The sequence below is a fragment of the Pseudomonas sp. ANT_J28 genome (genome assembly GCF_008370005.1).
Classification (GTDB): domain Bacteria; phylum Pseudomonadota; class Gammaproteobacteria; order Pseudomonadales; family Pseudomonadaceae; genus Aquipseudomonas; species Aquipseudomonas frigoris.
Genome location: NZ_VOBM01000009.1, coordinates 57,672 through 114,760, shown reverse-complemented (window position 1 = coordinate 114,760; position 57,089 = coordinate 57,672). Strand labels below are relative to the sequence as shown.

General features: G+C 58.7%; 53 protein-coding genes and 1 pseudogene (2 of these 54 cut by a window edge). 33 read left to right on the top strand and 21 right to left on the bottom strand.

All coding sequences use genetic code 11. The features are described 5' to 3' along the window. Positions 1-541, bottom strand: the 5' portion of a protein-coding gene (locus FQ187_RS08630; protein WP_149629139.1) for an MFS transporter. It extends 665 nt beyond the left edge of the window; 541 of the gene's 1,206 nt are visible here — the first part of the coding sequence; the start codon lies at positions 539-541; the stop codon falls past the left edge of the window. Between the two features lie 236 nt (positions 542-777). On the opposite strand from FQ187_RS08630, the gene FQ187_RS08625 reads away from it, so the two are divergent. Further along, the gene (locus FQ187_RS08625) at positions 778-1,407 is read left to right on the top strand and encodes a hypothetical protein (RefSeq protein WP_178122690.1); all 630 of its coding nucleotides are present in this window, start codon (positions 778-780) and stop codon (positions 1,405-1,407) included. A 91-nt stretch (positions 1,408-1,498) separates the two neighbouring features. On the opposite strand, the gene FQ187_RS08620 is transcribed toward FQ187_RS08625, so the two are convergent. The 8 genes from FQ187_RS08620 to gcl all read right to left on the bottom strand — a co-directional run bounded on the left by FQ187_RS08620 (position 1,499) and on the right by gcl (position 10,935). Beyond that, positions 1,499-2,497: a sulfate ABC transporter substrate-binding protein gene (locus FQ187_RS08620; RefSeq protein ID WP_149629138.1), complete on the bottom strand. Its 999-nt coding sequence runs from the start codon at positions 2,495-2,497 to the stop codon at positions 1,499-1,501. A 102-nt stretch (positions 2,498-2,599) separates the two neighbouring features. After that, on the bottom strand, positions 2,600-3,424 hold the full coding sequence (locus FQ187_RS08615) for an ion transporter (RefSeq protein WP_149629137.1): 825 nt from the start codon (positions 3,422-3,424) through the stop codon (positions 2,600-2,602). Between the two features lie 21 nt (positions 3,425-3,445). After that, the gene (locus FQ187_RS08610; protein ID WP_149629136.1) at positions 3,446-4,360 is read right to left on the bottom strand and encodes an urea transporter; all 915 of its coding nucleotides are present in this window, start codon (positions 4,358-4,360) and stop codon (positions 3,446-3,448) included. 166 nt (positions 4,361-4,526) lie between these two features. Further along, the gene (gene pyk, locus FQ187_RS08605) at positions 4,527-5,942 is read right to left on the bottom strand and encodes a pyruvate kinase (RefSeq protein WP_149629135.1); all 1,416 of its coding nucleotides are present in this window, start codon (positions 5,940-5,942) and stop codon (positions 4,527-4,529) included. Beyond that, positions 5,932-7,212: a glycerate kinase gene (locus FQ187_RS08600; protein WP_149629134.1), complete on the bottom strand. Its 1,281-nt coding sequence runs from the start codon at positions 7,210-7,212 to the stop codon at positions 5,932-5,934. The genes pyk and FQ187_RS08600 overlap by 11 nt, the downstream gene beginning before the upstream one ends. Positions 7,213-7,366: 154 nt before the next feature. Further along, positions 7,367-8,257 carry a 2-hydroxy-3-oxopropionate reductase gene (locus FQ187_RS08590; protein WP_149629133.1) on the bottom strand — a complete coding sequence of 297 codons (891 nt, stop codon included), beginning with the start codon at positions 8,255-8,257 and terminating at the stop codon, positions 7,367-7,369. Positions 8,258-8,301: 44 nt separating this feature from the next. After that, complete coding sequence (gene hyi, locus FQ187_RS08585) at positions 8,302-9,084, bottom strand: hydroxypyruvate isomerase (RefSeq protein ID WP_149629132.1); 783 nt, start codon at positions 9,082-9,084, stop codon at positions 8,302-8,304. 75 nt (positions 9,085-9,159) lie between these two features. Next, the gene (gcl, locus tag FQ187_RS08580; RefSeq protein ID WP_149629131.1) at positions 9,160-10,935 is read right to left on the bottom strand and encodes a glyoxylate carboligase; all 1,776 of its coding nucleotides are present in this window, start codon (positions 10,933-10,935) and stop codon (positions 9,160-9,162) included. A gap of 267 nt (positions 10,936-11,202) precedes the next feature. Between gcl and FQ187_RS08575 the strand changes: the two genes are divergently transcribed. After that, entirely contained in the window at positions 11,203-11,643 is a 441-nt protein-coding gene (locus tag FQ187_RS08575) for a heme-binding protein (RefSeq protein WP_149629130.1), read from the top strand. A 213-nt stretch (positions 11,644-11,856) separates the two neighbouring features. Next, positions 11,857-12,315: a transposase gene (locus FQ187_RS08570; RefSeq protein WP_149629186.1), complete on the top strand. Its 459-nt coding sequence runs from the start codon at positions 11,857-11,859 to the stop codon at positions 12,313-12,315. A 111-nt stretch (positions 12,316-12,426) separates the two neighbouring features. Here FQ187_RS08570 and FQ187_RS08565 read toward each other — a convergent pair whose 3' ends face one another. Continuing rightward, entirely contained in the window at positions 12,427-13,035 is a 609-nt protein-coding gene (locus FQ187_RS08565) for a TetR/AcrR family transcriptional regulator (RefSeq protein WP_149629129.1), read from the bottom strand. A 134-nt stretch (positions 13,036-13,169) separates the two neighbouring features. Here FQ187_RS08565 and FQ187_RS08560 point away from each other — a divergent pair, with 134 nt between their 5' ends. Next, the gene (locus FQ187_RS08560) at positions 13,170-14,084 is read left to right on the top strand and encodes a DUF808 domain-containing protein (protein ID WP_149629128.1); all 915 of its coding nucleotides are present in this window, start codon (positions 13,170-13,172) and stop codon (positions 14,082-14,084) included. A 91-nt stretch (positions 14,085-14,175) separates the two neighbouring features. On the opposite strand, the gene FQ187_RS08555 is transcribed toward FQ187_RS08560, so the two are convergent. Together FQ187_RS08555 and FQ187_RS08550 are read right to left on the bottom strand one after the other, a co-directional pair. Continuing rightward, positions 14,176-14,964 (bottom strand): VacJ family lipoprotein, encoded by a 789-nt coding sequence (locus tag FQ187_RS08555; protein WP_149629127.1) that lies wholly within the window; start codon positions 14,962-14,964, stop codon positions 14,176-14,178. After that, positions 14,957-16,255, bottom strand: coding sequence for a serine/threonine protein kinase (locus FQ187_RS08550; RefSeq protein WP_134422219.1), 1,299 nt, complete (start codon positions 16,253-16,255; stop codon positions 14,957-14,959). Before FQ187_RS08550 ends, FQ187_RS08555 begins: the two co-directional genes overlap by 8 nt. 224 nt (positions 16,256-16,479) lie before the next feature. Between FQ187_RS08550 and FQ187_RS08545 the strand changes: the two genes are divergently transcribed. Further along, entirely contained in the window at positions 16,480-16,848 is a 369-nt protein-coding gene (locus tag FQ187_RS08545) for a hypothetical protein (RefSeq protein ID WP_095127736.1), read from the top strand. 114 nt (positions 16,849-16,962) lie between these two features. On the opposite strand, the gene FQ187_RS08540 is transcribed toward FQ187_RS08545, so the two are convergent. Then, complete coding sequence (locus tag FQ187_RS08540; protein ID WP_149629126.1) at positions 16,963-18,558, bottom strand: beta (1-6) glucans synthase; 1,596 nt, start codon at positions 18,556-18,558, stop codon at positions 16,963-16,965. Positions 18,559-18,858: 300 nt separating this feature from the next. Here FQ187_RS08540 and FQ187_RS08530 point away from each other — a divergent pair, with 300 nt between their 5' ends. The 3 genes from FQ187_RS08530 to FQ187_RS08520 all read left to right on the top strand — a co-directional run bounded on the left by FQ187_RS08530 (position 18,859) and on the right by FQ187_RS08520 (position 21,915). Then, positions 18,859-19,710: a glycine betaine ABC transporter substrate-binding protein gene (locus tag FQ187_RS08530; RefSeq protein WP_149629125.1), complete on the top strand. Its 852-nt coding sequence runs from the start codon at positions 18,859-18,861 to the stop codon at positions 19,708-19,710. A gap of 238 nt (positions 19,711-19,948) precedes the next feature. Continuing rightward, positions 19,949-20,260, top strand: a complete 312-nt coding sequence (locus FQ187_RS08525) for a DUF485 domain-containing protein (protein WP_129442278.1) — start codon at positions 19,949-19,951, stop codon at positions 20,258-20,260. After that, a complete protein-coding gene (locus tag FQ187_RS08520; protein WP_149629124.1) occupies positions 20,257-21,915 on the top strand; it encodes a cation acetate symporter in 1,659 nt (552 codons plus the stop codon). The genes FQ187_RS08525 and FQ187_RS08520 overlap by 4 nt, the downstream gene beginning before the upstream one ends. 327 nt (positions 21,916-22,242) lie before the next feature. Here the strand turns inward: FQ187_RS08520 and gltA are convergent, their stop codons facing one another. Further along, complete coding sequence (gene gltA / locus FQ187_RS08515; RefSeq protein ID WP_008148584.1) at positions 22,243-23,532, bottom strand: citrate synthase; 1,290 nt, start codon at positions 23,530-23,532, stop codon at positions 22,243-22,245. Between the two features lie 363 nt (positions 23,533-23,895). On the opposite strand from gltA, the gene sdhC reads away from it, so the two are divergent. The 12 genes from sdhC (at position 23,896) to FQ187_RS08455 (ending at position 38,305) form a co-directional block, all read left to right on the top strand. Next, complete coding sequence (gene sdhC, locus FQ187_RS08510; protein ID WP_033053500.1) at positions 23,896-24,270, top strand: succinate dehydrogenase, cytochrome b556 subunit; 375 nt, start codon at positions 23,896-23,898, stop codon at positions 24,268-24,270. Continuing rightward, positions 24,264-24,632, top strand: coding sequence for a succinate dehydrogenase, hydrophobic membrane anchor protein (gene sdhD, locus FQ187_RS08505; RefSeq protein WP_027922414.1), 369 nt, complete (start codon positions 24,264-24,266; stop codon positions 24,630-24,632). Before sdhC ends, sdhD begins: the two co-directional genes overlap by 7 nt. A gap of 3 nt (positions 24,633-24,635) precedes the next feature. Continuing rightward, entirely contained in the window at positions 24,636-26,411 is a 1,776-nt protein-coding gene (gene sdhA, locus FQ187_RS08500; protein ID WP_149629123.1) for a succinate dehydrogenase flavoprotein subunit, read from the top strand. A gap of 11 nt (positions 26,412-26,422) precedes the next feature. Next, positions 26,423-27,127: a succinate dehydrogenase iron-sulfur subunit gene (locus FQ187_RS08495; protein ID WP_056743991.1), complete on the top strand. Its 705-nt coding sequence runs from the start codon at positions 26,423-26,425 to the stop codon at positions 27,125-27,127. A 275-nt stretch (positions 27,128-27,402) separates the two neighbouring features. Further along, positions 27,403-30,234: a 2-oxoglutarate dehydrogenase E1 component gene (locus FQ187_RS08490; RefSeq protein WP_140681889.1), complete on the top strand. Its 2,832-nt coding sequence runs from the start codon at positions 27,403-27,405 to the stop codon at positions 30,232-30,234. A gap of 42 nt (positions 30,235-30,276) precedes the next feature. Next, entirely contained in the window at positions 30,277-31,497 is a 1,221-nt protein-coding gene (gene odhB / locus FQ187_RS08485; RefSeq protein ID WP_129442288.1) for a 2-oxoglutarate dehydrogenase complex dihydrolipoyllysine-residue succinyltransferase, read from the top strand. A gap of 110 nt (positions 31,498-31,607) precedes the next feature. After that, complete coding sequence (gene lpdA / locus FQ187_RS08480; RefSeq protein WP_149629122.1) at positions 31,608-33,044, top strand: dihydrolipoyl dehydrogenase; 1,437 nt, start codon at positions 31,608-31,610, stop codon at positions 33,042-33,044. A 200-nt stretch (positions 33,045-33,244) separates the two neighbouring features. Beyond that, positions 33,245-34,411 carry an ADP-forming succinate--CoA ligase subunit beta gene (gene sucC / locus FQ187_RS08475; protein WP_008148602.1) on the top strand — a complete coding sequence of 389 codons (1,167 nt, stop codon included), beginning with the start codon at positions 33,245-33,247 and terminating at the stop codon, positions 34,409-34,411. Then, complete coding sequence (gene sucD, locus FQ187_RS08470; RefSeq protein WP_008148605.1) at positions 34,411-35,292, top strand: succinate--CoA ligase subunit alpha; 882 nt, start codon at positions 34,411-34,413, stop codon at positions 35,290-35,292. Before sucC ends, sucD begins: the two co-directional genes overlap by 1 nt. A gap of 402 nt (positions 35,293-35,694) precedes the next feature. Then, positions 35,695-37,008, top strand: a complete 1,314-nt coding sequence (gene brnQ / locus FQ187_RS08465; protein WP_149629121.1) for a branched-chain amino acid transport system II carrier protein — start codon at positions 35,695-35,697, stop codon at positions 37,006-37,008. Positions 37,009-37,166: 158 nt separating this feature from the next. Next, entirely contained in the window at positions 37,167-37,904 is a 738-nt protein-coding gene (locus tag FQ187_RS08460; protein WP_149629120.1) for a DUF599 domain-containing protein, read from the top strand. Then, complete coding sequence (locus FQ187_RS08455; RefSeq protein WP_149629119.1) at positions 37,904-38,305, top strand: MAPEG family protein; 402 nt, start codon at positions 37,904-37,906, stop codon at positions 38,303-38,305. Before FQ187_RS08460 ends, FQ187_RS08455 begins: the two co-directional genes overlap by 1 nt. Before the next feature lie 78 nt (positions 38,306-38,383). On the opposite strand, the gene FQ187_RS08450 is transcribed toward FQ187_RS08455, so the two are convergent. Next, positions 38,384-38,617, bottom strand: coding sequence for a hypothetical protein (locus FQ187_RS08450; protein WP_129442298.1), 234 nt, complete (start codon positions 38,615-38,617; stop codon positions 38,384-38,386). A gap of 158 nt (positions 38,618-38,775) precedes the next feature. On the opposite strand from FQ187_RS08450, the gene FQ187_RS08445 reads away from it, so the two are divergent. The 4 genes and pseudogenes from FQ187_RS08445 to FQ187_RS30860 all read left to right on the top strand — a co-directional run. After that, entirely contained in the window at positions 38,776-39,252 is a 477-nt protein-coding gene (locus FQ187_RS08445) for a PaaI family thioesterase (protein ID WP_149629118.1), read from the top strand. Next, positions 39,249-39,701 (top strand): PaaI family thioesterase, encoded by a 453-nt coding sequence (locus FQ187_RS08440; protein WP_149629117.1) that lies wholly within the window; start codon positions 39,249-39,251, stop codon positions 39,699-39,701. Before FQ187_RS08445 ends, FQ187_RS08440 begins: the two co-directional genes overlap by 4 nt. Positions 39,702-39,782: 81 nt before the next feature. Beyond that, positions 39,783-41,687 carry a molecular chaperone HtpG gene (gene htpG, locus FQ187_RS08435; protein WP_149629116.1) on the top strand — a complete coding sequence of 635 codons (1,905 nt, stop codon included), beginning with the start codon at positions 39,783-39,785 and terminating at the stop codon, positions 41,685-41,687. Positions 41,688-41,869: 182 nt separating this feature from the next. After that, a pseudogene (locus FQ187_RS30860) lies at positions 41,870-42,046 on the top strand (dienelactone hydrolase family protein); the annotation flags it as partial. A 131-nt stretch (positions 42,047-42,177) separates the two neighbouring features. Here FQ187_RS30860 and FQ187_RS08425 read toward each other — a convergent pair. Together FQ187_RS08425 and FQ187_RS08420 are read right to left on the bottom strand one after the other, a co-directional pair. Beyond that, positions 42,178-43,038: a pirin family protein gene (locus FQ187_RS08425; protein ID WP_149629115.1), complete on the bottom strand. Its 861-nt coding sequence runs from the start codon at positions 43,036-43,038 to the stop codon at positions 42,178-42,180. Positions 43,039-43,099: 61 nt separating this feature from the next. Further along, the gene (locus FQ187_RS08420) at positions 43,100-43,516 is read right to left on the bottom strand and encodes an OsmC family protein (RefSeq protein ID WP_149629114.1); all 417 of its coding nucleotides are present in this window, start codon (positions 43,514-43,516) and stop codon (positions 43,100-43,102) included. A 252-nt stretch (positions 43,517-43,768) separates the two neighbouring features. Between FQ187_RS08420 and FQ187_RS08415 the strand changes: the two genes are divergently transcribed. From FQ187_RS08415 to FQ187_RS08405, 3 genes are all read left to right on the top strand, one after another. Then, entirely contained in the window at positions 43,769-45,394 is a 1,626-nt protein-coding gene (locus FQ187_RS08415) for a methyl-accepting chemotaxis protein (RefSeq protein WP_149629113.1), read from the top strand. Between the two features lie 169 nt (positions 45,395-45,563). Then, positions 45,564-46,940, top strand: a complete 1,377-nt coding sequence (locus FQ187_RS08410; RefSeq protein WP_149629112.1) for a pyridoxal-phosphate dependent enzyme — start codon at positions 45,564-45,566, stop codon at positions 46,938-46,940. Further along, on the top strand, positions 46,937-48,115 hold the full coding sequence (locus tag FQ187_RS08405; RefSeq protein WP_149629111.1) for a PLP-dependent aspartate aminotransferase family protein: 1,179 nt from the start codon (positions 46,937-46,939) through the stop codon (positions 48,113-48,115). The genes FQ187_RS08410 and FQ187_RS08405 overlap by 4 nt, the downstream gene beginning before the upstream one ends. Before the next feature lie 63 nt (positions 48,116-48,178). Here the strand turns inward: FQ187_RS08405 and FQ187_RS08400 are convergent, their stop codons facing one another. The 3 genes from FQ187_RS08400 to purM are packed head-to-tail and all read right to left on the bottom strand — an operon-like array spanning position 48,179 to position 50,621. After that, complete coding sequence (locus tag FQ187_RS08400) at positions 48,179-48,892, bottom strand: DUF3108 domain-containing protein (RefSeq protein ID WP_129442316.1); 714 nt, start codon at positions 48,890-48,892, stop codon at positions 48,179-48,181. Positions 48,893-48,900: 8 nt separating this feature from the next. Then, complete coding sequence (purN, locus tag FQ187_RS08395) at positions 48,901-49,551, bottom strand: phosphoribosylglycinamide formyltransferase (RefSeq protein WP_149629185.1); 651 nt, start codon at positions 49,549-49,551, stop codon at positions 48,901-48,903. A gap of 11 nt (positions 49,552-49,562) precedes the next feature. Then, on the bottom strand, positions 49,563-50,621 hold the full coding sequence (gene purM, locus FQ187_RS08390; RefSeq protein WP_076030216.1) for a phosphoribosylformylglycinamidine cyclo-ligase: 1,059 nt from the start codon (positions 50,619-50,621) through the stop codon (positions 49,563-49,565). 382 nt (positions 50,622-51,003) lie between these two features. Here purM and FQ187_RS08385 point away from each other — a divergent pair, with 382 nt between their 5' ends. The 6 genes from FQ187_RS08385 (at position 51,004) to FQ187_RS08360 (ending at position 56,361) form a co-directional block, all read left to right on the top strand. Then, positions 51,004-52,065 (top strand): DUF2066 domain-containing protein, encoded by a 1,062-nt coding sequence (locus FQ187_RS08385; RefSeq protein ID WP_149629110.1) that lies wholly within the window; start codon positions 51,004-51,006, stop codon positions 52,063-52,065. Positions 52,066-52,103: 38 nt separating this feature from the next. Beyond that, positions 52,104-53,177 (top strand): AI-2E family transporter, encoded by a 1,074-nt coding sequence (locus FQ187_RS08380; protein WP_149629109.1) that lies wholly within the window; start codon positions 52,104-52,106, stop codon positions 53,175-53,177. Positions 53,178-53,407: 230 nt separating this feature from the next. Next, entirely contained in the window at positions 53,408-54,112 is a 705-nt protein-coding gene (hda, locus tag FQ187_RS08375) for a DnaA regulatory inactivator Hda (RefSeq protein ID WP_008148645.1), read from the top strand. Between the two features lie 227 nt (positions 54,113-54,339). Then, positions 54,340-54,990, top strand: a complete 651-nt coding sequence (locus FQ187_RS08370) for a C40 family peptidase (RefSeq protein ID WP_149629108.1) — start codon at positions 54,340-54,342, stop codon at positions 54,988-54,990. Positions 54,991-55,155: 165 nt separating this feature from the next. Further along, positions 55,156-55,692, top strand: coding sequence for a C40 family peptidase (locus FQ187_RS08365; protein WP_134422204.1), 537 nt, complete (start codon positions 55,156-55,158; stop codon positions 55,690-55,692). Between the two features lie 15 nt (positions 55,693-55,707). Next, a complete protein-coding gene (locus FQ187_RS08360) occupies positions 55,708-56,361 on the top strand; it encodes an O-methyltransferase (protein WP_149629107.1) in 654 nt (217 codons plus the stop codon). Between the two features lie 133 nt (positions 56,362-56,494). Here FQ187_RS08360 and FQ187_RS08350 read toward each other — a convergent pair whose 3' ends face one another. Further along, on the bottom strand, positions 56,495-57,089 hold the end of the coding sequence (locus FQ187_RS08350) for a sorbosone dehydrogenase family protein (RefSeq protein ID WP_149629106.1). Its footprint extends 719 nt past the window's final position; the window shows 595 of its 1,314 coding nt (coding positions 720-1,314); the start codon falls outside the window, past its right edge; its stop codon occupies positions 56,495-56,497.

Sequence of the window (57,089 nt, the reverse complement as noted above, 5' to 3'; positions counted from 1 at the left end):
CCATCAACACCGCAGCAATCACAAACATCGCGCGCCAGCCGAAGTGGTCAGCCACCACGCTGGACACCGGTCGCGCCAACAGAATCCCCAGTAGCAAACCGCCCATGATCCCACCGACCACACGCCCGCGAGACTCCTCCGGCGCCAGATGCGCGGCCAGTGGAATCAGGATCTGCACCGACACCGAACTGAAACCCACCAGCAACGAGATCAGCAAAAACACGTTTGGCTGATCGGTAAACGCGGCGCCCAACAGACTGGCAATCGCCACCACGGTCGTGATGATCATCAAGCGGCGGTTTTCCAGCAGATCACCCAGCGGCACCAGGAAGAACAGACCCAACGCGTAACCGATCTGGGTCAGCGAAACGATCAGGCTGGCCATGGTGCTGGTCAGGCCGATATCCGGCGCGATCAGGCCGATGATCGGTTGGGCGTAGTAAATGTTGGCAACGATGGCGCCGCAGCAGAAGGCAAACAGCAGCACCATGCCTTTGGTCATTGTCGCGGCGCCGTGGGGCACCTGGGTTGCTGGGTTCATATCGGGTCTCGCTGAACAAAAGGGAATGCGCGCAGGCTATTGGGCTGACCGGAACGGCGGAAGAGGGGTTGGAGTGATAGCAATCATTCCTTTGCGGAATGAGTGACGGACGTGTGTGATGTCCGTCGATGAACCTTGCGTCAAAACAGTGAGGTCCGATGATACATTCACTTACATCCTGTTCGATAGCGTGCTTATGTTCTCTCTTCACGTTTCATAAAACGGAAGGCACTTTCATGAATGCGATGTTTCGTCACCTGATTCGCGGCGCTTCAGTTGTTACCTTGATCGGCTTGTTCACGGCAGGTCTTGTCCAGGCTGCTGACGCGCCGGGCATGCGCATCGGGGTTCGCGGCGAGATCACCGGGGTGAGCCCCGACGTGCTGAAAGTCCACGTCAACAGTGGTGAAAACGTGGTGATCAACCTGACCAAGGACACCAAAGTCCGCGCCGTCACCTTGGCCAATATCGAAGACATCAAACCCGGCAGTTACATCGGGTCGGCGGCCGTGCCGCAGGAAGACGGTTCGCTTAAGGCGCTGGAGGTCCATGTCTTTCCACCGGAACTGGCCGGCAGCGGCGACGGTCATCGGCCGTTTGATTTGGCGAAGGGCAGTAGCATGACCAATGGCAGCGTGGGCGATCTGGTGGTCAGCAACGGCCGGGTTTTGACCGTCAACTACAAGGGCGGTCAGCAGAAGATTCTGGTGCCGGAGGATGTGCCGATCGTGAACCTGGTGCCGGGTGATCGCAGCTTGCTGAAGGTGGGGGTGAAGATCGTGACGTTCGTCACTCAAAGTGCTGACGGGACGCTGACGGCGCAATCCATTTCGGCCGGCAAGGACGGCGTGACGCCACCAATGTGATGGTGGGTGATAGCCCCCTGTGGGAGCGATCAATCTGACGGCCACAAAAAAGGCGACCGTCACAGGTCGCCTTTTTCATTGGGCTCAGGAATTACTGACCGCTGTAGATCTGATCAAAGATCCCGCCATCATTGAAGTGAGTCTTCTGCACAGTTCGCCAGTCACCAAAGGTCTTCTCCACCGACAGGAAATCCACTTTCGGGAAACGATCGGTGTACTTGGCCAGCACCGCCGGATCACGCGGACGCAGGTAGTTCGCCGCAGCAATCTCCTGGCCTTCCGGCGACCACAGGTACTTCAAATATTCCTCAGCAGCAGCGCGGGTGCCTTTCTTGTCGACTGTTTTGTCGACCACCGACACTGGCGGCTCCGCTTCGGCGGAAACACTTGGGTAGATCACTTCAAACTGGTCACGACCAAACTCACGGGCAATCATTTCCGCTTCGTTTTCGAAGGTCACCAGCACATCACCAATCTGGTTGGTCATGAAGGTTGTAGTGGCTGCGCGGCCACCGGTATCGAGGACCGGCGCTTGTTTGAACAGCTTGCCGACGAAGTCTTTGGCTTTGCTTTCGTCGCCACCGTTTTTCAGCACATAACCCCAGGCTGAGAGGTAGGTGTAGCGGCCGTTCCCCGACGTTTTCGGGTTTGGCACGATCACCTGCACGCCGTCCTTAAGCAGGTCGGGCCAGTCTTTCAGGGCTTTCGGGTTGCCTTTGCGGACGATGAACACGGTGGCCGAGGTGAACGGCGCGCTGTTGTTCGGCAGGCGGGTGACCCAGTTGTCCGGGACCAGTTTGCCGTTGTCCGCCAGGGCGTTGATGTCGGTAGCCATGTTCATGGTGATGACGTCAGCCGGCAGGCCATCGATCACCGAACGCGCCTGTTTGCTGGAGCCACCGAAGGACATCTGCAGGGTGATGTTTTCGTTGTGCTCGGCTTGCCAGTGTTTCTGGAAGGCAGTGTTGTAGTCCTTGTAGAAATCGCGCATCACGTCGTAGGAAACGTTAAGCAGGGTCGGTGCGGCCTGAGCCACGCTGGACAGAGCCAGACCAGCGGCCAGGAGTGAGGCGCCAAAGAGTTTTTTCACTGCGCAGTCCTTGTTCATAAAGTTTTTATTTAAAAGTGAGGCAATTTGCCATCGACTATAACGGGGCTCGCATAGTCCTTTAAAGATTAAAAAGAACTTTTCTTATTCCAGTTTCTTAAACAACGCATTCCCGCATCGGGAGCAGAACGCTGCCCCATGTTCGTGGCTGTCTTTCCTGCACTCCGGGCAGTCGTGTTGCAGTTGCTCCCCCCGCATCGCGTTGGCCAGTTCGGCGGTGAAAATCCCGGTCGGCACGGCGATGATCGAGTAACCGGTGATCATCACCAGCGACGAAATCACCTGACCCAGCGGCGTTTTCGGCACGATGTCGCCGAAGCCCACGGTGGTCAGCGTGACGATAGCCCAATAGATGCCTTTGGGAATGCTGGTGAAGCCGTGCTCCGGGCCTTCGATCACGTACATCAGCGTACCGAACACCGTCACCAAGGTGCAGACGCTGACCAGAAACACCACGATCTTCTGCTTGCTGCCGCGCAATGCGGACATCAGATAGTTGGCTTGTTTGAGGTATGGGCTGAGCTTGAGCACGCGGAAAATCCGCAGCATCCGAATGATCCGGATGATCAGCAGGTACTGCGCATCGGCGTAGTACAACGCAAGAACGCCGGGCACGATCGCCAGCAAATCCACCAGCCCATAAAAGCTGAACGCATAGCGCAACGGCTTGGGCGAGCAGTACAGCCGCAGGCCGTATTCGATGGCGAAGATGACGGTGAAGCCCCACTCGATGTACGCCAGCACGTTGGCGTAGTTCTGGTGAACCGCATCGATGCTGTCGAGCATCACGATCACAATGCTGGCGAGGATGATCAACAGCAGGGTGCCGTCGAAGCGCTGACCGGCCTTGGTGTCGCTCTGGAAAACCATGACGTAAAGCTCTTCACGCCAGTTTTTGTTGCTGTCCATGGAAAACGCCTGAACCGAGAATCAGCGCAGCCTAGGGTGATTCTCCCCGGTAGCGCAAGGCGCACTGTCGACAGCGGCCTGGCGCAGCACCCGAATGCCGGCACGGATCAGCCAGCAGGCAAGGATAAAAGGCGCAGTCAGCGTGGCCAGCCCGAGCGCGGCAAAACCCGGTGTGAGTAGGATCGCCAATGCAATGCCGAGCAGCGGCAGCCAGGGTTGGCGACGTGGCTGACTGAAGGCGAGCGCCGCGAGCACCGCGTTGTAGCCGCTCAAACCCAGCAGCGCGTTTGACGTTTCGTGATGCAGCAACGCGAAGCCGAGGCCGGCAGCGGAGCCCAGCAGCGCCCACAGAAAAGCGCGGCGGTCGGCGAGCAGCAAACCTGCGGCGATCAAGGCTCCGGCCAGCGGATGGCCGAGGAACATCACCTGACCGAGTCCTTTCAGAGCGGCGGCGAGCAGGTTGAGCGTATTCATCTCGATCACAGGCAAGGGTGGTTGAGGCGTGGTAAACGAAAGCAGGATCCAGCTCAACCCGACAAAGGGCGCGGTGTAGGCGGGCAGGCAATGATGACCGCGGGCGCGCTTGAGCCATTGCTCGGTCAGCATCGCGCTCAGGCCGCCCGCGGCAATGATCAGCGGCGGCAACATCGCTGACCAGGGGAAGTAGAGGCTCAGCAACAAGCCGAGCAAGACACCGTTGTAACTGAAGAGCCCGGCCTGTCGATCGGCCTTGGCATATCCGCGTCGTTGCGCGGTGAGCAGCCCGGCGACACCGCCCAGCAGTGCACCGCCGAGCAGGGCGGGCGCGGTGAAAAGAATCGCCAGCAGGCACAGCAGACCGCACAGCGGGTTGCGCTGGAGGAAGATCTGGCTGAATCCGTTGAGCAGGGCAGTCGCCCAGTCGGGGCAGTGGGTGTTGAAGTGGTTGGCAGGCATTTTCAAGTCTGTGGTGTTTCAGTTAAACCGTGTCGCCTGCTTCGCGAGCAAGTCGAATCGTCGCACCGTCGCTCCCACACTGAATCTCTGTTCAGTATTAGATTTGTGATCAACACACATAACCAATGTGGGAGCGGGCTTGCTCGCGAAGGGGCCGGTGTAGACGCTAAATCAACGTCTCGATACGCAGTGAGTTAGTCGACCCAGGCTGCCCAAACGGCACACCCGCCGTGATCAACAACGTGTCGCCACGCTTGGCCATTCCCTGCGCCTGGGCAATCTCCAGCGCCGTCGAACACACCTCATCCACCTGACGCAGTCGATCATTGACCACCGAGTGCACACCCCACGCCACCGTCAACCGGCGCGCAGTCTGCAGGTTCGGCGTCAGGTTGAGGATCGGCACCGTCGGCCGTTCCCGCGCCGCACGCAAACTCGACGTGCCGGACTCGCTGTAATTCACCAGTACCGCCACCGGCAGCACATTGCTGATACGGCGAATCGCGCAGCTGATGGCATCGGAAACAGTCGCCTCAGCCTTAGGCCGGCTGACGTCGAGTTGCGCCTGATAGTCCGGACCATTTTCCACCTGGCGGATGATTTTGCTCATCATCTGCACGGCTTCCAGCGGGTACTCGCCGGACGCGGTTTCCGCCGACAGCATCACCGCATCCGCACCTTCGGCCACGGCGTTGGCAACATCGGTCACCTCGGCACGGGTCGGGGCCGGTGAGAATCGCATCGACTCCAGCATCTGCGTCGCCACTACCACCGGTTTGCCGAGCTGACGGCAGATGGTGATGATGTTTTTCTGAATCTGCGGCACGCTTTCGGCCGGCACTTCGACGCCCAGATCACCGCGAGCGACCATGATCGCGTCGCTCAATTCGGCGATCTCGCGCAGTTGCGTCACGGCCGAAGGCTTCTCGATCTTGGCCATCAAAAACGCTTTGTCGCCGATCAGCTCGCGTGCCTCGCGAATGTCTTCCGGACGCTGCACAAACGACAGCGCGACCCAGTCCACACCCAGCTCCAGACCGAAGCTCAAATCGCGACGGTCCTTGGCGGTCAGCGGGCTCAGTTCCAGCACCGCTTGCGGTACGTTCACGCCTTTGCGATCCGAGAGTTCGCCGCCATTGAGCACGGTGGTGTCGATGGCGTCGGAGTACTTTGTCACCACGCGAAGACGCAGCTTGCCGTCGTCCAGCAGCAGGTCCATGCCAGGCTCCAGCGCCGCGATGATTTCCGGGTGAGGCAAGTTGACCCGGCGCTCATCCCCCGGCGTCGGGTCAAGATCCAGACGCAGCGCCTGACCGCGATGCAATTGCACCTTGCCCTCGGCGAACTTGCCGACCCGCAGTTTCGGGCCTTGCAGGTCCATCAGAATGCCCAGCGGATAATTCAGCTGGCGCTCGACTTCACGAATCCACTGATAACGCTGAGCGTGGTCGGCGTGATCGCCGTGGCTGAAGTTCAGGCGAAAGATGTTGACCCCGGCCTGCACCAGCTCACGGATGTCGTCGATCCCGTTAGTGGCAGGACCGAGGGTGGCGAGGATTTTAACCTTCTTGTCAGGCGTCATTTTTTGGGCTCTCGAGAATCAGGATGGCGCGGAAGTCGTTGACGTTGGTGCGGGTCGGCTCGGTGATGATCAGGGCGTCCAGCGCCTCGAAATAGCCGTAGCCATTGTTGTTGTCCAACTCGTCGCTGGCGCTCAGGCCGAGGGCGGCGCCGCGGGCGTAGCTGTCCGGGGTCATGATCGCGCCGGCGTTGTCTTCCGAGCCGTCGATGCCATCGGTGTCACCGGCCAGTGCGTAGACGCCGGGCAGGCCTTTGAGGCTGTCGGTCAGGCTTAGGAGGAACTCGGCGTTGCGTCCGCCACGGCCATTGCCGCGCACGGTGACGGTGGTTTCACCGCCCGAGAGGATCACGCAGGGCGCCGCCAATGGCTGACCGTGCAACACGACCTGACGAGCGATACCGGCGTGAACCTTGGCCACTTCGCGGGATTCGCCTTCGAGGTCACCGAGGATCAGCGGACTGAAACCGGCCTGACGGCACTTCACCGCTGCGGCTTCAAGCGACTGCTGCGGGCGGGCGATCAACTGGAAGTGACTGCGCGCCAGGCTCGGATCGCCGGGTTTGACCGTCTCTGACTCAGGGCTCTGCAGCCAGTTGCGCACCGAGGCCGGGATTTCAATGGCGTAACGCTTGAGGATCGCCAGGGCTTCAGCGGAGGTGCTTGGGTCGGCCACGGTGGGACCGGAGGCGATGACCGTGGCGAGGTCGCCCGGTACATCGGAAATCGCATAGGTATAAACAGTGGCAGGCCAGCAGGCTTTGCCAAGGCGGCCGCCCTTGATCGCCGAGAGGTGCTTGCGTACGCAATTCATCTCGCCAATGGTGGCGCCGGATTTGAGCAGGGCTTTGTTGATCGACTGCTTGTCGGCCAGGGTGATGCCGGCCGCCGGCAAAGCGAGCAGGGCAGAGCCACCGCCCGAGAGCAGGAAGATCACACGGTCGTCTTCAGTCAGGTTGCTGACCAGTTCCAACACGCGTTTGGCGACTGCCAGACCGGCAGCGTCAGGCACCGGATGAGCGGCTTCGACCACTTCGATTTTTTCACACGGGGCACCGTGACCGTAACGCGTCACCACCAGACCCGAGATGTCACCCTGCCAGCAACGTTCGACCACTTGAGCCATGGCCGCGGCGGCTTTGCCGGCGCCGATGACGATCACCCGACCGCTGCGGTCTTTGGGCAAATGGGCTTCGAGGACTTGCTGCGGATGGGCCGCGTCGATGGCTGTGGCAAACAGCTCGCGCAGGAATTGTTGCGGATTGACCGACATGGCGGGCTCCCGGGAATTTCTTGTTATTGGAGAACGACTCGGTTCCCTGTGGGAGCGGGCTTGCTCGCGAAGGCGGTATGTCAGTCAACATCTCTGTTGAATATGAAATCGCCTTCGCGAGCAAGCCCGCTCCCACAGGGTTTTGGTGCAGGGCTTACTTATCGCGAATCGAGAAATTCGCCATGTGTTCCAGGCCCTTGATCAGCGCCGAGTGGTCCCAGTTGCTGCCACCGATGGCCGCGCAGGTGCTGAACACTTGCTGGGTGTTGGCGGTGTTCGGCAAATTGATGCCCAACTCGCGTGCGCCGGCCAGGGCCAGGTTCAGGTCCTTCTGGTGCAGGCTGATGCGGAAGCCTGGGTCGAAAGTGCCTTTGATCATGCGCTCGCCGTGCACTTCGAGGATCTTCGAGGATGCGAAACCGCCCATCAACGCTTCCCGGACCTTGGCTGGATCGGCACCGTTTTTCGAAGCAAACAGCAGGGCTTCGGCCACGGCCTGGATGTTCAGCGCCACGATGATCTGGTTCGCCACTTTGGCGGTTTGACCGTCGCCGTTGCCGCCCACCAACGTGATGTTCTTGCCCATTGCCTGGAACAGCGGCAGAGCGCGTTCGAAGGCATCGGCATCGCCGCCGACCATGATGCTCAGGGTCGCGGCCTTGGCGCCGACTTCACCGCCGGACACTGGCGCGTCGAGGTACTGAGCGCCTTTTTCGTTGATTTTGGCAGCGAAGGCTTTGGTGGCGGTTGGCGAGATCGAGCTCATGTCGATCACGACTTTGCCTTTGCCAACACCGGCCGCAACACCGTCGGCGCGGAACAGCACGTCATCGACCTGCGGGGTATCCGGCACCATGACGATGATGAATTCGGCTTCTTGTGCGACTTCTTTCGGGTTCGCCAGGGCGACGGCGCCACCGGCAATCAGGTCGGCAGGCGCGGGGTCGTGGTGCGCCGACAGGAACAGGCTGTGACCGGCTTTCTGCAGGTTCAACGCCATTGGGTGGCCCATGATGCCGGTGCCGATAAATCCGATTTTAGCCATGAAAAATTCCTCTTGTTTTTATTGCTGCCCCCAAGGGGAGCGCTTCAGATCGCGTTATGGGTTTTGAGCCAGCCCAGGCCTGCTTCAGTGGTGGTCAGCGGCTTGTATTCACAGCCAACCCAACCCTGATAACCGATGCGGTCCAGGTGTTCGAACAGGAAGCGGTAGTTGATCTCACCGGTACCCGGTTCGTTGCGCCCAGGGTTGTCCGCCAATTGCACGTGGTTGATCTCGCCCAGGTGCGCGGCCATGGTGCGGGCGAGGTCGCCCTCCATGATTTGCATGTGATAGATGTCGTATTGCAGGAACAGGTTGGCGCTGCCGACCTGTTCGCGAATCGACAGGGCTTGCGCCGTGTTGTTCAGGTAGAAACCCGGGATGTCGCGGGTGTTGATCGCTTCCATCACCAGTTTGATGCCTGCCGCTTGCAGCTTGTCGGCGGCGTACTTGAGGTTGGCGACGAAGGTTTTTTCCACGGTGGCATCGTCGACGCCTTGTGGACGAATACCGGCCAGGCAGTTGACCTGGATGTTGCCCAACACTTTTGCGTAGGCAATCGCCAGGTCGACCCCAGCGCGGAACTCTTCAACCCGGTCCGGCAGGCACGCGATACCGCGCTCGCCCTTGGTCCAGTCACCGGCCGGCAGGTTGAACAGCACTTGGGTCAAGCCATTGGCATCGAGCTTGGCTTTGATCTCGGCAGAGCTGAAGTCGTAAGGGAACAGGTATTCGACACCACTGAAGCCGGCCTTGGCGGCAGCTTCAAAGCGGGCAAGAAAATCCTGCTCGGTGAACAGCATGGACAGGTTGGCTGCGAAACGCGGCATGGTGGTCTCCTGTAAAAATAGGTGCCTGTAGCAGCTGCCTCGTGCCGCGGCAGCTGCTACAGGTATCAAGTCATCTTAATCAAGCAACGAAATCGCGGTTGGCGCGTCGTTACCGACCAGCGCCAGGTCTTCGAATTCGTTGACGGCGTTGATCTCGGTGCCCATGGAAATGTTGGTCACGCGCTCCAGAATAATCTCGACGATCACCGGCACCTTGAACTCCTCCATCAGCTCCTGAGCTTTGCGCAGGGCAGGCTGGATCTGGCCCGGTTCGAACACACGCAGCGCCTTGCAGCCCAGGCCTTCGGCGACCGCGACATGGTCGACACCGTAACCGTTGAGTTCCGGAGCATTGAGGTTGTCGAAGGACAGCTGCACGCAATAGTCCATGTCGAAACCGCGCTGAGACTGACGGATCAGCCCCAGGTACGAGTTGTTCACCACCACGTGGATGTAAGGCAGCTTGAACTGCGCGCCCACCGCCAACTCTTCGATCATGAACTGGAAGTCATAGTCACCCGACAGCGCCACGACCTTGCGGGTCGGATCAGCCTTGACCACGCCGAGCGCTGCCGGAATGGTCCAGCCCAGAGGACCTGCCTGACCGCAGTTGATCCAGTGACGCGGTTTGTAGACGTGCAGGAACTGCGCGCCGGCAATCTGCGACAGACCGATGGTGCTGACGTAGCACGTGTCTTTGCCAAACACCTGGTTCATCTCTTCGTAAACCCGCTGCGGCTTGACCGGCACGTTGTCGAAGTGAGTCTTGCGCTGCAGGCTGGATTTGCGCTGCTGGCAGTCTTGCAACCAGGCGCTGCGATTTTTCAGCTTGCCGGCGGCTTGCCATTCGCGAGCGACTTCAATGAACACGGTCAGCGCGGCAGCGGCGTCGGAAACGATGCCCAGGTCCGGGGTGAACACGCGGCCGATCTGGGTCGGTTCGATGTCGACGTGAATGAATTTACGGCCTTCGGTGTAAACGTCGATCGAACCGGTGTGACGGTTAGCCCAGCGGTTACCGACACCGAGCACCAGGTCGGATTTGAGCATCGTGGCGTTGCCGTAGCGGTGCGAGGTTTGCAGACCGACCATGCCGACCATCAACGGGTGATCGTCCGGAATGGTGCCCCAGCCCATCAGGGTCGGGACCACCGGGATACCAGTCAGCTCGGCGAATTCCACCAGCAACTCGCTGGCGTCGGCATTGATGATGCCGCCACCGGCCACCAGCAACGGACGCTCGGCCTGATCGAGCATGGCCAGGGCCTTCTCGATTTGCACGCGGTTAGCGGTTGGCTTGGCCAGTGGCAGTGGTTCATAGGCGTCGATGTCGAATTCGATTTCAGCCATCTGCACGTCGAACGGCAGATCGATCAGCACCGGGCCTGGACGGCCGGAGCGCATTTCGTAGAAGGCTTTCTGGAACGCGTAAGGCACCTGGCCCGGTTCCATGACGGTGGTTGCCCACTTGGTCACTGGCTTGACGATCGAGGTGATGTCGACGGCCTGGAAATCTTCCTTGTGCATACGGGCGCGGGGGGCCTGGCCGGTAATGCAAAGAATCGGTATCGAGTCGGCCGAGGCGCTGTAGAGGCCGGTGACCATGTCGGTACCGGCCGGGCCGGAAGTGCCGATGCACACGCCGATGTTGCCTGCCTTGGTGCGGGTGTAGCCCTCGGCCATGTGCGAGGCGCCTTCAACGTGGCGAGCGAGGACGTGATCGATGCCACCGACCTTCTGCAAGGCGGAGTACAGCGGGTTGATCGCGGCGCCCGGGATGCCAAAAGCGGTATCAACCCCTTCACGGCGCATCACCAGAACGGCGGCTTCGATTGCTCTCATTTTGCTCATGGTTTTGGTGCCTCTTACGTTTTGTAATTGTATACAAGTGGCTTTGCGCAGAGTGTATTCACGGCGGACGGCGCAGGTCAATCCATTTTCTCAAGCGGCCGTTTCATTCGTCGGAAGCCCAATCTACTGTGGCTTTTCGTCGCATGTGGCGTTTTTCGAAAATTATTGTATACAAAAAAATAACTCATTGTGTTCTATTTGTTGCATCGGACTTCTGAACAAAACGCAGTCCAGCAGCTTTTCCTATAACAAAATGAGGACGGCACCATGAGCGCTTTAACCTTGAAAGTCGCAGTCAACCTGGCCAATCAGGCTATCTCCGCAGGGCGTGCAATCTCGGCGGCTCCATTGACCATCGCAGTACTGGATGCGGGTGGACACTTGGTCACCCTGCAGCGTGAAGACGGCGCCAGCCTGCTGCGCCCGCAGATCGCCATCGGCAAAGCCTGGGGCGCCATCGCCCTGGGCAAAGGCTCACGCCTGCTGGCGCTGGACGCACAACAACGACCGGCGTTTATCGCCGCTTTGAATAGCCTGGGGCAGGGCAGCGTCGTGCCGGCACCGGGCGGTGTATTGATTCGGGATCAGGAAGGGAATGTGCTGGGGGCTGTTGGTATCAGCGGTGATCTTTCTGATGTTGATGAGCAATGTGCGATCAATGCGATCGAGGCGTTGGGGCTGCGGGCGGATGCGGGGGTGACTGCTTGATTTTGTAGTGACTGATCTACCGTTTTCGCGAGCAGGCTCCCACACTGGTTCGTCGGTGGACACAAATTGTGTGAACACTGTAGATCAACTGTGGGAGCGGGCTTGCTCGCGTGAAGGCGGCCTCCCAGACACATCCAGCTAAAAGTCTGTCGCACCCTCAAGCATTCGTAGGTCTAGCCTTCTCATGAGTTCATCATGAGAGAAGGCAAAGGAATGCCTGAACTGTCAGCTTCACATCGCCTGCGAATCGGCCGCTATGCCGAGCAAAACCGGATCTATCTCTTGACTGCCAATACCCTGAAGCGGGAGCCGGTTTTCAGGGATTTCACCTTGGGAAGAGTGGTCGTACACCAATTCAAGCAAGCACAGGACCAAGGGTTTGCCGACTCTTTGGCCTTTGTCGTCATGCCTGATCATTTTCATTGGCTTGTACAGTTGCAAAAAGGGTCGCTGGGCCAGTTGATGTGCCAGGCAAAATCGTTAAGTACTCGAACAATCAATGCCGCCACTGGCAGAACAGGCAGCCTGTGGCAGCAGAGTTTTCATGATCATGCGGTGCGACGAGAGGAGGATTTGGTGAAGCTTGCTCGATATGTTGTAGCCAACCCATTGCGGGCGGGGCTGGTTGAGAAGCTTGGCGACTATCCGTTGTGGGATGCGATATGGGTTTGACGAGATACCGAGTTGCCTTCTTCGCGAGCAAGCCCGCTCCCACAGGGGATCTTCGGTGTGGTGGAGATCGAGTGTGGGAGCGGGCTTGCTCGCGAATGGCCGCACCACAGTTTAACGGTCAGGCTCACACCCCTTCAGCACCAACCGGATAATCGTCTGCGCCGCCGCTTCATAGTCGGCCTCATCCAGCTTGGCCTTTCCGGTCACCGCGGAAATTTGCCAGTCGAAGTCGGCATAGGTCTGGGTCGCGGCCCAGATGCTGAACATCAGGTGGTTGGGGTCGATCGGGGCAATCTGGTCACGGTCGATCCAGGTCTGGATGCAGTCGATGTTGTGCTTGGCCTGGCCGTTGAGCCGTTCAACCAGATCGGCGCTCAGGTGCGGGGCGCCGTGCATGATTTCGCTGGCAAAAACCTTGGAGGCGAAGGGCAGGTCGCGGGAGATACGGATTTTCGAGCGGATGTAGCCGCTCAGCACTTCACTGGGCACGCCGTCGGCGTTGAACGGTGTCGAGGCCTGCAGAATCGGTTCGATGATGCTTTCCAGGACCTCGCGGTAGAGGTTTTCCTTGGATTTGAAGTAGTAGTAGACGTTGGGCTTGGGCAATCCCGCCTTGGCTGCGATGTCACTGGTTTTGGTCGCAGCGAAGCCCTTGTCGGCAAATTCTTCACTGGCGGCACGCAGGATCAGTTGTTTGTTGCGCTCGCGGATAGTGCTCATAAACCAGGTGGTTCCTTGCCTGTTCTGGCGGTTGCGCATGGTAGCACCGGCCTCGCGCGGCGCTCAAGAATGCCCCGCCGCACGTTGGGCCGCGCTATGCTGCGCGGCATTCATTCAAGAAGGAAACCTGATTCATGGCAGGAAGCAGTTTACTGTTGCTGATCGACGACATCGCCGCGGTACTCGACGATGTAGCGTTGATGACCAAAATGGCCGCCAAGAAGACTGCTGGCGTGCTCGGCGACGATCTGGCGCTCAATGCCCAACAGGTTTCCGGTGTGCGTGCCGAGCGGGAAATCCCAGTGGTGTGGGCGGTGGCCAAGGGTTCGTTTCTCAACAAGCTGATCCTGGTGCCGTCGGCCTTGGCCATCAGTGCGTTCATCCCGTGGCTGGTCACGCCATTGTTGATGGTCGGTGGCGCTTACCTGTGTTTCGAAGGTTTCGAGAAACTGGCGCACAAATTCCTGCACAGCAAGGCTGAAGACCAGGCCGAACATGCAGAACTGGTCGAGGCCGTGGCTGATCCGGCGGTCGATCTGGTGGCCTTCGAGCAGGACAAGATCAAAGGCGCCATCCGCACCGACTTCATTCTCTCTGCAGAAATCATCGCAATCACCCTGGGCACCGTGGCGGATGCTTCGCTGACCCAACAAGTCATCGTGCTTTCGGGTATTGCCATCGTCATGACCATCGGCGTGTATGGCCTGGTGGCCGGCATTGTTAAACTCGACGACCTCGGCTTGTGGCTGACCCAGAAACCTGGACAGATGGCCAAGCGCATCGGCGACGCCATTCTGCGGGCCGCGCCGTACATGATGAAAAGCCTGTCGGTGATCGGCACGGCGGCGATGTTCCTGGTGGGTGGCGGAATACTCACCCACGGCATCCCGGTGGTTCATCACTGGATTGAGAGTGTCAGCGCGGGTGCGGGTGGTGCCGGGTTTATCGTGCCAACGTTGCTGAATGCGGTGGCGGGGATTGTGGCGGGTGCCATTGTGTTGGCGGGTGTCATGGTCGTCAGCAAGCTCTGGAAAGCGTTGAAGGGCTGAAGCCTGACACTCTCCAAATGTGGGGTTTGAAAAATCCCAATAAAAAGGCCATTCGATTCGCATCGAATGGCCTTTTTTGTCGCCGATGGATTTACTCGGCGATCTGCAACTTGCGCGATTCGGTGTACACGTAGCGCACTTTCTCGTACTCGAATGGTGAGTTCAGCTGACCATAGCGGAAGCTGTTCTGGTAGCGCTTGTCGATACCACGCAGGACCCAGATTTCCGGATGGTTTTCGCTGACTTGAGCGACGTTCAGGAAGTTGATCGCGTTCTCGGCGGTGAAGTCCACTGCAAGTCCACCGGTGTCGCGGATGTTGGAAGGTCCGAGGATCGGCAACACGAAGTAGGCGCCGCCCGGTACACCGTAGAAGCCCAGCGTCTGGCCGAAATCTTCGCTCTGGCGCGGCAGGCCCATGGCGGTGGCCGGGTCCCACAGGCCGGCGATGCCGATGGTGGTGTTGAGCAGCAGGCGTGCGGTGGTTTCCATCGAGCGCTGACCCTTGAACTGCAGCAGGCTGTTCAACAGGTTCGGCACGTCACCGAGGTTGTTGAAGAAGTTGCTGACGCCGGTACGCAGGAAATTCGGCGTGATGTAGCGATAGCCATTGACCACTGGCAGGAACACCCATTGGTCGAAGCGGTAGTTGAAGTGGTAGACGCGGCGGTTCCACTCTTCCAGCGGGTCGTAGACGGCCAGCGCGCTAAGCGTCGAGCGTTCGAACTCGCGCTGATCCAGCCCAGGGTTGAATTTGAGTTTGCTCAGCGGCTCCTTGAAGCCGTCATTGTCAATCACAACCGGTGCGTTGGCTTTGCTGTTGTCGGCATTGGCGACGCCTGCACAGAGTAACGCTGCGATAAGCAGGAGGTATTTAGCCACGGAAGAACTCCAGCATGGCGTCGCTGTTGACGCGGTAATTAAGGTTGCCGCAATGGCCGCCCAGTGGATAAACGGTCAAACGATCGCCAAAGGTCTTGCGCAGGAAACCAAGGTCGCCAGGGCCGAGGATCACGTCGTCGGCGTTGTGCATGACGGCGATTTTCGGGCTGTCGTGCAGATAATCCTTGAGGGCATACAAACTGACCTGGTCGATCAGTTGCAGCAGGCTGCCGCCGTCGGTGCGGGCGCGCCACATCGGGATGAGCTGCTCGGTGATGTAACAGTCGAAGTCGCACTGCAGCGCACGCTTGAGGTACGGCGTGAGGCTGGTGCCTTCGGTAATCGGGTACTTCGGCGGGGTGATGAGGCCGCGGCGGTTGATCAGGTCCGAGGTGAAGGCAATGTCGGCGGCCGAGAAGCGGAATGAGGTGCCGATCAGCATGGCCATCTGTTCGTTGCTCAGGTGCTGCTTGGACTGCTGGAAGTCGTAGAGCAGGGCGTCGTTGAGGTCGATGTAGCCCTTCTGCTGGAAGTAGCGGGTCAGTTTGTTCAGTACCAGTTCGTAGAACGTTGTGCTGTTGTTGATGCCCTTGACTTCCGTTTGTACAAGCTTGTCCAGGTTGGTAATCGAGGTATAGAGGTTGACCGGCGGGTTGAGCAGCAAGACTTTCTTGAAGTTGAAGCTGCGGCGGGTTTCGTCCAGGTGCGCGACAAATGCCGCGTCCAGGGCACCCAGGCTGTAGCCGGTCAGGTAGTAATCGGTGACGGGGACTTTCGGGTTTTGTGCCCGCACGGCCTGCATTACCCGGTACATGTCTTCGGCATCGTCCTCGGTGATACCCGGGGTGGCGAAGCGTGAGGCGGCGCTCATGAAGTCGAAGCTGGTAGGCGACGACAGTTGCACCACGTGATAGCCGGCCTTGTAGTACAGCTTTTTCAGGTATTCGTTAAGGCTGCTGTCGTAGCGCGCGCCGGTGCCGGAGATCAGGAAAATCAGCGGTGCGGCTTTATCCTGGGTGGCGATGCGATAGGTGAGTTTCTTCACCGGCCAGAAGTTGTCCGGCAGATCGAATTCACGCTCCGGGCGCAAGGTAACGCTGCGTGTCTGCTGATCGATGTCGTCGTCCAGCGGCAACTCCGGGCGCAGGTTCGGCGGTGTCGTGGCAATGGTCGCCTCGAACGGGTTGGTCAAGGGATAGCCATAACTGGCGGCGTCGATGTCCACCGCCAGTGCGGACGCACTCAAAATAAGGCCGCCAAACAGGGCGGCGAAGCGCAAGGAACGGAGCATGACTAGATCCCTTAGAGAAAGGTGCCGAATGAAGTTCGCAGGCTATGACCACGGGGTTTGCGCCAAAGTGCCATGGATCGGCACCAATCAGGCCTAATTTCGGAGTAATGGTAGCTGGACGATACACTCTGCAGCGATTTCGTGACCAATTATCTCTTGCACGCGTTTGCTTACCGCTGGCGGGGGATTAAGCTGGCCGTCGTTTTCGTTTATTGGAGTGCTTCATGTCCCGCCGTCTGCCTGTGATTCTGCTGCTCGTTCTCCTGCCATTATGGCTGGCCGCCAGTTATGGCGCGCGTTATGGCTTTATGGAGGATGCTCAATGGGTCGGCATCTGCGTGGACGAAGCGAGTCGTTGGGAATGCCAGGTTCGTTCGAGCCTGGGCCTGATGATTCACTTCAATGTCTTGGGCTTCGCGGCATTGGCTGCAGCCGTTATCGGTTTTGTGCTACCGGGCCGGGCAGGGTGGTGGTTGGCCGTGCTGGCGCTGGTGTTCGGGTTTCCGGCGCTGGCGTTGTACAACACAACTTTGGCTGTTTTTGCGGTGGTGATTGCTGGGTTGCGTCTGGTCAGGGCTTCCCGCAGCGCCTGACAGTCAGTCTTCGCGAGCAAGCCTGCTCCCACATTCGAACGCATCTATCATGAGAACGCGGTCAAATGTGGGAGCGGGCTTGCTCGCGAAGGGGCCAGCAAATGCACCGAAGATTTACCCCTTGCGAACCCGCAAACTGCGCCACAACGCTGCAACCATCAACACACTCACCAGCGCCCAACCCCAGGCCTGTTGATTCTGCAACCCTTCACGATAAAGCTGCGGCGCAATGCCAGCACCGATGATGAAGGTCAGCAGGGCAATCTCCCGACGCGGCACGCTCACCGGGCGGCACAGATAGACCAGTGCCGGCAGGATGAATGCAACACTCGGGAAGCTGCGATAACGCGGATCGAACACCAGCTCCAGCATCGTCACCGCAGCGGCAAAACCGGCCGCAGCGAGCAACCAGCCCGCCCGACGTTCCAGCGCATTGAACGCCCGTCCGCGCCAGCCAGTGCGAGCGCTCAGAGTCAGTGCCGCATGGGCCAGCACCAACACGTTGAGCGCCGTCAGCAAAGCGACCCACAACCATTCACTGGCAAACCGCGTGGTGACCCGGGTCAGGTCGCCCCAGGCGCCAATCGAGCAAGCGGCCAGCGCACCGAGCAGCGGTAGAACCAGCGCTGCGCGAGTGCTGCGTACACGTCCACCGAGGATGAGTGTGCCGAGGAAGATCAAACCACCCACCACCAGCCACTGCGTCCAGTAAGGCACGTTCGACACCGGACCGGCGAGCACGCCCTTGTCCTGGCGATCGGCATCGAACAGCCCCCAGTAACCACCGACCGCACCTTCGCTGGCGCGTTTCCACGGCTGGTCGAAGGCCTCGATCAGGTTGTAATGCCAGCCTTGCTGCTCCGCCATGATGACAAAACCACGAATGAACTTGGCTTCATTGACCCGGCTCGGCAGGGCGGTTTCACGCTGACGGCCTTCGCTGGGCCAGCCGGTTTCGCCAATCATCACGTCCTTGGGTGCGAACTTGTTGCCGAACACCTGACGTACTTCGGCCACATGCTGCAGGGCGGCATCGATGTTCGATGGATCATCTTCCCAGTACGGCAACAAATGGATGGTCAGGAAATCCACCGCCGGGGCGACTTCCGGGTGCTTGAGCCAGAACTCCCAGACGTCGGCGTAAGTGACAGGTTGTTTGACCTGGCTTTTGACTTTATCAATGAGCTTGGCCAGCTGCGCGCCAGTGACTTCCTTGCGCAACAGGGTTTCATTGCCGACGATCACTGAGGTCACCACGTCCGCGTTGGCGTTGGCCGAGGCGATCAGCAGGTCCACTTCCTTGGCGGTGTCAACCGGGTTGCTGTTGACCCAGGCGCCGATCATCAGTTTCAGCCCGTGCTTGCGCGCCAGGTCGGGCAGGGCCTCGAGGCCGGTCATGGAATAGGTGCGGATGCATTCGAAGCTTTTGGCCAGCAGCGCGAGGTCGGCGTCCATACGCTCGGGGCGCAGCTTGAACGGCTGGTCGAACGGCGATTGGTCCTTGTCGAACGGGGTGTAGGAGGCGCATTGCAGCTTGTGTGTCGCGCTGGCCACGTCCGGCAGCACCACCGGTTTGCCGAGGCCGAACCAGAAGCCAACAAGGGCAAAAAGCCCCAGCAGGCAGGCGAATAGGTAAGCAAAAAAAGGAAAGCGGGATGTCGCGGGCATGGTCAGGCCGTCTGGGAGCAAAGCCGCGCATGTTACCTTCATTTGCCGCGTGCTTGGTGGCCTGCATGATTTTGACATGCAAAGTTCGGGCGGATTGGCCGGCGGACTTCCGGTGGTCTAGATTAATGGCGTTCTGATGTCGTTTCTCGATGCTTTGAGGTCGCTGGCAGAGAAGGTCGCCATTGTCTTGAGGTTGATTATCGACGCATCAGTGCTCTCATTGATAAATCGCGCTGATGTTCGGACGAGTTTGCGGTGGGCGTGATGGGGGCGCTGTGCACCATAACAATACGTTGACGCGACTCGGCATCCGTCGAGCGCAGCACTTTCGGGGAAGTAACGATGAAGATGCGACGACTCTTGGGCGCAGGTGCCGCTTTGGTGCTGGCGATCAGTTCTACTGTAGCCAGCGCCGAAGGCAAAGAAGTGACTATCGGTTATGTCGACGGCTGGTCGGACAGTGTTGCCACGACCAACGTGGCCGCTGAAGTGATCAGGCAGAAACTCGGTTATGACGTGAAACTGCAAGCAGTCGCCACCGGGATCATGTGGCAGGGCGTGGCCACTGGCAAACTCGATGCCATGATGTCCGCGTGGCTGCCTGTGACCCATGGTGAATACTGGACCAAGAACAAGGATCAAGTCGTCGATTACGGTCCGAACTTCAAGGACGCGAGAATCGGCCTGATCGTGCCGGAGTACGTCAAAGCCAAATCCATTGAAGACCTTAAAACCGACGACAGCTTCAAAAAACGCATCGTCGGCATCGACGCCGGCTCGGGCGTGATGATCAAGTCCGAACAGGCAATCAAGGACTACGATCTGACCGGGTATCAACTCAAGGCCAGTTCCGGCGCCGGCATGATTGCCGAACTGACCCGTGCCGAGAAGAAAAACGAATCCATTGCTGTCACCGGTTGGGTGCCGCACTGGATGTTCGCCAAGTGGAAACTGCGCTTCCTGGACGACCCGAAAGGCGTTTATGGCGCGGCTGAAACCGTGAACAACATCGGCAGCAAAGAACTGGCAACCAAGGCTCCGGAAGTTGCCAAGTTCATGAAGAACTTCCAGTGGGCGTCGAAAGACGAAATCGGCGAAGTCATGTTGGCCATTCAGGATGGTGCCAAACCAGAAGTCGCCGCGAAGGATTGGGTGGCCAAACACCCGGAACGCGTTGCAGACTGGACCAAATGATTTGAGCTGGCGCGTCTAGTCAGCACCTTACAGGGCCGCTTGGTATCACTGCCAAGCGGTCTTTTGCATTCGCGGATTCTTGCAGAGAGAACATGGGTGCAAGGCCGGCTAATTATTATTTGCTGAAAAAAGGCAAAACCGTCATGTCGTTCTAATACTAAGGTCGTCTGGAACCAGTTCCGTAGCCGCATAGAGTGGATAACGTTCCAACTTCATCTGTGCTGCGAGGATAAAAACAATGAACGACAGCATTTACCTCTCGATTCAAAACAGCCCGCTCTTCAAGGAGCTGGTTAGTAAGCGAGAAAGGTTCGCCTGGATTCTTTCGGCGATCATGCTTGGGCTTTACTCCGGATTCATCCTTTTGATTGCTTACGGGCCGCATATTCTGGGGGCGAAAATCAGCCCCGAGTCTTCGATTACCTGGGGGATACCGATTGGTGTCGGGCTGATTCTCTCGGCCTTTATCCTGACTGCAATCTACGTGCGACGCGCCAATGGCGAATTCGACGACCTGAACAATGCGATTCTCAAGGAGGCTCAGCAATGATCCGGCGTCTAGTGGCTCTATTGAGCATCGCAGCCTTTGCACCTGGCGCCTGGGCAGGTGAAGCCCTGACCGGCGAAGTGCACAAACAACCGCTCAACGTTTCCGCGATCCTGATGTTCGTCGCGTTCGTGGGTCTGACCCTGTGCATCACCTACTGGGCTTCCAAACGCAATAATTCCGCGGCTGACTACTATGCGGCGGGTGGCAAGATCACCGGCTTCCAGAACGGTCTGGCGATTGCTGGCGACTACATGTCGGCGGCGTCCTTCCTGGGTATTTCCGCCCTGGTGTTCACCTCTGGCTACGACGGCCTGATCTACTCGATCGGCTTCCTGGTGGGCTGGCCGATCATTCTGTTCCTGATCGCCGAGCGCTTGCGTAACCTGGGTAAATACACCTTTGCCGACGTGGCGTCCTACCGCCTCGGGCAAACCCAGATCCGCACGCTATCCGCTTGCGGTTCGCTGGTGGTAGTGGCGTTCTACCTGATCGCGCAAATGGTCGGTGCCGGCAAGCTGATTCAGCTGCTGTTCGGTCTCGACTACTACGTTGCCGTGATCCTGGTCGGTATCCTGATGTGCATGTACGTGTTGTTCGGCGGCATGCTGGCGACCACTTGGGTGCAGATCATCAAGGCAGTGTTGCTGCTGTCCGGTGCTACGTTCATGGCACTGATGGTCATGAAGCACGTCAACTTCGACTTCAGCATGCTGTTTTCCGAGGCGATCAAGGTTCACCCTAAAGGTGAAGCGATCATGAGCCCGGGCGGCCTGGTGAAAGATCCGGTCTCGGCATTCTCCCTTGGCCTGGCACTGATGTTCGGTACCGCTGGCCTGCCGCACATTCTGATGCGCTTCTTCACCGTGAGTGACGCGAAAGAAGCTCGCAAGAGCGTGCTGTATGCAACCGGCTTCATTGGCTACTTCTACATCCTGACGTTCATCATCGGCTTTGGCGCGATCCTGCTGGTCAGCACCAACCCTGCCTTTAAAGATGCGGCTGGCGCGCTGTTGGGCGGTAACAACATGGCGGCGGTGCACCTGGCTAACGCGGTGGGTGGCAGTATCTTCCTGGGCTTTATCTCGGCAGTCGCGTTCGCAACCATTCTGGCTGTGGTGGCTGGTTTGACACTGGCCGGCGCTACGGCGGTGTCTCACGACCTTTACGCCAGCGTGATCAAGAAGGGCAAGGCGAACGACAAGGACGAGATCCGCGTCTCGAAAATCACCACCATCTGCCTCGGTGTGCTGGCGATCGGTCTGGGCATTCTGTTCGAAAGCCAGAACATCGCGTTCATGGTGGGCCTGGCGTTCTCCATCGCGGCGAGCTGTAACTTCCCGGTGCTGCTGCTTTCCATGTACTGGAAGAAGCTGACCACACGTGGTGCGATGATCGGCGGCTGGTTGGGTCTGATCAGTGCGGTTGGTTTGATGGTCCTTGGGCCAACCATTTGGGTGCAGATTCTGCATCACGAGAAGGCTATCTTCCCGTATGAGTACCCGGCGCTGTTCTCCATGGCCATTGCGTTTATCGGGATCTGGTTCTTCTCGATCACTGACAAGTCGACTGCGGCTGACAATGAGCGGGCGCTGTTCTTCCCTCAGTTTGTTCGTTCGCAGACGGGCTTGGGGGCGAGTGGGGCGGTTGCTCACTAAGGCTTCAGGCTTGGCTATATAAGCTGCGTTAAACAGAAATGCCCCGGTCGAGAGATTGGGGCATTTTTGTTTGAGTAGTGCTTTGAGAGTTGTGTTGGCCGGCATGCCGCCTTCGCGAGCAAGCCCGCTCCCACATTAGATCTCCTGAGTACGCAAACTCCGCGAACAACCGAGATCAAGTGTGGGAGCGGGCTTGCTCGCGTGAAGGCGGCAGACCAGTCGGTGCAATACTTGAGGAGAGCAGGGTATATGGCACAAACAAAAACGGCCTCTATCTACATAGAGGCCGTTCCCGGTGCCACTCAAGACGTTATCGCAAGACAGGTCTTATTTGCGGTCTTCCAGCTTGGTGATGTCACGCGACTCGTAGCCGGTGTACAGCTGGCGCGGACGGCCAATCTTGTACGGGCTGGAGAGCATTTCTTTCCAGTGGGAGATCCAGCCGACAGTCCGCGCCAGGGCGAAGATCACGGTGAACATGCTGGTTGGAATGCCGATCGCCTTGAGGATGATCCCCGAGTAGAAGTCGACGTTCGGGTACAGCGAGCGTTCGATGAAGTACGGGTCGGTCAGGGCGATCTCTTCCAGGCGCATGGCCAGTTCGAGTTGCGGATCGTTGGTGATGCCCAGTTCCTTCAGCACTTCGTCGCAGGTCTGCTTCATGACTGTGGCGCGTGGGTCGCGGTTTTTGTAAACCCGGTGACCGAAGCCCATCAGTTTGAACGGATCGTTCTTGTCCTTGGCCTTGGCGATGTACTTGTCGATGTTCGACACATCGCCAATTTCATCGAGCATGGTCAGAACAGCTTCGTTCGCGCCGCCGTGGGCAGGGCCCCACAGTGCAGCGATGCCGGCGGCGATACAGGCGAACGGGTTGGCACCCGAAGAGCCGGCCAGGCGTACGGTGGAAGTCGATGCGTTCTGCTCGTGGTCGGCATGGAGGATGAAGATCTTGTCCATGGCGTTGGCGAGCACCGGGCTGATCGGTTTGATCTCGCACGGGGTGTTGAACATCATGTGCAGGAAGTTTTCCGCGTACGTCAGGTCGTTGCGCGGGTACATCATGGGCTGACCCATGGAGTACTTGTAAACCATCGCTGCCAGGGTCGGCATCTTGGCAACCAGGCGGATCGCGGAGATTTCGCGATGCTGCGGGTTATTGATGTCCAGGGAGTCGTGGTAGAAGGCCGAGAGGGCGCCGACTACGCCGCACATGACGGCCATCGGGTGGGCGTCGCGACGGAAACCGTTGAAGAACGTCTTCAGCTGCTCGTGAACCATGGTGTGGTTCTTTACGGTGCTGACGAACTGGGCCTTCTGTTCTGCGGTCGGCAATTCGCCGTTGAGCAGCAGATAGCAGGTTTCCAGGTAGTCCGACTTTTCAGCCAGCTGTTCGATCGGGTAGCCGCGGTGCAGCAGGATGCCGTTGTCGCCGTCGATATAGGTGATCTTCGACTCGCAGGAAGCTGTCGACATGAAACCAGGGTCAAAGGTGAAACGGCCCGTGGCCGTCAGGCCCCGAACATCAATAACATCGGGACCAACGGTGCCGGTTAAAATGGGCAGCTCGACGGGGGCTGCGCCCTCGATGATCAACTGCGCTTTTTTGTCAGCCATGTGGCCTCCTATTTATGCTTGAAATCATCAGACAGACCCCCCACGCAGGGCCCGCACCACTATAGTGAGATAAATTCGAATGTCAATTTGCCTAAAGTCTTGCTCCAGAAGGCTTTAACCCGACTTTTTCCTCGAAATTGACTGCCATTTACGCCTTTTATACGACTTGTGCAATGAGCTATTAGGGGAAGGCGATTGCGTTGTCATTAGTAGCCTAACTGTCTATACTCGGCCTCCGACCGCCAGGGGCTTTTGGGCCTGCTTTACTGGGGGTCGCACTCCCTGGGTGGTGGGTACCTGACCAGTGCACTCCCCAACAACTTTGCCCTGATTGTTAGGGGCTCTTCAGTGTGAAAAAAAGCCGTGAATAGCCAACGACCTGTAAACCTAGACCTAAGGACCATCAAACTCCCAGTCACTGCTTACACGTCCATTCTTCACCGAATCTCCGGAATCATCCTCTTTGTCAGCCTGGCCATCATGCTTTATGCATTGGACAAGTCGCTCGACTCGGAAGAAGGCTTCGGTCAGGTGAAAGCGTGTCTGACCAGTCCGCTAGCCAAGCTAGTGACATGGGGCATCCTGTCCGCCTTGCTGTATCACCTGGTTGCCGGTGTGCGCCATTTGATGATGGACATGGGCATCGGCGAGTCGCTTGAAGGCGGCAAACTGGGCTCGAAAATCGTTATCGCCGTTTCCGTGGTGGTAATCGTTCTGGCAGGAGTTTGGATATGGTAACTAACGTCACGAACCTGTCGCGTTCGGGCCTCTATGACTGGATGGCACAGCGTGTGTCTGCGGTCGTTCTCGCGGCTTATTTCATCTTCCTGATCGGATACGTCGTTGCCCATCCTGGCATCGGCTACGCCCAATGGCATGAACTGTTCGCAAGCAACTGGATGCGTATTTTCAGTCTCCTGGCCCTCGTTGCCCTCGGCGCTCACGCCTGGGTCGGCATGTGGACCATCGCGACCGACTACCTGACGCCAATGGCGTTCGGCAAGTCCGCGACTGCAATACGTTTCCTCTTCCAGGCGGTATGCGGCGTCGCGATGTTCGCGTACTTCGTCTGGGGTGTGCAGATTCTTTGGGGTATCTGATTCATGTCTACTACAGTTAATACGCTTTCGTTCGACGCCATCATTATTGGCGGCGGCGGTGCCGGCATGCGCGCTGCGCTCCAGCTGGCACAAGGTGGTCACAAGACTGCCGTAGTTACCAAGGTTTTCCCGACTCGTTCGCACACTGTATCCGCCCAGGGTGGCATCACCTGCGCCATCGCCTCGGCAGATCCGACCGATGACTGGCGCTGGCACATGTACGATACCGTCAAGGGTTCCGACTATATCGGTGACCAGGACGCTATCGAATACATGTGTTCCGTAGGCCCGGAAGCGGTCTTCGAACTCGAGCACATGGGTTTGCCGTTCTCCCGTACCGAACAAGGCCGCATCTATCAGCGTCCGTTCGGCGGTCAGTCGAAAGACTTCGGTAAAGGTGGCCAGGCTGCACGTACTTGCGCCGCTGCCGACCGTACCGGTCACGCACTGCTGCACACCCTGTACCAGGCCAACCTGAAGGCCGGCACCGTATTCCTCAACGAATACTACGGTGTCGACCTGGTGAAGAACGAAGATGGTGCCTTTGTCGGCATGATCGTCATCTGCATCGAAACCGGCGAAACTTCCTACGTCCGTGCTAACGCCACCGTATTGGCGACCGGCGGTGCAGGTCGTATCTACTCGTCCACCACCAACGCCCTGATCAACACCGGTGACGGCGTCGGCATGGCTCTGCGTGCTGGCGTGCCGGTACAAGACATTGAAATGTGGCAGTTCCACCCAACCGGCATCGCCGGCGCCGGTGTACTGGTTACTGAAGGCTGCCGCGGTGAAGGCGGTTACCTGATCAACAAGCACGGCGAGCGTTTCATGGAGCGTTATGCTCCGAACGCCAAAGACCTGGCTGGTCGTGACGTGGTTGCTCGCTCGATGGTTAAAGAAATCATCGCCGGCAACGGTTGCGGTCCGGATGGCGACCACGTAATGCTGAAACTTGATCACCTCGGTGAAGAAGTTCTGCACAGCCGTCTGCCAGGCATTATGGAACTGTCCAAGACCTTCGCCCACGTCGATCCAGCCGTGGCGCCGATTCCGGTCGTTCCAACCTGTCACTATATGATGGGCGGCGTGCCGACCAACATTCACGGTCAGGCAATCACTCAGGACGCCGACGGCGTTGACCAGATCATCCCGGGCCTGTTCGCCGTAGGCGAAGTGGCCTGCGTATCGGTTCACGGTGCCAACCGTCTGGGCGGCAACTCGTTGCTCGACCTGGTGGTATTCGGTCGTGCAGCCGGCCTGTTCCTGGAACAGACCCTGAAAGAGGGCGTCGACTACACCCGCGCTCGCCAGTCCGACATCGACGCTGCCCTGGCACGTCTCGATGGCCTGAACTCGCGTACCGAAGGCGAAGACGTCGCCACCCTGCGTAAAGAGCTGCAAAGCTGCATGCAGAACTACTTCGGTGTATTCCGTACCGGCGAATACATGCAGAAGGGTATTGCCCAGCTGGCTGATCTGCGTGGCCGTATCGCCAACGTCAAGATCAACGACAAGAGCCAGGCGTTCAACACCGCTCGTATCGAAGCTCTGGAATTGCAGAACCTGCTGGAAGTGGCCGAAGCTACCGCCATCGCCGCAGAGATCCGCAAAGAGTCCCGCGGCGCTCACGCCCGTGAAGACTACGAAGATCGCGACGACGAAAACTGGCTGTGCCACACCCTGTACTTCCCGGGTGACAAGCGCGTAACCAAGCGTGCTGTGAACTTCTCGCCGAAGACTGTTCCGACTTTTGAACCTAAGATTCGGACTTATTAAGGGTGGCCGCCATGTTGCAAGTCAGTGTTTATCGCTACAACCCTGATCAGGACGCTGCGCCGTTCATGCAGGAATTTACCGTCGATACCGGTGGTAAAGACCTGATGGTGCTGGACGTGCTGGCCCTGATCAAAGAGCAGGACGAAGGTTTCTCCTATCGTCGCTCTTGCCGTGAAGGTGTTTGCGGTTCCGACGGCATGAACATCAACGGCAAAAACGGTCTGGCGTGCGTCACGCCGCTGTCCGCTGTCGTAAAAGGTAACAAGCTGATCGTTCGTCCTCTGCCAGGTTTGCCGGTTATCCGTGACCTGGTCGTCGATATGAGCATCTTCTACAAGCAATACGAAAAGGTTAAGCCATACCTGCAGAACGACACGCCGGCTCCGGCCATCGAACGTCTGCAGACCCCTGAAGAGCGGGAAAAGCTCGACGGTCTGTACGAGTGCATCCTGTGCGCTTGCTGCTCGACCTCTTGCCCGTCCTTCTGGTGGAACCCGGACAAGTTCCTGGGTCCAGCTGCTCTGCTGCAAGCGTATCGCTTCCTGGCAGACAGCCGCGACACCAAGACTGCCGAGCGTCTGGCTTCGCTGGATGACCCGTTCAGCGTATTCCGCTGCCGCGGGATCATGAACTGCGTCAACGTCTGCCCGAAAGGCCTGAACCCGACTAAGGCCATCGGTCACGTACGTAACATGCTGCTGCAAAGCGGCGTGTGATTCAGCTGCTGTAACCGGCTGTTGTAAATGTAGTACCGCTGTACCCGTAGATGCTGCGGCGCAGGCTTCAACCGGCGCCGTAGTCTTAACCTGAGCAGCAGCTTATAAGGCTGCGGCTCTTATTTTGAAGAAATGAGACAAGCAGGGGCATCCGGGCTGGTACCCGGACTATCAGCGTGATCCTAAGTGGCTTGTTTTAGTCGCTGCATTCGGACTTCTGCAAGCGTGCTCGGTGTCGACGCCGGTGGTGTTCCCCTAACCGAGGGTGACCAAGCATGCAAGAAAGCGTGATGCAGCGCATGTGGAACAGCGCCTACCTATCCGGTAGTAACGCTGCCTATGTGGAAGAGCTCTACGAGCTCTACCTGCACGACCCTAACGCTGTGCCAGAAGAGTGGCGCACCTACTTCCAGAAGTTGCCTGCTGACGGCAACACTGCCACCGATGTTTCGCACTCCACAATTCGCGATCATTTCGTCTTGCTGGCAAAGAACCAGCGCCGCGCCCAACCGGTTTCCGCCGGCAGCGTGAGCAGTGAGCACGAGAAGAAGCAAGTTGAAGTGCTGCGATTGATCCAGGCCTACCGTATGCGTGGCCACCAGGCAGCCCAGCTTGACCCGCTGGGGCTGTGGCAGCGTCCTGCACCTGCAGACCTGTCGATCAATCATTACGGCTTGACCAATGCCGATCTTGATACGACCTTCCGTGCCGGCGACCTGTTCATCGGCAAAGAGGAAGCGAGCCTACGCGAAATTCACGAAGCGTTGCAGCAGACATATTGCCGCACCATCGGCGCTGAATTTACGCATATCACCGATTCCGAGCAGCGCCAGTGGTTCCAGCAGCGTCTGGAAAGCGTGCGCGGCCGTCCGACGTACTCCGCCGACATCAAGAGCCACCTGCTCGAGCGCGTCACCGCCGGCGAAGGTCTGGAAAAATACCTGGGTACCAAATACCCGGGTACCAAGCGTTTCGGTCTGGAAGGCGGCGAGAGCCTGATTCCGATGCTCGACGAGCTGATCCAGCGTTCCGGTTCCTACGGCACCAAGGAAATCGTTATCGGCATGGCCCACCGTGGTCGTCTGAACGTGCTGGTCAACACCTTCGGCAAGAACCCGCGCGAGCTGTTCGACGAGTTCGAAGGCAAGAAGAAGGTCGAGCTGGGTTCCGGTGACGTCAAGTATCACCAGGGCTTCTCGTCCAACGTGATGACCACCGGCGGTGAAGTCCACCTGGCGATGGCGTTCAACCCGTCCCACCTGGAAATTGTATCTCCAGTGGTCGAGGGTTCGGTTCGCGCCCGTCAGGATCGTCGCAACGACCCTACCGGCGAGAAGGTTCTGCCGATCTCCATCCACGGTGACGCGGCATTCGCCGGTCAAGGTGTGGTCATGGAAACCTTCCAGATGTCGCAGACCCGCGGGTTCAAGACCGGCGGCACCGTGCACATCGTGATCAACAACCAGGTCGGTTTCACCATCAGCAACCCGCTGGACTCTCGCTCCACCGAGTACGCGACCGACGTTGCGAAGATGATCCAGGCGCCGATCCTCCATGTGAATGGTGATGATCCGGAAGCCGTGTTGTTCGTGACCCAGCTGGCCATCGACTACCGCATGCAATTCAAGCGTGACGTGGTGATCGACCTGGTCTGCTACCGTCGTCGTGGCCACAACGAGGCCGACGAGCCAAGCGGTACCCAGCCAATCATGTATCAGCAGATCACCAAACAGCGCACCACCCGTGAGCTGTATGCCGATCGTCTGACTCAGGGCGGAGTGCTGGACGCAGAGCGTGTTCAGGCGAAAGTCGACGAATACCGCAATGCGCTGGACAACGGTCTGCATGTTGTAAAAAGCCTAGTCAAAGAGCCGAACAAAGAGTTGTTCGTGGACTGGCGTCCGTATCTGGGCCACGCCTGGACCGCGCGTCACGACACTCGCTTCGATCTGAAAACCTTGCAGGAACTGTCCGCCAAGCTGCTGGAAATTCCGGAAGGCTTCGTGGTTCAGCGCCAGGTCTCGAAAATCTACGAAGACCGTCAGAAAATGCAAGCCGGCGGCCTGCCGATCAACTGGGGTTACGCCGAAACCATGGCGTACGCGACCCTGGCGTTCGAAGGTCACCCGATTCGCATGACGGGTCAGGACATCGGTCGCGGTACGTTCTCGCACCGTCACGCGGTCTTGCACAACCAGAAAGACGCGGGTACCTACATCCCGCTGCAAAACCTGTACAAGGGCCAGCCACGTTTCGATCTGTACGATTCGTTCCTGTCCGAAGAAGCCGTGCTGGCGTTCGAATACGGTTACTCGACCACCACGCCTGAGGCGCTGGTGATTTGGGAAGCCCAGTTCGGCGACTTCGCCAACGGTGCCCAGGTGGTTATCGACCAGTTCATCACCAGTGGCGAGCACAAGTGGGGCCGTCTCTGCGGTCTGACCATGCTGCTGCCGCACGGTTATGAAGGTCAGGGTCCGGAGCACTCTTCGGCTCGTCTGGAGCGTTACCTGCAACTGTGCGCCGAGCACAACATTCAGGTAGCCGTACCGACTACGCCGGCTCAGATCTACCACTTGCTGCGTCGTCAGGTGATTCGCCCGCTGCGCAAGCCATTGATAGTCCTGACGCCGAAGTCGCTGCTGCGTCATAAACTGGCCATCTCGACCCTGGAAGATCTGGCCGAAGGTTCGTTCCAGACCGTTATCCCGGAAATCGATGTTCAAGACCCGAAAAAGGTCGAGCGCATTGTTCTGTGTAGCGGCAAGGTCTACTACGACCTGCTGGAAAAACGCCGTGCCGAAGGTCGTGACGACATCGCCGTCGTGCGTATCGAGCAGCTGTACCCATTCCCTGAGGACGACTTGAACGAAGTCCTGGCTCCGTACACCAACCTCAAACATATCGTTTGGTGTCAGGAAGAGCCGATGAACCAGGGTGCCTGGTACTGCAGCCAACACCACATGCGCCGCATCGTTGGCAATCACAACAAAGCACTCTTTCTCGAGTACGCCGGTCGTGATGCTTCCGCTGCACCTGCTTGTGGTTATGCATCGATGCACGCTGAGCAGCAGGAAAAACTGCTGCAAGACGCCTTTACTGTTTAACGCCTTCGCGCACCTGAAACCGAATTTAAGGACCCACAGATAATGGCTATCGAAATCAAAGCCCCCACTTTCCCGGAATCGGTTGCCGATGGCACCGTTGCCACCTGGCACAAAAAGCCGGGCGACGCCGTCAAGCGCGATGATCTGATCGTCGACATCGAAACTGACAAAGTCGTACTGGAAGTGTTGGCCACCGCTGATGGCGTGCTGGGCGCTATCGTCAAGAACGAAGGCGACGTCGTTCTGTCCGACGAAGTCCTGGGCTCCATCGAAGCGGGCGGCGCTGCTGCCGCTCCAGCTGCTGCCGCTGCTCCGGCCGCTGCACAAGCTGCTGCTCCAGCCGCTGAAGGCGAAGATGATCCTGTTGCTGCACCGGCTGCTCGCAAGCTGGCTGAAGAAAACGGTATCAACATCGCTTCCGTTGCCGGCACTGGCAAAGGCGGTCGTGTGACCAAGGAAGACGTTGTTGCCGCTGTAGCTGCCAAGAAAGCCGCTCCGGCTGCCGCACCTGCCAAGGCTGCTGCTCCTGCCGCTGCTGCTCCAGTGTTCGCTGCCGGCGATCGCATCGAGAAGCGCGTACCGATGACCCGCGTACGGGCCACCGTCGCCAAGCGTCTGGTTGAAGCTCAATCGAACATGGCAATGCTGACCACTTTCAACGAAGTCGACATGACCGAAGTCATGGCCCTGCGTTCGAAGTACAAGGACCTGTTCGAGAAGTCCCACAACGGCGTGCGCCTGGGCTTCATGTCGTTCTTCGTCAAGGCTGCCACCGAAGCGCTGAAACGCTTCCCGGCTGTCAACGCGTCGATCGACGGTGCTGACATCGTTTATCACGGCTACGCTGACGTCGGTGTTGCTGTTTCCAGCGACCGCGGCCTGGTTGTTCCGGTTCTGCGTAACGCCGAACTGATGAGCCTGGCTGAAATCGAAGGCGGCATCGCCACCTTCGGCAAGAAGGCTCGTGACGGCAAACTGTCGATGGACGAGATGACCGGCGGTACGTTCACCATCACCAACGGTGGTACTTTCGGTTCGATGATGTCGACGCCGATCGTCAACCCGCCGCAAGCGGCCATCCTGGGCATGCACAACATTCTGCAGCGTCCTATGGCGATCAACGGTCAGGTGGTTATCCGTCCGATGATGTACCTGGCGCTGTCCTACGATCACCGTCTGATCGATGGCAAAGAAGCTGTGACCTTCCTGGTTACCATCAAGAACCTGCTGGAAGACCCGGCTCGTTTGCTGCTGGATATCTGATTTCGTTGCACGGGCCGTTCAGTGATGGACGGCCCTCCTGTAATGACCAGCTTCGTCCCACGACGGTCCCCAAAAGGGGCCGTCCGGTTTGATTTGAGAAGGAATGACACATGACTCAGAAATTCGACGTGGTAGTGATTGGTGCGGGCCCTGGCGGCTACGTGGCGGCCATTAAAGCAGCGCAACTGGGCCTCTCCACTGCCTGCATCGAGAAATACACCGACAAGGAAGGCAAACTGGCCCTCGGCGGTACTTGCCTGAACGTCGGCTGCATTCCATCCAAGGCGCTGCTGGACAGCTCCTGGAAATACAAGGAAGCCAAAGAAGGCTTCGCGATCCACGGTATCAATCACGCTGGCGTGACCATGGACGTGGCGGCAATGGTTGGCCGTAAAGCCAACATCGTCAAAGGCCTGACCTCTGGCGTTGCCACCTTGTTCAAGGCTAACGGCGTCACTTCCCTGCAAGGCCACGGCAAACTGCTGGCCGGCAAGAAAGTCGAGCTGACCAAGCCAGACGGCACCGTCGAAATCATCGAAGCCGAGAACGTGATCCTGGCTTCGGGCTCGCGTCCGATCGACATTCCACCGGCTCCGGTTGACCAGAACGTGATCGTCGATTCGACGGGTGCACTGGAATTCCAATCGGTTCCAAAACGTCTGGGCGTGATCGGCGCTGGCGTGATCGGTCTGGAATTGGGTTCGGTCTGGTCCCGTCTGGGTTCCGAAGTCGTTGTTCTGGAAGCCCTGGAGAAGTTTCTGCCAGCGGCTGACGACGCCGTTTCCAAAGAAGCCTACAAAACCCTGACCAAACAAGGTCTGGACATCAAGCTGGGCGCTCGCGTCACCGGTTCCAAAGTGAACGGCAACGAAGTTGTCGTGAACTACACCGATGCCAATGGCGAACAGAACATCACGTTCGACAAGCTGATCGTTGCCGTTGGTCGCCGTCCGGTGACCACCGAGCTGCTGGCAGCTGACAGCGGTGTGAACATCGACGAACGTGGCTTCGTTTTCGTTGACGACCAGTGCGCCACCAGCGTTCCAGGCGTTTACGCGATCGGCGACGTGGTTCGCGGGATGATGCTGGCGCACAAGGCGTCCGAAGAAGGCATCATGGTGGTTGAGCGTATCAAGGGCCACAAAGCCCAAATCAACTATGACCTGATCCCGTCTGTTATTTATACTCACCCGGAAATCGCGTGGGTCGGCAAAACCGAGCAGACCTTGAAGGCTGAAGGCGTTGAAGTTAACGTTGGCACCTTCCCGTTCGCAGCCAGTGGCCGTGCCATGGCAGCCAACGATACCGGCGGTTTCGTGAAAGTCATCGCTGATGCCAAGACTGACCGCGTATTGGGCGTCCACGTGATTGGCCCGAGTGCTGCAGAACTGGTTCAGCAGGGCGCGATCGGTATGGAATTCGGCACCAGCGCGGAAGACCTGGGCATGATGGTTTTCTCCCATCCGACCCTGTCCGAAGCCTTGCACGAAGCAGCTCTGGCTGTGAATGGCGGCGCCATCCACATTGCCAACCGCAAGAAGCGTTAAGACAAGACAATAAGAAACCACGGCGGAAGGCCCGTCGTGAGCCTTGCGTGCAAGACTCACCGCGGAATGTCCGCCGGACGCAGCCTTGCGTAGTTTCACCGGTTATCCGGAACACCTACGCAAGCAGCAGTCACAGGTGGTGCGGCACTTGAACAAGTGCAGCACCGAATGCGCAGTACCTAACGAAGACGGTAATAAGCATGAATCTTCACGAGTATCAGGGTAAGCAGCTGTTCGCTGAATACGGCCTGCCAGTATCCCAGGGTTTCGCCGTAGACACCCCGGAAGCAGCAGCAGAAGCGTGCGACAAGATCGGCGGGACCGAATGGGTTGTCAAAGCCCAGGTTCACGCAGGTGGTCGCGGTAAAGCGGGCGGCGTTAAGCTGGTTCGCAGCAAAGAAGACGCCAAAGCCTTCGCTCAACAGTGGTTGGGCAAGCGTCTGGTGACTTACCAGACTGATGCCAATGGTCAGCCAGTCACCAAGATCCTGGTTGAATCGTGCACTGATATCGCTAAAGAGCTGTACCTGGGCGCTGTCGTTGACCGTTCGAGCCGTCGCATCGTGTTCATGGCTTCCACCGAAGGTGGCGTGGACATCGAGAAAATCGCTCACGACACCCCTGAGAAAATCCTCAAGGCCACTATCGATCCACTGGTTGGCGCTCAGCCATTCCAGGGTCGCGAGCTGGCATTCCAGCTGGGTCTGGAAGGCAAGCAAGTCGCTCAGTTCGCCAAGATCTTCGTAGGTCTGGCCAAGCTGTTCAAGGATCACGACCTGGCTCTGCTGGAAGTGAACCCGCTGGTGATCAAGGCTGACGGCGATCTGCATTGCCTCGACGCCAAGATCAACATCGACGCCAACGCCATGTACCGTCAGCCTAAGCTGAAGACTTTCCACGATCCGTCGCAAGACGATCCGCGCGAAGCGCACGCTGCCAAGTTCGAACTGAACTACGTAGCGCTGGAAGGCAACATCGGTTGCATGGTCAACGGTGCTGGCCTGGCCATGGGTACCATGGACATCGTCAACCTGCATGGCGGCAAACCAGCCAACTTCCTCGACGTGGGCGGCGGTGCTACCAAAGAACGCGTTACCGAAGCGTTCAAGATCATCCTGTCCGACACTAACGTCGCTGCAGTATTGGTCAACATCTTCGGCGGCATCGTTCGTTGCGACATGATTGCCGAAGGCATCATCGGTGCGGTGAAAGAAGTCGGCGTGAAAATCCCGGTTGTTGTTCGCCTTGAAGGCAACAACGCTGAGCTGGGCGCTAAAGTACTGGCAGAAAGCGGTTTGAACATCATCGCTGCTACCAGCCTGACCGACGCTGCTCAACAAGTTGTCAAAGCTGCGGAGGGCAAATAATGAGCGTCCTGATCAATAAAGACACCAAAGTTATCTGCCAGGGTATTACCGGTTCGCAAGGTAGTTTCCACACCCAGCAAGCCATCGAGTACGGCACCAAGATGGTTGGCGGCGTGACTCCTGGCAAAGGCGGCACCGAACACCTGGGTCTGCCAGTGTTCAACACCGTGAAAGACGCTGTAGCTGCCACTGGCGCCACCGCCAGCGTGATCTACGTTCCAGCTCCTTTCTGCAAGGACTCCATCCTGGAAGCAGCATTCGGCGGCATCAAGCTGATCGTTTGCATCACTGAAGGCATTCCTACCCTGGACATGCTGGATGCCAAGGTCAAGTGCGACGAGCTGGGCGTAGTCCTGATCGGTCCTAACTGCCCAGGCGTGATCACTCCAGGCGAATGCAAGATCGGCATCATGCCAGGTCACATTCACTTGCCAGGCAAGGTCGGTATCGTTTCCCGTTCCGGCACCCTGACCTACGAAGCTGTGAAGCAAACTACTGACGCCGGTTTCGGTCAGTCGACTTGCGTCGGCATCGGCGGTGACCCGATCCCGGGTTCGAACTTCATCGACATCCTGAAGCTGTTCCAGGAAGACCCGAAGACCGAAGCGATCGTGATGATCGGTGAGATCGGCGGTTCGGCTGAAGAAGAAGCGGCTGCCTACATCAAGGCACACGTGACCAAGCCGGTTGTTTCCTACATCGCTGGTGTGACTGCCCCTGCGGGCAAGCGCATGGGCCATGCTGGCGCAATCATCTCTGGCGGCAAAGGCACTGCAGACGAGAAGTTTGCTGCCCTGGAAGACGCAGGCGTTAAAACCGTGCGTTCGCTGGCAGACATCGGCAAGGCTTTGTCCGAGCTGACCGGTTGGGCGATCAAGTAAGCCTCGCGCCTATCTGACGCTTCACCAAACAAAGGCCACCTTCGGGTGGTCTTTGTCATTTCCGGGATTTGTGTTGGTCGTGCCGGCCCCTTCGCGAGCAAGCCCGCTCCCACATTTGATCGCATTCTAATGTGGGAGCGGGCTTGCTCGCGAAGGCGGACTTACAGGCGACAACCATTAACATGTAAAAACGCGACACGGAAATGTCGCGTATCGGATAGATCGCACCCTAACAGTGCGTTTGTCGGGCAAATTCGTTAGGCTAGCAGCCATTTTTGCGTCCGCGGCCCACAAGGTTGTTACGCGCTAAACGGGTCAGTCCTATACGGACCGACAGCATTTCCCTCACCCCTCAGGGAAATCCCTCTCTAAATTCCGATTCAGTAGTGTGGTATTTCCTTAATGAAAGTGTTGAAAGGCCAGGACATCCTGGCACTTGGTTTTATGACGTTTGCCCTGTTTGTCGGGGCTGGCAACATCATCTTCCCGCCTATCGTCGGTCTGCAGTCTGGTCCAAATGTCTGGATGGCGGCGCTGGGCTTTCTGATCACCGCGGTCGGTCTGCCGGTGATCACCGTTGTCGCCCTGGCCAAGGTCGGTGGCGCCATGGATGCCTTGAGCAGCCCGATCGGGAAAGTCGCCGGTGGCCTGCTGGCTGCCGCGTGCTACCTCGCTGTCGGCCCGCTGTTCGCGACACCGCGCACCGCCACCGTGTCGTTCGAAGTCGGCTTGGCGCCACTGACTGGCGAAAGCCCGCTGGCGCTGTTCCTCTATAGCTCGGTGTACTTCCTGCTGGTGTTCTTCATCTCGCTCTATCCGGGCCGGCTGCTGGATACCGTAGGACGTTTCCTCGCACCGCTGAAGATCATCGCCCTGGCCGCGCTCGGCATCGCCGCGTTTGCATTGCCGGCCGGTGATGTCGGCGTGGCCACCCCGGAATACGTGGCGGCACCGTTCTCCCAAGGCTTCATCAATGGTTACCTGACCATGGATACCTTGGGTGCGCTGGTGTTTGGCATTGTCATCGTCAACGCAATCCGCTCCCGTGGCGTCGAGTCGCCGGTGCTGATTACCCGTTACGCGATCATCGCCGGGCTGATTGCCGGCGTGGGTCTGGCGCTGGTTTACGTCAGCCTGTTCCGTCTCGGTTCGGGCAGCCATGAAGTGGCCGCGGGTGCCACCAACGGCGCGGCGGTGTTGCACGCTTACGTGCAACACACCTTCGGCTCTCTGGGCAGCGGTTTTCTGGCGGTGCTGATTTCCCTGGCCTGTCTGGTGACTGCGGTGGGTCTGACCTGCGCTTGCGCCGAATACTTCAGCCGTGTGCTGCCGCTTTCCTACAAGACATTGGTCATCATCCTGGCCGCATTCTCCCTGCTGGTGTCCAACCTGGGCCTCACCAAGCTGATTGCGTTCTCGATCCCGGTGCTGACCGCAATCTACCCGCCGTGCATTGCCCTGGTCGCCCTGAGCTTCTGCAAGGACTTCTGGCATGAGCAGGGTCGAATCGTCGGTCCGGTGATGCTGGTGTCGTTCATCTTCGGTTTGATCGACGCCCTCAAGGGCGCGGGTCTGGCGGACTGGATGCCGACTCAGTTGTCCCACCTGCCGTTGAGCGAGCAAGGTCTGGCCTGGCTGGTGCCGTCGCTCATGACCCTGGTCGTCGCGGTGGTTTGCGATCGCCTGCTGGGCAAACGCGAAGAAGCACTGGCTTAAGCCGCTTCATGGCCCGCCACAAGCGGGTCGTGAACACACATGGAAATGCCCCGTATCAATCGATACGGGGCATTTTTTTTGGAGACGGTGCAGTGTCTTTTTCCTTGAGCTAACGTCGAAGCACTACTTGCTTTGCCAAACACATCACAAGGACCTGCATGTCGTTCATCCACGCCAACATGATCCACATCCTCGCCGCGCTCTGGTTCGCCATCTGCTGGGGCGGCTACACCCGTTATGCGACGTGGAAGGGTCGCGACACCGCGTGCCTGGCCAGCGTGCTGCACCTTTATCGCGAAGACTGGATGCGCCGAATGCTGTTGCGCGACAACCGCATCGCTGACGCCAGCGTGATCGGTAACCTGGAGCGCAACGCCTCGTTCTTCGCCTCCAGCACACTGATTATCCTGGCCGGCATTCTCACGGTGCTCGGAGCCTCCGAACGGGCAGTGTCGTTGTTGGCGGATATCCCGATGGTGCAGCAGGCCTCTCAAGGGATGTCCGAGATCAAGTTGCTGTGCCTGGCACTGGTGTTTGTCTATGCGTTCTTTACGTTCAGCTGGTGCATGCGCCAGTACAACTTTGCGGCAATTCTGGTGGGCTCGGCGCCGATGGTCGGTGAGCGTCACGTTTCCGAACAAGAGCGCAAAGCCTTTGCAGCCCGGGCGGCCCGCGTCATTTCCATGGCCGCCAACCAGTTCAACTTCGGACTGCGCTCTTACTACTTCGGGATGACCATGCTGGCCTGGTTCGTCAGCCCGTGGTTGTTCATGTTGATGAGTGCCGGCGTGGTGCTGGTGTTGTATCGCCGGGAGTTTCATTCCGACGTTCTCGACGTGATGGTCTATACACCTACAGAGGCGCCATTGCCTGAGTCGATTAAAGAGGCTGTTTGATGAGTATTCCGTTCTGGTGTGTGTTTATCAGTGCCCTGCTGATTTTTTTGGCAAAAATTCCTGTGGCCAAGGCAATGAATGACCAGGGCGGTTATGACAACCATCTGCCGCGTCAGCAACAGGCGCAACTGACTGGCTTTGGTGCCCGTGCGTTGGCGGCTCATCAAAACTGTTTTGAGGCGTTCATTCTTTTCGCGGTGGGGGTGTTGATGGCTCACACCACGCAGACAGCGGGGTGGCTGATCGACTTGCTGGCAATCATCTTCGTGATTTCGCGAATCATTTATTTGCTGTGCTATTGGGTTGATCTGGCCTGGCAGCGCAGCCTGGTATGGTCCGTTGGACTATCGTGTTCGTTGCTGTTGATGATTAGTCCGACTTTTAGAACTATTTTGCTGTAGCGCCTGCGTTGCAAACAAAAAACCAGGCAAAAGAAAACCCGCACTTGGCGGGTTTTCTTTATCACGCTAAAAACTGTTTTAGTTTTTAGGTGCTTCTTTTTTGGCTGCTTCGTTCGATTCAGCCTGAGCTTTGGCGGCTTCGGCGTTTTCTTTCGCCGCGTCGTTCACTTTATCCTGAGCTTTACTCATATCTTGCTGAGCTTGCTCGGCGTGTTTGTTAGCATCTTGAGCTTTGTCCTCGGATTTTTTATCGCAGGCTGCGAGACCGAGGGAAGCGGTCAACATCAAGGCAATAGCTAAAGTCTTACGCATGGGGTGTTTCTCCTTATGGAAAATATCTACTGGTCTTTCGAGCGCAGCCCATAGCGTTAAGTTCCTCAATTCATACAGATATATAAGTTTATTCCGACGGGAACTTTTACTAAAAACGCCTAGTGCGTTGCCTGAACACTAAGAAGAGTTTTATCAAAATGGCCGAAAACCCCGTTTTTGAGCGCGCTACACGATTTCTATCGGCGCTGCGACATTGTCAGGTACTTGGGCTGCGGGTTCACAGCGCCAGCAGCGAAGGCCTGACAGTCATCCTGCCGTACAGTCCGCAAATTGTTGGCAACCCGCAAACCGGCGTTATTCATGGCGGGGCGCTGACCTCGCTGATGGACACGGCCTGCGGCATGTCCACCCTCTGCGTGCTGCCCGAGTTCGAAGTTTGCCCGACCCTCGACCTGCGCATCGACTACATGCACGCTGCCGAGCCGCATAAAGATGTTTACGGTTTTGCCCAGTGCTACCGGGTGACCACGGATGTGATCTTTGCTCGCGGTTTCGCCTACCAGGACGATCCCGAGCAGCCCATTGCCCATGTAGTGGGCACCTTCATGCGTATGGGCAAAGCCATCAAGGGCACCAAAGGCTTTGGCGGCGTCATCGCCGGAGGTACGAAATGACCGACGCGTTCAAGGAACAACTCCAGCAGGCACATGAGCAGGGTGACTACGGCTCGCTGCTGCACCTGATTCCCTACGCCAAACTGATCGGCGTCGAATGTTCGCGGGTGGGGGATGATCTGCTGTTTCGCTTGCCGGCCAACAAGGACAACATTGGTAACCCTTTATTGCCGGCGATTCATGGCGGCGTGATCGCCGGGTTCATGGAGTTGTCCGCAGCGCTGCACCTGCTGATTTTCACCGGTTCGCCGGGTGTGCCGAAGATCATCGATTTCTCCCTAGACTATCTGCGAGCCGGGCAGTTTCGCGACACCTGGGCCAGATGCCAGGTTTGCCGGCAGGGTCGCCGGGTGGCAAACGTTGCGATTACGGCCTGGCAAAGCACTGAAGCCGAACCGATTGCCACAGCCCGCGCCCATTTCAAAATTGAAGAGCCCTTGAAATCCTGAACTCAGCCCCCAACTTTGATGACAACCCGCCGCCGACCCTTCAGGTCGCGGCCACTGCCATCTGATTGGAGTTTGATGACCATGAGTGTGGAAACTCAAAAGGAAACCCTGGGCTTCCAGACCGAGGTGAAGCAACTGCTGCACCTCATGATCCATTCGCTGTATTCCAACAAGGAAATTTTCCTTCGCGAATTGATCTCGAACGCCTCTGACGCTGTCGACAAATTACGTTTCGAAGCCCTGTCCAAGCCTGAGTTGCTGGAAGGTGGCGCCGAACTGAAAATCCGTGTGAGCTTCGACAAGGACGCTAAAACCGTCACCCTCGAAGACAACGGTATCGGCATGAGCCGTGAAGATGCGATCACCCACTTGGGTACCATCGCCAAATCCGGCACTGCCGATTTCATGAAACATCTCTCCGGCGATCAGAAAAAAGACTCGCACCTGATCGGTCAATTCGGTGTGGGTTTCTACTCTGCATTCATCGTCGCCGATAAAGTCGACGTGTTCAGCCGTCGTGCCGGTGCTGCTGCCAGCGAAGGCGTGCACTGGTCGTCCAAGGGTGAAGGCGATTTTGAAGTTGCCACCGTTGATAAAGCCGAGCGCGGCACCCGTATCGTCCTGCACCTGAAATCCGGTGAAGACGAATTCGCCGATGGCTGGCGTCTGCGCAACATCATCAAGAAGTACTCCGACCACATCGCTCTGCCGATCGAGTTGCCGAAAGAAGTGGCAGCCGTTGAAGGCGAAGAGCAACCGGCCGTTGAATGGGAAACCGTCAACCGCGCCAGCGCCCTGTGGACTCGCCCTCGCACTGAAGTGAAAGACGAGGAATACCAGGAGTTCTACAAACACGTCGCTCACGACTTCGAGAACCCGCTGAGCTGGAGCCACAACAAGGTCGAAGGCAAGCTCGAATACAGCTCGCTGCTGTACGTGCCGGCCCGTGCTCCGTTCGATCTGTACCAGCGTGAAGCGCCGAAAGGCCTGAAACTGTACGTGCAGCGCGTGTTCGTGATGGATCAGGCAGAGTCGTTCCTGCCGCTGTACCTGCGCTTCATCAAAGGCGTGGTCGATTCCAACGACCTGTCGCTGAACGTGTCGCGGGAAATCCTGCAGAAAGACCCGATCATCGATTCCATGAAGTCGGCGCTGACCAAGCGCGTTCTCGACATGCTGGAAAAGCTGGCGAAGAACGAGCCTGAGCAATACAAAAGCTTCTGGAAAAACTTCGGCCAGGTCATGAAAGAAGGCCCGGCAGAAGACTTCGCCAACAAAGAGAAAATCGCTGGCCTGCTGCGTTTCGCATCGACCAGCGGTGATGAAGGCGAGCAAGTGGTGGGTCTGGCCGAATACCTGGCTCGCGCCAAGGAAGGTCAGGACAAGATCTACTACCTGACCGGCGAAACCTACGCGCAAGTCAAAAACAGCCCGCACCTGGAAGTCTTCCGCAAGAAAGGCATCGAAGTGCTGCTGCTGACCGACCGCATCGACGAGTGGCTGATGAGCTACCTCAGCGACTTCGACGGCAAGAGCTTTGTCGACGTGGCGCGCGGTGACCTGGACCTGGGCAACCTGGATTCGGAAGAAGACAAGAAAGCTGCGGAAGAAGTCGCCAAGTCCAAAGAAGGTCTGGTTGAACGTCTGAAAGCTGCACTGGGCGATTCCGTTGCTGAAGTGCGGGTTTCCCATCGTCTGACCGACTCCCCGGCGATTCTGGCCATCGGCGAACAGGACCTGGGAATGCAGATGCGTCAGATCCTGGAAGCCAGCGGTCAGAAGGTTCCGGAATCGAAGCCGATCTTCGAATTCAACCCGGCTCACCCACTGATCGAGAAGCTCGACAACGAGCAGAGCGACGAACGCTTCGGCGACCTGTCGCACATTCTCTTCGATCAGGCAGCCCTGGCAGCCGGCGACAGCTTGAAAGACCCGGCCGCGTACGTGCGCCGTCTCAACAAGCTGCTGGTTGAACTGTCGGTTTAACTGCGTTGTACAAAAACCCGCTTCGGCGGGTTTTTTTATTCTGGTGTCTTTTACCGGGAGTTAGTCATGAGCCAAATCACTGTTCGTTCCGTCGCTTATCAGATTGATGGCCAGTCGTATGAAACCGTCTGGCGTTCGATGCCGACCACAAAGGCCCGGACCTCTACGGTCAGTCGGTCCGTGAAGATGAGATGAACGCGGCAGGCGGGGATTGGCAACTGCTGAGCTATGGCGGCGCGGTGCATTCCTTCACCGATCCGCACGCCAATGTGCCGGGCATGATGATGTATGACGCGAAGACGGCGGGGCGTGCGTTTGCGTCGATGTACAACTTGCTGGATGAAGTGTTTAAAGGCTGATAGTTTTTTTGATCTGACATCGTTGGTGTTAGTGCCGGCCTCTTCGCGAGCAAGCCCGCTCCCACATTAGATCGCGGTCAACTGTGGGAGCGGGCTTGCTCGCGAAAGCGGAGTCACTGGCGCTAAATATTTCAGGGTAGTTCGATCCGCTCACTTTCCCCCGGCACCGTCGGCCAATCCCCGGCCGCCCAGCGTCGCCGCGCCTCATCGATCAACGCCGGATCGCTCGCCACGAAGTTCCAGTTGATCCGCCGCGGCCCATCCAGCGGCGCACCACCAAACAGCACGGCATGACAATCGCTTTCAGCGAACAGCGTCATCTCTTTCCCGACCGGCAACACCACCAGCGAATGCGGTTCTACCAGCTCGCCATCCAGTTGCACCTCGCCGTCCAGCACATACAACGCCCGCTCTTCATGCTCGGTAGGAATCAGCAAAGTGGTCGCCGTTTGCAGGTTCAATTCGGCATACAAGGTAGGAGAAAGCACTGGGACCGGTGATTCCAGGCAAAAGCCTGACCCGGCAATCATCCGGATCTTCACCCCCAGGTTATCGCTGACCGGCAGCGTGGCCGCCGGGTGGTGACTGTAGTGTCCGGGGCCGTGCTCTTTATCTTTTGGTGAGGCCAGCCATATCTGCAAACCGTGCATCGTGAAGCCGCTGTTCTTCAACGCCTCAGGTGTACGCTCGACATGGGCAATCGCGCTGCCCGCCGTCATCCAGCTGACATCACCGGCGTCCACCACCTGGTCGGAGCCGAGGCTGTCCTTGTGCTGGATTTTTCCTTCGAACAAGTACGTGAGGGTCGACAGGCCAATGTGTGGATGCTGACGGATGTTCATGCCTTTTCCCGCCTCATAACGGGTTTCGAGCATGTGGTCGAAAAACACGAAAGGCCCGACGCTGCGGCATTTGGCTGACGGCAGCGGGCGAAGAATCGGCTGGCCTTCGACATCTTCGGCGCGGGGACGGATCACGAGCGGAGTGTTCATGCTGCATTCCAGGCTGAGCGGGTAATGCGTGGAGCATAACCCGCTTGCGCAGCCCTTGCCGCTATTGGCTGAAGGCACCTTCAGACAGGTGCGTTTCGATGCTGACGTCGGTGGTGGTCATCAACTTGTGGACCGGGCAACGGTCGGCCACGCGGTGCAGCTCATCGCGCTGAGCGTCGGTGAGCACACCTTTGAGGGTCAGTTTGACGTGGAGGGCATATTTACCTTTCAGCTCTTCGCTGTTGTCACGTTTGACTTCGACTGTGACACCGGTCAGCGGGATGTCTTTCTTCTTCGCGTACATCTTCAGGGTCAGGGCCTTGCAGGCACCCAGGGCCGCGTCGAAGTAATCGTGTGGCTCGGGCGCCGAGCCTTCGCCGCCGGCGAGTGTCGGTACGTCGGCAAAGAGTTCGTGGTCATCGATCTGGACGCTGTGACGAAAACCTTCGGTGGAGACGGTATTGACGGTGACAGTCATGGGAAACCTCGCAGGCAACAGGAAAAGTCATTCGATCAAAAAAGACCTTGAAGTTATAGAGCACTCTTCCTGTTACGCGTTCCACTTTTTCACTCGAGCATTGCCGTGCGCTGAATCGTTACCGCCCGGTGATCGAAGTAGTTGGGCGTTTTGATATCACGTTTTCGTCTTACGCAAAATTTCTCCGGGCCGATACCTTCTAAAGCAACCCGCTGCAGGGTTGATGCAGCGCTTTTGGAAGGAACCAGAGCAATGAGTATCAGAAGTCTCAATATTGCGCCGCGCGCGGGCCTGGGTTTTGGCCTGCTGGCGTTGATGGTGTTTGGATTGGGGGCGTTCGCCCTGCTGCAAATGTCGAACATGCGCGCGCAGTCCGATCAGGTCGATGACAACTGGCTGCCCAGCGTGATGGCGGTCGGGGAGATGAATCAGGACATGCTGCGGCTGCGGGCATTGACTATGCGTCTGCTGCTCAATCGGGACCCGCAGGCGCTGATGCAAAACGTCAACAAACTCAACGAACTCAAAGGCACCCTGGGTGAGCCTCAGCAGCGTTATGACGCGCTGATCGTGCTGCCCGAAGAGCGTGTGCTGTTCGATCGCTTCAAAGCCTCGGAGCAACACTACCTGCAGTTCCAGACTCAGGTGATGACGCTGTCGGCCCAGGGACGGGTGGAAGAGGCGGCCGCCATCCTCAATGGCGAGATGAGTCCGTTGGCCGATGAAATCACGGTCACCCTCAAGGCATTGGTCGAACTGAACAAGCACAACGCCAACCTGGCGACGGAGGCGGGGCGCCAGGTGTTCAGCCAATCGCGGGTCTGGGTGGGGGTGATGATCGGCCTGACGGCGCTGATGACCATCGGCCTGGCTCTGCTGCTGACCCGCAGCATCGTCGTGCCGCTTTCCCAATCATTGAAGGTGGCTGAAGGGGTGGCTGGCGGCGATCTCACCGGTGATATCAGCATCACCGGCAAGGACGAGCCGGCGCGGCTGTTGCACGCGCTCAAGAGCATGCAGGGGAGTTTGCGCGAGACCCTGCGGCGTATTTCCGACTCGTCCAGTCAGTTGGCCTCGGCCTCGGAAGAGCTCAGTTGTGTGACTGAAGAGGCCACCCGGGGCCTGCATCAGCAGAGCCTGGAAATCGACCAGGCCGCCACGGCGGTGAATCAGATGACCGCTGCGGTCGAGGAGGTCGCGAGCAATGCGGTGGCCACGTCCGAAGCGTCTCGGGAATCCGACCGGATCGCCCAGCACGGTCGCGAGCAGGTGCATCAGACCGTGTTGTCCATCGAATCCCTGGCCGACGATGTCACGGCCAATGCGACCCAGGTCGAGGACTTGGCGCAGAAGGTTTATGGCATCAGCAAAGTCCTGGATGTGATTCGCTCGATTGCCGAGCAAACGAACTTGCTGGCCCTGAACGCGGCCATCGAAGCGGCGCGGGCCGGGAGTGCCGGGCGCGGGTTTGCGGTGGTGGCCGATGAAGTGCGGGCGCTGGCGCACCGGACGCAGCAATCGACCCAGGAAATCGAGCAGATGATTACTGGCATCCAGCAAGGCACCGATGCTGCGGTCAGCTCGATGCAGCAGAGCAACACGCGGGCGCGTTCGACCCTGGAAGTGGCGAAAGCAGCGGGCACGGCGCTGGAGGAAATCGCCACGGCGTTTACCCTGATCAATGAGCGCAACCTGGTGATCGCCAGCGCTTCAGAGGAACAAGCGGCTGTCGCGCGCGAGGTGGATCGCAACCTGATGAACATTCGCGATCTTGCGTTGCAGACGTCGGCCGGGGCGAATCAAACCAGTGCTGCTAGTCAGGAACTGTCTCGGTTGGCCGTGGATTTGAATACCCTGGTGGCGCGTTTTTCGGTCTGAATGCCAGACGAACAAAGTGCCCCGGTCATGCTACCGGCTGGCTGTGCAAGGTTGCGGGTGGCGCCATCCCGGCCTATGGTCCAAGCGATACTTTGCCTGCGACTGGCGTGCGATGATTCGCCGCCGGTTGCTGTCCATCCAGTGCTGATTTTCGTAGCGAGGTGACGACATGCCCACCGACTCCCGACCCGCCGTACTCGAACTGATCGGTAACACGCCGCTGGTGCGCGTCAGCCGTTTCGATACCGGCCCGTGCACGCTGTTCCTCAAGCTCGAATCGCAGAACCCCGGCGGCTCGATCAAGGATCGCATCGGTCTGGCGATGATCGACGCCGCCGAGCGCGATGGCCGCTTGCGTCCCGGCGGCACCATCGTCGAAGCCACCGCCGGCAACACCGGCCTTGGCCTGGCGCTGGTCGGCCGTGCCAAGGGCTACCGAGTGGTGTTGGTGGTGCCGGACAAGATGTCCACCGAGAAGGTCTTGCACCTCAAGGCGATGGGCGCCGAGGTGCACATCACCCGCTCCGACGTTGGCAAGGGGCATCCCGATTACTACCAGGACGTAGCGGCGCGGCTGGCGCAGGAAATTCCCGATGCCTTCTTCGCCGATCAATTCAACAACCCGGCCAACCCGCTGGCCCACGAATGCAGCACCGCGCCGGAGATCTGGGCGCAGACTCAACATGATCTGGACGCTATCGTCGTCGGCGTTGGGTCGGCCGGTACGCTGACTGGGCTGACTCGTTTCTTTCGCCGCGTGCAACCGGACCTGGTCATGGTGCTGGCCGATCCAGTCGGCTCGGTGATGGCCGAATACAGCCGCAGCGGCACCATGAACACGCCCGGCTCCTGGGCGGTGGAGGGCATCGGCGAGGACTTCATTCCGTCGATTGCCGACCTGTCCAGCGTGCGCCACGCCTACTCGATCAGCGACGAGGAAAGCTTCGATCATGCCCGCCAACTGCTGCGCGCCGAAGGCATACTCGGCGGCTCTTCGACCGGCACACTGCTGGCGGCGGCGCTGCGTTACTGCCGCGAGCAGACCGAGCCGAAGCGGGTCGTCAGCTTCGTCTGCGACACCGGCACGCGCTACCTGTCGAAGGTCTACAACGACCAGTGGATGAACGATCAGGGCCTGTTGCAGTACAAACATTACGGCGATCTGCGCGACTTGATCTCACGGCGCTTCGAGGATGGCCGGGTGATCAGCGTGGGCCCGGACGATACGTTGCTCACCGCGTTCCAGCGCATGCGCCTGGCGGATGTCTCGCAACTGCCGGTGCTGGAGGGCGGGCAGCGGCTGGTCGGCGTGATCGACGAGTCCGACATTCTGCTGGGCATGCAAGAAGAGGCTTCGCACTTTCGCGCGAGCGTGGCCAGCGCGATGACCGATAAGCTGCAAACTCTGCCTCCAGGCGCCAGTCTGGCTGAACTGCGGGCGGAGCTCGACCGTGGGCTGGTGGCGATCATCGCTGACGCTTCGGGCTTCTACGGCTTGATTACTCGAGTCGACATGCTCATTCATCTACGGAGATCCCTTACATGAGTCAACACGATGAAAACGCTGTGCCACGTGCCTTCGCCACCCGAGTGATCCATGCCGGGCAAATGCCCGACCCTACCACCGGGGCGCTGATGCCGCCGATTTACGCCAACTCCACCTATTTGCAGCAGAGCCCCGGAGTGCACAAGGGCTTCGACTACGGGCGCTCGCACAACCCGACGCGCTTTGCGCTGGAGCGTTGCGTTGCAGACCTCGAAGGCGGCACCCAGGCCTTCGCGTTCGCCTCCGGGCTGGCGACGATCTCAACCGTGCTCGAATTGCTCGATGCTGATTCGCACATCGTCTCCGGCAACGACCTGTACGGCGGTACTTTTCGCCTGTTCGACAAAGTGCGTCGGCGCAGCGCCGGGCATCGCTTCAGCTTCGTCGACCTGACTGATTTGTCGGCCTTCGAAGCGGCGTTGCAGGACGACACGCGGATGGTCATGGTCGAGACGCCGAGCAATCCTTTGCTGCGCCTCACCGACCTCGTTGCCATCGCGCGCATCTGCCGCCAGCGAGGCATTATTTGTGTCGCCGACAACACCTTTGCCAGCCCCTGGATACAGCGCCCGCTGGAGCTTGGCTTCGACATCGTGCTGCACTCGACCACCAAGTACCTGAACGGCCACTCCGACGTGATCGGCGGCATTGCGGTGGTCGGACAAAACGCAGACCTGGCGGAGCGTCTGGGCTTCCTGCAGAACTCGGTAGGCGCGATTGCCGGGCCGTTCGACGCTTTCCTCACCCTGCGCGGCGTGAAGACCCTGGCGCTGCGCATGGAACGCCACTGCAATAACGCGCTGGACCTGGCGCAATGGCTGGAACGTCAGCCGCAGGTGGCGCGCGTCTATTATCCGGGCCTGCCGTCGCACCCGCAGCACGCACTGGCGCAGCGGCAGATGCGCGGTTTCGGCGGGATGATATCCCTTGACCTGAACAGCGACCTGGCCGGCGCCACGCGCTTCCTCGAGAGTGCGCGGATCTTTGCCTTGGCCGAGAGCCTGGGCGGGGTGGAAAGCCTGATCGAGCACCCGGCGATCATGACCCACGCCAGCATCCCCGCGGATACTCGTGCGCAACTCGGCATCGGCGATGCGTTGGTGCGGTTGTCCGTGGGGGTCGAGGATGTCGAAGACCTGCGCGCCGACCTGGCACAGGCGCTGGCGCGGATCTGAATTTCAGCAGGCAAAAAAAATCCGGAACCCTTAGCGGATTCCGGATTTTTGTGTCGAGCCGGATCAGCTGCCTTTGACAGCCTTGCCGTTGACCGTACCGTCGAGGAGCATGATGTTGTACTCCTTGCCGTCGGTTTCAACCTGTTGCAGACGAACCAGCAGGTAATCCCAGTCCTTGGCGAACCACAGGACGGTGATGCGCTTGCTTTGTGTCGGATCGCGCACGCGCTCGACCTTGATGGCATCGATCTGGCCAGCCTTGGTGTCGACTTTTTCCGAACCCAGCACGCGGAAGTCATAGGTATCGACTTCGCCAGCATCGACGACCTGGTAACTCATGCTTTTCTTGCCGGCAGCCACATCGTGTTGCAGGGCCAGCTGATAAGTGGATTTGTCGACCATGCCACGGTTGAGCGGGATCTTGACCGGGTCACCCCGATCGGTGCCGGTGACCATTTTGTTGGTCCAGTCGAAATCCAGGTCAGCTTTCTTGGCTTTACCCAGGCCGCCACGTTCGAAGTGGTAGGACTGCGGCAGCAAGGTGTCCTTGTCCAAAGTCAGGGTGCTTTCTTCGGTCAGGCTGGCGATCATCATCGAGGCCTTGAAGCTGAGCTTCCAGGCGCCGTTGGCTTGTTTGGTCAGGCTGCGTTCAGCGGTGCCGCTCATGGGCAACTGCTTCCAGTCAGCGGTGTAGCTGGCGGAGAAAGGTTGAAGTTCTGCAGCCTGCGCAAATGGCAGTGCGAGCAGAGCGCAAGCGAAGAGCAGGGCGCGACGCATAAAATCTCCTAGGTTCGAATCAAGTGGCCGCTGGCCGCGAGTAACTTTCCATCCAGTAAAGCACCTTGCTCGCCGAGTGATACACGACCTTCGGCAAACCAGCGTACAGCCAGCGGGTAGATCAGGTGTTCCTGAACATGGACCCGCTGCGCCAGACTCTGCGGCGAATCGTGCAACTCTACCGGTATTACTGCCTGTACGACCAGTGGTCCGCCATCGAGTTCCTCGGTGACGAAGTGCACGGAGCAGCCGTGCTCGGTGTCGCCGGCCTCCAGCGCGCGCTGATGCGTGTGTAACCCTTTGTATTTGGGTAGCAGCGAAGGATGGATGTTGAGCAGGCGACCTTGGTAGTGGCGCACGAAGCCTGCGCTGAGAATGCGCATGAAACCGGCCAGTACCACGAGTTTGGGGTTGAACGCGTCGATCAGTTCGATCAGCGCGGCATCGAAGGCCTCGCGGCCTTCGAAAGCCTTGTGATCCAGGGTGCGGGTGTCGATACCCGCATCCCTGGCGCGTTGCAGGCCGTAGGCGTCGGCGCGGTTGGAAATCACCGCAGCGATGCGGGCCGGGCTGTCGCCGGTCCGCGTGCTGTCGATCAAGGCCTGCAAGTTACTGCCGGTGCCGGACACCAGCACCACCACATCACAGGTCTGGGACATCGGCACTTGCATCAGTGTGCCTTGAGGTTCTTCAGTTCAACCGAGGCCGCGCCTTCGGCAGCGGTGGAGATCTGACCGATGACCCAAGGCTGCTCGCCGGCTTCGCGCAGGACGTTCAGGGCGGTTTCTACGTGCTCTTGAGCAACGCAGATGACCATGCCCACGCCGCAGTTCAGCACGCGGTGCATTTCGTTTTCGTCAACGTTGCCTTTCTCTTGCAGCCAGTCGAACACGGCAGGACGGGTCCAGCTCGCGACGTCAACCACGGCTTGTGCGCCTTTTGGCAGAACGCGCGGGATGTTGTCCAGCAGGCCACCACCGGTGATGTGGGCCATGGCTTTGACCGCGCCGGTTTCCTTGATCAGCTTGAGCAGCGGCTTCACGTAGATACGGGTCGGGGCCATCAGCAGGTCGGTCAGCGGTTTGCCGTCGAGCTGGATGTTTTCGATGTCGGCACCGGACACTTCGATGATCTTGCGGATCAGCGAGTAGCCGTTGGAGTGCGGGCCGGAAGACGGCAGGGCGAGCAGGGCATCGCCGGCAGCGACTTTGGAACCGTCGATGATTTCGGATTTTTCCACGACGCCGACGCAGAAGCCGGCCAGGTCGTAGTCTTCGCCTTCGTACATGCCTGGCATTTCAGCGGTTTCGCCGCCAACCAGGGAGCAGCCGGACAATTCACAGCCAGCGCCGATGCCGGTCACGACCTGGGTCGCGGTTTCGACGTTGAGTTTGCCGGTGGCATAGTAGTCGAGGAAGAACAGCGGCTCGGCGCCGCAGACCACCAGGTCGTTCACGCACATGGCAACCAGGTCGATGCCGATGCTGTCGTGCTTGTTCAGGTTCAGCGCCAGGCGCAGCTTGGTGCCGACGCCGTCGGTGCCGGAAACCAGCACGGGCTGCTTGTAGCCGGCCGGGATTTCGCAGAGGGCGCCGAAACCGCCCAGGCCGCCCATGACTTCCGGGCGCGCAGTGCGCTTGGCGACGCTCTTGATGCGTTCGACCAATGCTTCACCGGCGTCGATGTCTACACCGGCGTCCTTGTAGCTCAGGGAGGGTTGCTTGCTCATGATCCAGGCCTTTAGGGGGGATTCAGGGGTAACGACCGAGTCCAGTGGGACCGCCGAAACAGACGAAGGCGAGTGCCGTCCGCGAATTTCAGGGTGCCCGGCTGTTGCCGGTCTGCGAAGGCGCGCGATTTTATCAGGCTTGAGGGGCAGCGGCCATCCTCACGCCGACGGCAGGGGCATATCAGCTTAAAAAAACCTTCATTGCCCGTGTTGGCCGCATCCTTCATGGCTGTATAAGGTATCGCTATTAACCGTCTATCGTTATGACAGTGCAAAAACTTACCAGGGTCAGGTGAATGTTTTGCTTGGGGGCGTGGTCACAGCCTTGCTCAATCCGGTTCACGCGGCCTGTTCCAGCCGCTCTTGTCGTCAGGAATCCTCCATGCGTTTTTTTTCTAGATTTTTGTTTGCGGGCTGTATGTCATTGGTCAGCCTGGCAAGTCATGCCGAAACCGTCAAAAATCTGTATCAGGTGCGTCAGCCTGTCAGTGGTCAAACCCCGGAAGTGCGTGATCAAGCGACCCAGCAAGCGCTGGATACGTTGGTGTTGCGTCTGACCGGCGATCCCAAGGCTGCGCAAAGTCCGGGGTTGGCGGCACTGCGCAAGGACCCGCAGCAAATCATCAGTCAGTACGGCTTTGACGCCGGCCCGCCGGAAGTGCTGAAGGTCGATTTCGACCCGGCCACCACCGAGCAAGCGTTGCGCCGTGCCGGGCTGTCGTTGTGGGGGGCGAACCGGCCTTCGATCCTCGGCTGGTGGTTGAACGATTCCACCGAGGGTTCGAGCCTCGTCGGCGATGGCCAGGCCAGTGCTGCACCGCTGCGCCGAGCGGCTCAACACCGTGGTCTGCCGCTGCGCCTGCCGCTGGCCGATCTGAGTGAGCAGATCGTCGCCACGGCACCGAATCTGGAAGGTACGGACGCGACACCACTGCGCGGGGCATCGGAGCGTTACAACGCTGACGCCTTGCTCGCGGTGCATGCTCGGGAAGAGGGCGGGCAGTGGCAGGCCAAGTGGCATTTGTGGCTCGGCGACAAGAAGGAGGCGGGCAGCGTGCAGGGCGCGGATCAGGCCGCGGTGGCCGATGCGGTGATGCTGGCGGTCAGTGAGCGGCTGGCGCCGCGGTTTGTCGTCAAGCCGGGTGTTTCGAGCGAACAATTAATTGAAGTGCAGGGCATGAATCTGGAGCACTACGCGACGCTTGGACGTTTGCTAGAGCCGTTTGGTGCGCGCCTGCAAAGTGTCGACGGCGACCGGATTCTCTATCGGGTCAATGGCAGCGCTGAACAGTTGAAGGCGCAATTGTCGCTGGCGAAGTTGCAGGAAGTCCCGGCCGGTGAGGCGTCAGCACCGACGGCTCCTGTTCAGCCTGTGGCCGACGGTTCGGCGCCTGCTGTAGCACCAAGTCCGGCCCCGGTGCCGCAGTTGCGATTCCGTTGGTAAGGTTTTCTTTCTTTATATAGATGCATATGGAGTTGTACATGGCCGATACGCGGCGTTGGTTCTGGTTGGGTGGGGTGATCCTGCTCTGCGCGTTTGTCTGGCTGTTGCATCCGATCCTGACGCCTTTTCTGGTGGCGCTGCTGTTGGCTTATTTGTTCGATCCATTGGTGGATCGGCTGGAGAAGGCCGGTCTGTCTCGGACCTGGGGCGTGGTGGCGGTATTTGCGCTGTTCACCTTGATCTTCACGACCTTGCTGCTGGTGCTGGTGCCGATGCTCGCCAAGCAGCTGTTCCGCTTGTACGAATTGGCACCGCAGATGCTCGACTGGTTGCAGCACACCGCACTGCCGTGGGCGCAATCGAAATTCGGACTCTCGGATAATTTCTGGAAATTCGACAAGCTCAAGGCAGCAATCAGCGAGCACATGGGCCAGACCACTGACATTGTCGGGGTCGTGCTGAGTCAGGCGACGGCTTCCGGGCTGGCGCTGATCGGTTGGCTGGCGAATCTGGTGCTGATCCCGGTGGTGAGTTTCTATCTGCTGCGCGACTGGGACCTGATGATGGCCAAGATCCGCGGCCTGCTGCCCCGTGACCGCGAAGAGCGCGTTGTGATCCTGGCGGGTGAATGCCATGAAGTACTGGGTGCGTTCGTGCGCGGTCAGTTGCTGGTGATGGTGGCGTTGGGCGTGATCTATGCGGCCGGCCTGATGTTGGTAGGGCTGGAGCTGGGGCTGTTGATTGGATTGATTGCCGGTCTGGCGGCGATCGTGCCGTACATGGGGTTCGTTATCGGGATCGGTGCGGCTTTGATTGCCGGGCTGTTCCAGTTCGGTGGCGATCTGTATCCCATGATCGGTATCGTCGCGGTGTTCATGGTGGGACAGGCGCTGGAAGGTATGGTGCTGACGCCATTGCTGGTGGGGGACCGGATCGGTCTGCACCCGGTGGCGGTGATCTTCGCGATTCTGGCAGGGGGCGAGCTGTTCGGTTTCACCGGTGTGCTGCTGGCGCTGCCGGTGGCGGCGGTGATCATGGTGCTGGTGCGGCATGTGCATGATTTGTATAAAGATTCTGATATCTACAGTGGTGCCGACGAGCCTGAGCTCTAAGGTTCGTTGATGGTGGGTAACGGGCGGCCTGGTTCCATGCCGGGTTGGCCCACATCCCTCGTGCGGCTGTCACATGCGCCGCCAAAGAAACTGTCATAAAACCAGGGTGTTAACGCAAACCTTTGATTTTGCTTGTGGTCTGTCGCATTGTGCGACCCGCCTCACGGGTATAAACTTCGCAAACTTTACACAGAGGCCACTAACGGTTCCTTTGGAACTGTTCAGTCAGCATGAAACCGATTCAGCTGCCCCTAGGTGTGCGTCTGCGTGATGACGCTACCTTTATCAATTACTATCCAGGCGCCAATGCCGCTGCACTCGGCTATGTCGAGCGGCTATGCGAAGCCGACGCCGGTTGGACCGAAAGCCTGATTTATCTCTGGGGCAAGGACGGGGTAGGGCGTACGCACTTGTTGCAGGCGGCCTGCCTGCGCTTTGAGCAGTTGGGGGAGCCGGCGGTGTATTTGCCGTTGGCCGAACTGCTTGATCGCGGCATCGCCATCCTCGACAACCTCGAACAGTACGAACTGGTCTGCCTGGATGATTTGCAGGCGGTGGCCGGTCGGGCGGATTGGGAAGAGGCGTTGTTCCATCTGTTCAATCGTCTGCGTGACAGCGGTCGACGCCTGCTGATCGCCGCGTCGACCTCCCCGCGTGAACTGCCGGTGAAGCTGGCGGACCTCAAATCCCGTCTGACGCTGGCGCTGATCTTTCAGATGCGTCCGCTCTCCGACGAAGACAAATTGCGTGCCTTGCAACTGCGCGCATCTCGTCGTGGTCTGCACCTGACCGATGAAGTCGGGCATTTTATTTTGACCCGCGGTACGCGCAGCATGAGTGCACTTTTCGAGCTGCTTGAGCGTCTCGATCAGGCCTCCCTTCAAGCTCAGCGCAAGCTGACGATTCCCTTTCTGAAAGAAACGCTTGGCTGGTAACAAACGCCTGGTAAAGCCAAGGCGCTAGCGGGTTTCGGCATATTTCAGGCGTCAAGAATTCCGCTTTCCGACAGGGCTGCAGGCTGCGCGAACGTCTAAAACGGGCTTAAGCGCTTAGATGTAAACGAGAAACCGGGAAGTCACATAAAGATCGATTGAATTTGCAAATGAGGTTGATAGCGGGCATAGTCTCGCCTTCTTTACAACTATCAGCCACGGTCGTGCCCATGCTAAATCGCTTTGCACCCCTCGTGCCTCTCGCACTCGTCACCCTGTTGTTCGGTTGCGCTGCTCACTCTCCAGTGTCCCAGCAAGAGCAACAACAGCAGGTTAAAAATTCTGCTACCGCCCAATCTTCCGCTCTTTATCAGCAAGCTCTTTTCCAGGAAGAGGCGGCCACCGAAAAAGAACTGGCAGACTTCGCCGGCGGCAAGTCCTACCAGCTCCCAGTTCTGGCTGACAGCATCCTCGAACGCGGCATGTCCCTGATCGGTACCCGTTACCGTTTCGGCGGCACTTCCGAAGCAGGCTTTGATTGCAGCGGCTTCATCGGTTACCTGTTTCGTGAAGAAGCCGGCCTGAACCTGCCACGCTCCACTCGCGAAATGATCAACGTCGACGCTCCGCTGGTTTCTCGCAGCAAACTGGAGCCGGGCGACTTGCTGTTTTTCGCCACCAATGGCCGTCGCGGGCGCGTCAGTCACGCCGGGATCTACCTGGGTGACAACCAGTTCATCCATTCGAGCAGCCGCAAAAGCGGTGGTGTCCGGATCGATAGCCTGGGCGACAGCTACTGGAGCAAGACCTTCATCGAAGCCAAGCGCGCACTGGCGATGGCGCCGATTGCAGCCCCCACGATCGTCACTGCTCGCAAGTAAGCGGACATTTTGTAAGGTGAACTTAAAGTCTTACTTGAAGTTTGCCGCGTAGCCGCTAGAATCCTGATCTATTATTGATGGCAAACCGCCTGCGCCCTGCGCAGGCGGTTTTCTTTTCTGCGCCCCCTGCAGAAAAAGCCGCAGCCAGATCAGGATGCTCTGCATATGTCGACGTCGGCCCGCCTCGCAATCATGTTCTTCGCAGCGCTGCTCAGCGCCTGCGCCAGCCGTACACCGCCACCTGCGCCGGTGGTTCGCGCGCCCATTGTTTTCAGTTCCTCCCAGCCATTCTCCCCTGAGGCAGAAGACGTACTGTTCCGCGCGCTCGGCCTGGTGGGCACGCCGTATCGTTGGGGTGGCAACACACCGGATTCGGGTTTCGATTGCAGCGGGCTGATCGGTTATGTCTACCGTGATGTCGCAGGCATTTCTCTGCCGCGTACCACGCGCGAGATGATCAGCATGCAGGCGGCCAGTGTGGGCAAGGAAGGCCTGCAGACCGGTGACCTGATCTTCTTTGCCACAAATGGCGGTTCTCAGGTCAGTCACGCCGGGATCTACGTCGGCGAAGGTCGCTTCGTCCATGCGCCAGCCACCGGCGGCACGGTGAAGCTCGACAGCTTGTCCAAAGCCTACTGGCAGAAAGCCTATCTGAGTGCCAAGCGCGTCTTGCAACCTGAGCACTTGGCGCGCAACCCCTAAATTGCAGAGGTTGTCATGACCGCTCGCACACTCAATCTCGACGATTCCCTGTATCAATACCTGCTCGACGTTTCCCTGCGCGAAACGCCGCTGCTCAAGCGTTTGCGTGACGAAACCCAGGCGCTGCCCATGGCTCGCTGGCAGGTGGCGCCCGAGCAAGGTCAGTTCCTTGCGCTATTGGTTAAGCTCACCGGCGCCAAGCGTCTGCTGGAAATCGGCACCTTCACCGGTTACAGCGCCTTGTGCATGGCGGCTGCATTGCCGGATGACGGTTCGCTGATCTGCTGTGACATACCCGGCGACTACAACACCACTGCGCGGCGTTACTGGCAGGAAGCGGGGCTTTCCGAGCGGATCGATCTGCGTCTGGGGCCGGCGCTGGAAACCTTGGCTCAACTGGATCAGCAACAGCCATTCGACCTGATCTTCATCGATGCCGACAAAGCCAACTACCCACGCTATCTGGAGCACGCCCTGCGTCTGCTGCGCGTCGGCGGTCTGGCGGTGTTTGATAACACGCTGTGGAGCGGACGGGTGCTTGAGGACAATCCCGAGAGCGAAGACACCCGAGCCATCCAGGCGCTCAATCGCGCCTTGAAAGATGACTCGCGTGTTGACCTGTCGTTGTTGCCAATAGGCGATGGTTTAACGCTGTGCCGCAAAAGGTAGGCGCTGAACCGATCTAATGTGGGAGCGGGCTTGCTCGCGAAAGCGCACTGACAGTCAACATTGATGTTGAATGTCATGACACCTTCGCGAGCAAGCCCGCTCCCACATTGGTTATGTGTTGGCAGTTGGAGATTTATTTTGCGGCCGACACGCGCCACACCTTATTGCCCACGTCATCCGCCACCAACAAATCACCCTGTTGGTCAATCACCACGCCTACCGGACGGCCCATGGCTTTTTCCTCGTCATTGAGGAAACCGGTAAGCACATCAATCGGCTGCCCGATCGGTTTCCCTGCACTGAACGGAACGAAAATCACTTTGTAGCCACTGTGCGGTTTACGGTTCCATGAGCCATGCTGGCCGACGAATGCCCCTTCCTTGAACTGCGCCGGTAGTCTGTTGCCTTCAGCAAACGTCAGGCCCAGTGATGCGGTATGCGGGCCAATCGCGTAGTCCGGAGCAATGGCCTTGGCCACCAGGTCGGGGTTTTGCGGTTCGACGCGGATGTCGACGTGCTGACCGTAATAACTGTAAGGCCAGCCGTAGAACCCGCCGTCTTTCACTGAAGTGATGTAATCCGGCACCAGATCGCTGCCGATTTCGTCGCGCTCGTTGACCGCTGTCCACAATGCGCCGCTCCGAGGTTCCCAGGCTAGCCCGTTTGGATTACGAATCCCCGAGGCGAAGATCCGATGGTTGCCGGTGGCGCGATCCACTTCCCAGATC

Coding starts and splice junctions, on each gene's coding strand:
- FQ187_RS08625 (WP_178122690.1), top strand. CDS start 778: ATGAATGCGATGTTTCGTCACCTGATTCGCGGCGCTTCAGTTGTTACC.
- FQ187_RS08615 (WP_149629137.1), bottom strand. CDS start 3,424: ATGGACAGCAACAAAAACTGGCGTGAAGAGCTTTACGTCATGGTTTTC.
- FQ187_RS08610 (WP_149629136.1), bottom strand. CDS start 4,360: ATGCCTGCCAACCACTTCAACACCCACTGCCCCGACTGGGCGACTGCC.
- pyk (WP_149629135.1), bottom strand. CDS start 5,942: ATGACGCCTGACAAGAAGGTTAAAATCCTCGCCACCCTCGGTCCTGCC.
- FQ187_RS08600 (WP_149629134.1), bottom strand. CDS start 7,212: ATGTCGGTCAATCCGCAACAATTCCTGCGCGAGCTGTTTGCCACAGCC.
- FQ187_RS08590 (WP_149629133.1), bottom strand. CDS start 8,257: ATGGCTAAAATCGGATTTATCGGCACCGGCATCATGGGCCACCCAATG.
- hyi (WP_149629132.1), bottom strand. CDS start 9,084: ATGCCGCGTTTCGCAGCCAACCTGTCCATGCTGTTCACCGAGCAGGAT.
- gcl (WP_149629131.1), bottom strand. CDS start 10,935: ATGAGCAAAATGAGAGCAATCGAAGCCGCCGTTCTGGTGATGCGCCGT.
- FQ187_RS08575 (WP_149629130.1), top strand. CDS start 11,203: ATGAGCGCTTTAACCTTGAAAGTCGCAGTCAACCTGGCCAATCAGGCT.
- FQ187_RS08570 (WP_149629186.1), top strand. CDS start 11,857: ATGCCTGAACTGTCAGCTTCACATCGCCTGCGAATCGGCCGCTATGCC.
- FQ187_RS08565 (WP_149629129.1), bottom strand. CDS start 13,035: ATGAGCACTATCCGCGAGCGCAACAAACAACTGATCCTGCGTGCCGCC.
- FQ187_RS08560 (WP_149629128.1), top strand. CDS start 13,170: ATGGCAGGAAGCAGTTTACTGTTGCTGATCGACGACATCGCCGCGGTA.
- FQ187_RS08550 (WP_134422219.1), bottom strand. CDS start 16,255: ATGCTCCGTTCCTTGCGCTTCGCCGCCCTGTTTGGCGGCCTTATTTTG.
- FQ187_RS08545 (WP_095127736.1), top strand. CDS start 16,480: ATGTCCCGCCGTCTGCCTGTGATTCTGCTGCTCGTTCTCCTGCCATTA.
- FQ187_RS08540 (WP_149629126.1), bottom strand. CDS start 18,558: ATGAAGGTAACATGCGCGGCTTTGCTCCCAGACGGCCTGACCATGCCC.
- FQ187_RS08530 (WP_149629125.1), top strand. CDS start 18,859: ATGAAGATGCGACGACTCTTGGGCGCAGGTGCCGCTTTGGTGCTGGCG.
- FQ187_RS08525 (WP_129442278.1), top strand. CDS start 19,949: ATGAACGACAGCATTTACCTCTCGATTCAAAACAGCCCGCTCTTCAAG.
- FQ187_RS08520 (WP_149629124.1), top strand. CDS start 20,257: ATGATCCGGCGTCTAGTGGCTCTATTGAGCATCGCAGCCTTTGCACCT.
- gltA (WP_008148584.1), bottom strand. CDS start 23,532: ATGGCTGACAAAAAAGCGCAGTTGATCATCGAGGGCGCAGCCCCCGTC.
- sdhD (WP_027922414.1), top strand. CDS start 24,264: ATGGTAACTAACGTCACGAACCTGTCGCGTTCGGGCCTCTATGACTGG.
- sdhA (WP_149629123.1), top strand. CDS start 24,636: ATGTCTACTACAGTTAATACGCTTTCGTTCGACGCCATCATTATTGGC.
- FQ187_RS08495 (WP_056743991.1), top strand. CDS start 26,423: ATGTTGCAAGTCAGTGTTTATCGCTACAACCCTGATCAGGACGCTGCG.
- FQ187_RS08490 (WP_140681889.1), top strand. CDS start 27,403: ATGCAAGAAAGCGTGATGCAGCGCATGTGGAACAGCGCCTACCTATCC.
- odhB (WP_129442288.1), top strand. CDS start 30,277: ATGGCTATCGAAATCAAAGCCCCCACTTTCCCGGAATCGGTTGCCGAT.
- lpdA (WP_149629122.1), top strand. CDS start 31,608: ATGACTCAGAAATTCGACGTGGTAGTGATTGGTGCGGGCCCTGGCGGC.
- sucC (WP_008148602.1), top strand. CDS start 33,245: ATGAATCTTCACGAGTATCAGGGTAAGCAGCTGTTCGCTGAATACGGC.
- sucD (WP_008148605.1), top strand. CDS start 34,411: ATGAGCGTCCTGATCAATAAAGACACCAAAGTTATCTGCCAGGGTATT.
- brnQ (WP_149629121.1), top strand. CDS start 35,695: ATGAAAGTGTTGAAAGGCCAGGACATCCTGGCACTTGGTTTTATGACG.
- FQ187_RS08460 (WP_149629120.1), top strand. CDS start 37,167: ATGTCGTTCATCCACGCCAACATGATCCACATCCTCGCCGCGCTCTGG.
- FQ187_RS08455 (WP_149629119.1), top strand. CDS start 37,904: ATGAGTATTCCGTTCTGGTGTGTGTTTATCAGTGCCCTGCTGATTTTT.
- FQ187_RS08450 (WP_129442298.1), bottom strand. CDS start 38,617: ATGCGTAAGACTTTAGCTATTGCCTTGATGTTGACCGCTTCCCTCGGT.
- FQ187_RS08445 (WP_149629118.1), top strand. CDS start 38,776: ATGGCCGAAAACCCCGTTTTTGAGCGCGCTACACGATTTCTATCGGCG.
- FQ187_RS08440 (WP_149629117.1), top strand. CDS start 39,249: ATGACCGACGCGTTCAAGGAACAACTCCAGCAGGCACATGAGCAGGGT.
- htpG (WP_149629116.1), top strand. CDS start 39,783: ATGAGTGTGGAAACTCAAAAGGAAACCCTGGGCTTCCAGACCGAGGTG.
- FQ187_RS08425 (WP_149629115.1), bottom strand. CDS start 43,038: ATGAACACTCCGCTCGTGATCCGTCCCCGCGCCGAAGATGTCGAAGGC.
- FQ187_RS08420 (WP_149629114.1), bottom strand. CDS start 43,516: ATGACTGTCACCGTCAATACCGTCTCCACCGAAGGTTTTCGTCACAGC.
- FQ187_RS08415 (WP_149629113.1), top strand. CDS start 43,769: ATGAGTATCAGAAGTCTCAATATTGCGCCGCGCGCGGGCCTGGGTTTT.
- FQ187_RS08410 (WP_149629112.1), top strand. CDS start 45,564: ATGCCCACCGACTCCCGACCCGCCGTACTCGAACTGATCGGTAACACG.
- FQ187_RS08405 (WP_149629111.1), top strand. CDS start 46,937: ATGAGTCAACACGATGAAAACGCTGTGCCACGTGCCTTCGCCACCCGA.
- FQ187_RS08400 (WP_129442316.1), bottom strand. CDS start 48,892: ATGCGTCGCGCCCTGCTCTTCGCTTGCGCTCTGCTCGCACTGCCATTT.
- purN (WP_149629185.1), bottom strand. CDS start 49,551: ATGTCCCAGACCTGTGATGTGGTGGTGCTGGTGTCCGGCACCGGCAGT.
- purM (WP_076030216.1), bottom strand. CDS start 50,621: ATGAGCAAGCAACCCTCCCTGAGCTACAAGGACGCCGGTGTAGACATC.
- FQ187_RS08385 (WP_149629110.1), top strand. CDS start 51,004: ATGCGTTTTTTTTCTAGATTTTTGTTTGCGGGCTGTATGTCATTGGTC.
- FQ187_RS08380 (WP_149629109.1), top strand. CDS start 52,104: ATGGCCGATACGCGGCGTTGGTTCTGGTTGGGTGGGGTGATCCTGCTC.
- hda (WP_008148645.1), top strand. CDS start 53,408: ATGAAACCGATTCAGCTGCCCCTAGGTGTGCGTCTGCGTGATGACGCT.
- FQ187_RS08370 (WP_149629108.1), top strand. CDS start 54,340: ATGCTAAATCGCTTTGCACCCCTCGTGCCTCTCGCACTCGTCACCCTG.
- FQ187_RS08365 (WP_134422204.1), top strand. CDS start 55,156: ATGTCGACGTCGGCCCGCCTCGCAATCATGTTCTTCGCAGCGCTGCTC.
- FQ187_RS08360 (WP_149629107.1), top strand. CDS start 55,708: ATGACCGCTCGCACACTCAATCTCGACGATTCCCTGTATCAATACCTG.